We start from the raw sequence: 57671 nt of genomic DNA, 5'->3' as shown, positions 1-57671 counted from the left end.
ATCGATGGTGGGCAAATCTATCTATTTCCCCGATGTTTAGATCTTTTCGATGCAATGAACGACGTAGTCAAGAATCGTAAATCCGCGTAGCCGTTCAAACAAAACAGGAAGTGTGATGAATTATTGGCAAGGATTCAGTCCCATCAAAGAAATGCCAATCTGGTTGAAGTGTCGCTGCTTGCTCATTCGCTTACTCGTACACGAATGAGCAAGCAGGCGACACGCCTGTCGGCCATCGTCTCGGGCTCGGATACTACTCCTCTGCTTTGAGAACGATGGCCCTAATACATTTAGATTGTTAAAGAATAGTGCCTCGTCTGCGCATACAGCACTAGAGCTTCAATCTGCGAGCATTTTCACGAACATACCTGCGTACACGGCTACTTGTCCAGCACCGCCACACTAACGATCGCGTCGAACTCGTTCAGCACATCTGGGTGATGCTTTGTCAGGTGACGCAGAATGGAATCATTGGCCAACAGCTTCGCTAAATATCCTCTAGCCAATACTAAGTTGAGGACGTCGTGGCCATAGGACTGCTCGGCCAATTTGAACTGTTCCTGCAGATTTCCCATTTCCCTTTCCATTTTCGCCATCTGCTCAGCGCTCACGCCCGTCATTTTTTTGGTCTTGGTTTCACCGACAATCATGTTGCTTAGGGTGGCAGCTACCAATGCTCGCGCGTAGGCAACCGTGAGATTATTACTACTGACCATTAATTCAACGCACTCCACTTGCCTCGTAGGCTTGAGCTTGCGTAGCACTGCACCGAGATTTGCGGAGAAAACCTGATCGCGCAGCAATTCAGCGGCTTCCGGACAAATCCCATCGAGTAGGTTCAATTTCTTCAAAATTAAGCTGATATCAACGTCAAGCGCCTTGGCAAGTCTCTCAGGAGTAACACCACGCTCGACAGTACGCCGGATCATGACGTGTTCTTGAATACTAGAAAGGCGATTTACCCGGTTGTTATAGGTATAGCTTTCGTCGTCAAGGGCTACCAAACAAGGTACCGTCTCGAACCCCAGCTGTTTTAATGCCGTCAGTCGCGAATGCCCATCTAGTAAGACGTACTGCTTGTCTCTATTAGGTTTCGTCACCGATAATGGCTCAATCAAACCGACAGCCTCAATGGATGCGAAGATTTGCTTAAATTTTCGAGAAACCAGCAACCCATCAGGCGTTTTTCGCGAAGGCAGAATCAACGAGATCGGCAAGCTCAATGGTTCCGGTACAAAACCCAAAGGCGGTTTTCCCATGCTCAGATTCCTTTCGCCCATACTCGGTCCGCAAGATGCTGTGGCAGTGTATCCAGTCCTTCCGCACGCAGAAGATTCCCGAAATTCTCATCAACCAGAAGCTGGCGCAACGCGCTAACTATGAACAGCAAACTACGCTGGGTGTTTTCTGCCTTTCTTACCAGCTGTTTTTGGCGCTCGACTTCACGCTTATAGTTGCGCACAAGACTGGATGTGGTGACATCATCGTTTTGCTCTCGGGACGGAATTTTTCCGCCCATGCCTCGGCCCCGCGTTCGGCGACGTTCAATTACCCGACGTGCTTGTATCAACTGGTTACCGCGTAGCTTGCCAGACTCGTAAGCATCCTGCAGGGCTGCCTGGATCGCCTTATCATCGTTGCCCGCGCCGGCTATAGTGATGGCAGCATTAAGTGGGATACGTCCACTGCCGACTGCCATCAAGAGCCGTTCTTCGCCGTTTTTGAGCAGGTACAAGATGCCCTGTACATAATCCATGCTCAGGCCAGTCTTTTCCACAATCGCCTTTTTATCGTAACCCTGATCTCGCAGTTGCTCGATACCTGCCAGAAGCTCCAGCGGACTAAACTTACGCCGAGCGATGTTCTCCGTCAGGCTCATAATAAAAGCTGACTCATCATCGACGCTCATGACAATTGCAGGGATCTCCGACTGACCGAGGCTTTTGAACGCCTTAAAACGTCCTTCACCACAAATCAACAGGTACCTCTCGCCATCATTGGCTGGCCGGGGCGTTACAACGATTGGTTTTTTCAGGCCGAGGCTTCTGATATTGGCAACGATCTGTTCGAATACTCGGTTATTGCGTTCGCGAGGATTGAGCACCTCGATTTTTTCCAGTGGGATCATTCGCAAATCTGAGTGGTGGTGATCCTTGTAATGGTTCATGCGATCCTCCGTAAGCGACTCCGTCGAGCCATGCTGTACAGATAATCTAAACTATCAAAGTGGTAGCACTCGACTTCAATGCCGTTGTGGTCGGCCAAGTGAATCCGCGGTTGACCGAAGTCAAGGCGAGGCAAAAGATAATAATCCAGTGAGGCCTGATTTTCACTATCCAAGCGCACAGCCACCGTAATGTCCGGTGCCAGCGTTGTGTCGAAGCGCACCTTCCATCGCCGTCGGCCATTTTCGAACGACTGGCAGCGAGCGAGCACTAACGAGACCGTAAACTCGCGGTTGATGGTGAGAAGGTCAGTGGCTGGATCGCGCTCTACCACGCCACCAACGTCGGAGATCATCTGCTCTGTCTCACCGACGATTTCTGGATAGAGCCTACGTAAGAACTGATTGGCTTCTAAATACTGGTAATCCCGATTAGGTGTAAAGCCAACTACCTGGTACGCTCGGATCAGGCTGCCGAACCTGTGTGCGTAAGCTGCTGCTGACGGCATACCTTCCGCCTCGTTGATGATCAAGCCCGAAAGGTATCCATGCCGCTGGTACAGATTACGCAACTTCGCGACAAATTCTTCCTCGCTATATCGAAGTGCCCGAGCACGTAAAATACCTTGCGTGGTGTAGAAAATCTCGGCTGGGACTATGCCTTCGAATGCCCCGTCCTTCTTGATCCACATATCAGGGCTGTTGATCACACGTTGTTTCTTGAGCTTGAACGATCGGCGGTTGTAAACATTGTTGCCAATGTACTTCTCGTTGGACAGTACCTCTCGGACAGTGGCCCGCGTCCAGTTGCGTCCGAGATCGGTCTTGATACCTTGGCCATTGAGGCGCTCTGCGATCTCTGACTCCATCAAATTGTCATCGATGAACCAGCGGTAGATCTGGTTCACAACAGCCACTTCCACATCTGGCCCTGGCTGTAGGATGACGCGGTCCGTTTGTAAGCTTTTTTGCTCGCCTCGCATTAACTCGCTTTTGATAGACCCCGTCTGATCGATCAACACGCGCCGTAGGCCAAAACCAGCAGACCCGCCCTGTCGAAAACCCAGTTCAATCAGTCGGCACTGGCCTGCGAAAACTTTGGCGGACAGCTCCCGGCTATATTCGCCGGCCATCGCGCGTTTGACGCCCTTGACGATAGTAGACACAGGCGAGCCATCGTTCTCGAACTGCTCCGCACAGTAGGCCACTTGGATTCCAGCGCGACGACAGATATATTCATAGTAAGCACTTTCATCCGCATCCTGGAACCGGCCCCAGCGGCTCACATCGTAGACTAGGATCATCTGGAAATCTGCAGTACCAGTCTCGACGTCTTTAATCAACTGCTGCAAGGCTTGGCGACCATCGATCCGCAGCCCACTCTTCCCTGTGTCAGCGTAGGTTCGAACGATCTCTATGCCACGACGTTGCGCATACTCGCGGATCTTGTCTGCCTGGTTCTGGGTCGAATATTGCTGATGCTCGGTAGACATTCGAACGTATTCAACGGCACGGAACGTTACAGGACTGTTCTGACGATCTGGTACGCCAGTTGGTTGTTCGTCTAAATACATAGCGCTTCATCCCTTCGCTATTTACATGTAAATCTCGGGACCAACTTTCTAGCAATGGGCAACGGCCGGGCATGGACGTGGCGCACGCCACCACAATTGTTTCATCAAGATGATCGACAGCTTATTGAAACGAAAATACCGAATTTCTGTCAGAAAGCCTAACGAGTCCTCTCTTTACACGCGTCCTTTTTACAGGGGCAATCCAAACATACAGGGGTAATTTCTACGATCAAAGTACCGTTTTCTGAAACGTGGTCCCCTATGGCATGTGTGATTTTGTAGACTCCCTGCGGCAACATCGAGGGCGAAAGCCACGCGTCCATCTTTACACAATCTCTGTTGCAACGTGGCGCGTTCTGTCGTCGATCTCGGCTGCTCTCTGCATAGTCGGGGTGGGCGCGATACTGACGCCAGTAGTCGGGATGACTCTCCTGCCACGCGCGTTGTGCGTCTCGCTGGTTGAGTCGATATTCAGGATCCGTTTGCAGCTTATTTTGCTGCCATCGGCGCTTTCTAACGCGCTGACATTTGGGCGCTGAACAATAGACCTGGTTCGGAGCTTGGGGGCGTGGCTGGAACTCCCGACCACAGCCTGCGCAATACTTGATCGACATTGATCTCTCCATATGAGCGGGGTATGGAGAAGCATCCGATTGTTCAATGTGATCGACGACTACAACCGTAAGGGGGTCGGCATAGAGGTTGATTTCTCATTGCCGTCCGAACGGGTAATCTGGCCCCTTGACAAGATCATCGAATGGCGTGGCAATCCCCAGGTCATTTGCCGCGATAGTGGCCCGAGTACATCAGCGCTATGACGCTGGCCTGGGCCGCCAAGCGTGGCATACGCATCGACTTTACTCAGCCTAGCCAGCGGCAGCAGAACGCTTATGTCGAGCGCTATAATTGCACGGTCCGCTACGAATGGTTAGTCCATCACCTGTTTGAAACGCTCGATGAGATTCAGGATTTTGCGAACCGCTGGCTGTGGACTTACAATCACGACCAGCCCAACATGGCACTTGGCGGAATCACGCCAAAACGGAAGCTTGCCATGGCCACTTAACCTCTACTTTTAGCCTGCTCTAGAAATGGGGGATTACCCGTTTATCTCTATGAACACAACTCGCCACTTGAAACTTCACTTCATCAGCACAGCATCGAAAATGAGATAAAAAAAGCAAAATGCAGCTACAGCCAGAGGTCGCTACGTACACTTCCCAGCTGACGAGCCAACTGAGCAACGCTTACCCAAATCTTGGCCGGTGAAACAGCTTCTAAGTGTGCGGTTTCCTCAACTGCCATCACCACCACTTGCAGGGGTGTTTCATCTAGGAAGTGCAGTAAATAGGATATACGATTAGCCGGTACTTGTCCGGTAATCAAAGCATGCTGCAGCTCGTCGCTAGTCAGCTCTCCCCTGTAACTGACGCTCGCGTTTTTTGCCGCCATCCACAAACCGCATTTTTTTTCCCTCGCCTTGATCGATGGCGGAGCAAAATTGAGTCCGAGTACCCCCAGCAGATTCACCAAGCGCCCGAAACTGAGATCGCCAATAGTTCCGGTCTCCAGCTGTTGCACTGTCTGTCGCGACAGTCCAGCAAGTTTCGCTAGCCGTTGCTGCGTTAACCCAACGGCAAGTCGACGGACGCGGATTGATTTCCCGACCTCGGAGATGTTCATCAGCCACCACTCTATAAATGTAAAAAATATTGTACATGCATTTACAGCACCTACATATACTTAACTTGCCGACTTAAAACAATGGAAGCGTCATGTCTGCATTAAGCTGAGGGGCGTTAGGAAAATTTCATCTATTGTGAGATTTCATGAGGAAATTTTCATGTTTTTTGAGAATGGCACTGCCTTTAGTCTCAAAATACATGGATAACTTGTTGATTTTTAAAGCATTAGATTTCATCTTTTTTGAGATCCTACAGCCCCTGCTTTCCGTTGCAGCCAAGGCGGCCCTCTCCAGGGCCGCTTTTTTTATGCGCGCCAGAGACCGTCGCATATTGACATGATTGCCAAAAGCAATCAATAATCTGCCATAAGCAAGCAAATGGGAGGTGTCACATGCAGGCGGATCAACTCGTCGAACGCACGGAGATCGTGCGTCGTTTTAACCGTTTCTATACGCGCCAGATTGGCGTGCTGCATGAACACTTGCTGGACAGCGCGTTTTCGCTGACGGAAGTGCGCATCCTGTATGAACTGGCGTACCGGGAGCAATTGACCAGCGCGGACCTGTGCCGCGAGTTGGACTTGAACGCGGGCTACCTGAGCCGGGTTATTGCCGGATTCGAAAAGCAGGGGCTGATCGCCAAGACGCGCTCGCCCAAGGATGCGCGCGCGGCGCAATTACAGCTGACCGCAGAGGGACAGCGCACCCTCGCGCCCCTGGTCGATGCCTCGCGACGCGAAGTGGCGGCCATGCTGGAACGCTTGCCGCCAACGGCGCAGCAGGAGCTGGTCGCTGCCATGGGGCAAATCCAGGGTTTGCTGGGGGAAACATCGCCCAGTTATATCCTGCGCAATCCGCAGCCGGGCGACATGGGCTGGATCATCCACCGGCAAGCCGTGCTGTATGCGCAGGAATATGGCTGGAACAACGAGTACGAGGCGCTCGTTGCCGAGATTCTCGCCAAATTCGTGCGCGAATTCAACCCGGTCCGTGAGCGCTGCTGGATAGCCGAAAAGGACGGCAAGGTGATCGGTTCCATCTTCATCGTGCGCCAGGACGACACGACTGCCAAACTGCGCCTGCTGTACGTCGATCCCAGCGCGCGCGGCCTGGGCATCGGCAGCCGCCTGGTCGATGAATGCCTGCGCTTCAGCCGTCAGGTCGGCTATACGAAAATCGTGTTGTGGACCAATAGCATCCTCACTGATGCCCGCCGCATCTACGACAAGGCCGGTTTCCAGCTGGTCGAGGAAGAGGCGCATCACAGCTTTGGCAAGGACCTGGTCGGCCAGGTACTGGCGCGCGACCTGTAAGCAGGCGCTTGCCGGCGCCGGGAGTGGAAGCGACTGTGGCGGCGGCAGGACAGTAGCCGCCGTTTTCCTCGCCCGGATCACCACTGCCCCCAAGAAACCAGTACACTAGTTCCTGAGCGCAACTAATTTTGTACGCGCGCCATGCCGCCTGCCGTTGCCGGGAGGCGTCCCTGCCGCAAGGCGTGTTGTCTGCCTGGACAAATGGAATGTTCACTTCGCGCAGTCTGTCTCCTGCCTTCTATTACCTGTTCTTTTCCGGAGAACGGGAGCAGCAGCAGCGCTTTTTCAAGGAACTGCATTTCATTTCGATAGCGATCCTGACGTTTGGCCTGGCTTGCTGGCTGGTCACGTTCAGCCTGACCTTGCCGCGCGCTTCGTTCGATCATGCGCAGGCGGCGCTGGGCGTGGCGGGCATGCTGGTCGGGCTGCTGCTGACCGTGTATGCGAAGTCCTTGCAGGCGATTATCGCCAGCGGCACCATCAGCGTGCTGTTCATCGCGTTCAGTTTTCGCGTGCTGATGCTGGGCACGGAAGATCCCGCTTTCTGGGTGTTGCCGTTGGGCGTGATGATCACCCTGACGACGGCGCCCATTTTCAGCGGCATCGCGTATTACCTGGGCGTATCGCTATGCGTGTGGGCCATTCTGGGGCTGGGGCAGTTTCCCGTGCATGCGGGCCGGGCTGACCAGCACTGGCCCGTGCTGGCCGTCACCATCAGCGTCATCATCGGCCTGGCGCTGAACATCTATTTTCTCGTCTTGCGCATCCATAACTATCGTTCCCAGCGCGAACTGGCGACGATGGCGTACAAGGATGGCTTGACCGGACTCAATAATCGCCGCATGTTTACGCAGGGCGCGCGCACCTTGCAGCGCACGGCGCGCACGCCCGCGTATTTCCTGATGATCGATATCGACGACTTCAAGCAGATCAACGACGTGTACGGCCATGACGTGGGCGATGAAGTGCTGAAAAAGATCGCCGACGTGATCGCCAGGCTGTCGGGCGAGCACCTGTGCGGGCGCCTCGGCGGCGAAGAGTTTGCCGTCATTTACCTGGGCGAAAAGAACGCGGCCTGCGCCTTTGCCGCGCAACTCGTTGACAGCGTCGAGGCGGCTTTCGTGCCGGAACGCAAGGTGTCCGTCAGCATCGGCGTCGCGGAACTGCTCAAGGAAGTCGACTTGTCGCACAGCTACCGGCGCGCCGACGAATCCTTGTACCTGGCCAAGAAGAACGGCAAGAACCGTTACGTGCTCAACGCCGCCTGAGTATTGTCGTTGGGCCCGGCATCGAGCAGCGCCAGCAAGGCTTGTGGGGAAATTTTCCAGGGATCGCGCTGCTCGGGGTCCACCTCGTACCAACTGTCCTGGGTACCGATCTTGAGGATGGTCAAGGGAATCTCCTTGCTCTCGAAAAACGCCAGCATGCGGCGGATCAAACCGCTCACCTTGGCGTGGTCATCGCCATACAAGGAACAGGTATAGAAACAGCCCTTCTCTCCCATGCGCAATTTCCTGGCCGCGCCGACACGCGAGTGGAGCACGTACTTGTGCAAGAACTCGGTCACGACTTCATCGTCAACGGGAATACTGCAGGAAATAGTGATCTGGGCCATGGCAAGCGGAACAGTGATTCAATAGCCAAGCTTAGCAGAAAGAGATTTATTCCTGAAATGCTAAGATCGCGGCCCGCGCATGCCGGCAACCGGTCCGGCATGGCGTCTCGACAAGGAGGGCCATTGAACACCCCAGGAAAAATCACTCTGCGCACGCTGTCGCTGTGCGCCGCCCTGTGCTTGCCGCTTTCCACCGTGGCACAAGACGTTTCTGCCGAAGATGCCGCCTTCGTGGCCGCCACCGTGCCCGTGCCGTCGCCGCCACTGCGCCTGAGTGCGCATCCGGAGATCCGCGCCGACGTCTTCAAGCTGCTCGGCTATGCGCGCGGCAGCTATACGCAGGGCAACACCCTGATCGCGCGCCAGGTGCTCGACAGCATGTATTCACTCGACGACATCACGCGCACCATGCTGCCCGACGGGCGCTCGGTACTGGCCTCCATCGATGCCAGCACACACGGTGCCTGGCGCGCCGCCATGCTGTTCGATCCGCAACGCAAGCTGTTGGCGCTGGGCCTCGTCAACGGCCATTGCCAGGCCGCCGCCGGCGACGCTGCGCCCGCCTGCCTGCCCTCCACGCATGCCGTGCTGACGCTCTTCGTGCCGCCAGGCGCTGAGGACGAGATGGCCACGCCGCTGCTCGTGTGGGCGCGGCAACTGCCACCCATGCTGGCGCAGGCCGCGCCGGCACAGCGGCAAAGCATTGCCGCGGTGGAATACATCACGACCCGTCCCGGCCAGCCCGGCTGGGAGGCGCGCGACGTGCCGCCCGGCTTTCCCGCCAGCCTGCTGCACCTGCTGCTGCCGAATGCAGAACTCAACAGCAGTTCCAGCGGCGGCAAGATCGTCACACCGGCGGGCCTGGACGGTTTGCCCATGCGCACGCCCACGGAAGCGGCCGAGGCGGGCGACGAGCCCATGCCCGATGCCGCCATCACCCTGCGCAGCTATGCCGATTTCCACTGGGTGCTCAACACTTACGCCAAGCTGGCCAAGGGCGCGCAAGTAAAGGGCCATGACGACAAGGTGGTGTTTACGGGCAGCGATGCCAGCGGCCGCTACACGGTGACCTTGCGCGAACCCAACAAGGACGATGGCGTGTTCATCACCGTGGCCAACTGGCGGACAAAATAAGGAAGGCGAACCGGGAAAGCATTGCCATTACGCACAAGAGCATGGCATTTTGGCATTTTGCGGTATGATTTCCGGCCGTGCGGCGCGGCCCGATCCCTGCCTTGCCCACCCTGCCCTTCAAGCCAGTCACGCTTGCGTCGCATCCTGCCCCTAAGGAATTCATATGTTCGGTTTTAACTTGCGCGTTGCCAAGATGGTGTGGACGGCGTTCCTCATCGCCTTCCTGCTCTTTCTCACCTACAAGGTTTCGTCGACCCTGATCGTCGTGGTCTTTGCCATTTTCTTCAGCTACCTCGTGTATCCGCTGATCGGCCTGCTGGAACGCCATGGCCCGAAACGCTTGCCGCGCACGGCCAATATCGGCATCGTCTTTCTCGTCGTGATCTTGCTGGTGGCGGTGCTGGGCTCCATCTTCGGCGCACGCATCGAGGAAGAAGCGATCAAGCTCAGCGATCAATTGCCAACCCTGCTCAAGGGTAATAACTTTGCCGAGCGCATCCCGTTGCCTGAATTCATGGAGCCGCTGCGCGCGCGCCTGCTGTCGTTCATGCAGACGCAGCTGAGCAGCGGTACGGGACAAGCCATGCCGCTGGCGAAAGAACTGGGCTTGACCGTCATGCATGCGGCCAGCAACCTGATCTATCTGGTGCTGGTGCCCGTGCTGAGCTTTTTGCTGATCAAGGAAGGCCCGGACATGCGCGACGGCTTGTTGTCGCTGCTGAACCGCCCGAACAAGAAGCTCTGGGGCGCCATCATCGACGACCTCGACATCTTGCTGTCGCGCTATGTGCGCGCCCTGCTGCTGTTGTCGATCGCCACGTTTGTGTCGTACAGCATTGCCTTTTCCCTGATGGGCGTGCCGTACAGCCTGCTGCTGGCCGGCGCTGCCGCCTTGCTGGAATTCATCCCGTTTGCCGGCCCGCTGGCGGCCGCCGTCATCGCCGTGGTCGTGGCCGGTTTCAGCGGCTTCGAGCACGTGTTCTGGCTGATCGGCTTTATCGCCGCCTACCGTTTGTTCCAGGATTACGTGGTCAATCCGTACTTGATGAGCGAAGGCGTGGAAGTGAGCCCGCTGATGGTGATCGTCGGCTTGCTCGCCGGCGATCAGCTCGGTGGCGTGGTCGGCATCTTTTTATCCGTGCCCGTGATGGCGGCCATCAAGATTGTCTTCGTGCGTGCCCGGGCAGCCTTGCAGGCGCGCCATGATGCGCTGGAGAAAGCGGAGCAGGCGGCGGAAGAAGCGCGCGCCCAGGCCTTGGCCGAGGCGGCGCGCTTGCAGGAACAGGGCAGCAAGGTAGCCCTGGAACAACAATAATCTAGAATCAACAACGCCTAAAAACCGTAGCGAGCGGCAGCAAGTTGTGGCCGAGACGCGCAACTGTGCTAGAGCACAGTGAGCATCGCAGGCCGCAAATTGCGACGCGCAGTAGGTTTTTAGGTGTTGTTAGAACTCTTCCCACTCGCCGCTGTTGTCCGCGGCAGGCTTGGCTGGACGCGGCTTTGCAGCCGCGACAGGTGCAGCGGCGGCGCGGGTTGGCGCCAGGCGCAGCGCCGGGCGTTTCAAGGCCGTGCTGGCGGCGGCAACGACAGGCTTGCGCAAGGCAGGCTTGGCGGCAGGACCGCTATGGTTGGCATCGAGCTTGAAGATGCTGACCATTTCGGCCAGCGCCGCCGCCTGCTCCTGCATGGCTTCCGACGCTGCTGCCGCTTCTTCCACCAGGGCCGCATTCTGTTGCGTCACGGTATCCATTTCCGCCACGGCTTGATTGATCTGGCCGATGCCCAGTTCCTGCTCGCGGCCGGCGGCGCTGATTTCGCCCATGATGTCCGTCACGCGGCGGATGCTGGACACGATCTCGTCCATCGTCGTACCCGTCTGGCTGACCAGCTCGCTGCCGGCGCCCACGTTCTGTACCGATGCTTCGATCAGCAGCTTGATGTCCTTGGCGGCGCTGGCCGAGCGGTGCGCCAGGTTGCGCACTTCCGTGGCGACGACGGCGAAACCACGGCCCTGTTCGCCCGCGCGTGCCGCTTCCACGGCTGCATTCAGCGCCAGGATGTTGGTCTGGAAGGCGATGCCATCGATCACGCCGATAATGTCGGCAATCTTTTTCGACGATTCGCTGATGGTGCCCATGGTGTCGACCACTTGCGCCACCAGCGCGCCACCTTTCACCGCCACGTCCGAGGCCGACACAGCCAGCTGGTTGGCCTGGCGCGCATTGTCGGAATTCTGCTTGACGGTCGAGGTCAGCTCTTCCAGCGACGAGGCCGTTTCTTCCAGGCTCGACGCTTGCTGCTCCGTGCGGCTGGACAGATCCAGATTGCCCGAAGCGATTTCATTGCTGGCCGTGGCGATGGCGCCGCTGCCGTCGCGCACGCCGCGCACGGTGGTCGACAGGCGTTCCTGCATTTTCTGCAAGCCCGTCAGCAAGGCGCCCATTTCGTCGTTGCGCGTAATGACGATGTCATTGGCCAGGTTGCCGTCGGAAATGGCGCCGAAATGGCGCAGGGCCTGGTCCAACGGGCCGAAGATGGCGCGCAGCAGCAAAATGCTCGAGATAATGGTCAGCAAGGCGCCGACTATCATGCCGCCGATGGCCATGGCCACCTGAGTACGGTAGCTGGACTGGCTGGTCGCATACATCGCGGCGGCCGAAGTGGCCTGGTATTGTGTCAATGTTTCGGCGGCCTGGTCCAGGGTGCGATACAACGGCGTCAGTCCCGTCATCATCAAACCGTCCGCTTGCGCGACATTGCCTTCACGCAAAGCCTTGCTCATGACCAGCAAGCCATTGCTCATGTAATCGCTGCGCTTCTTGTCCATGTCGTCGGACAAGCGCTTTTCATCCGCACTTTGCGGCAAAGCCAGGTACACCTTCCAGGACTTGTTGGATGCCTCCATGAATTGTTCGGCACGGGCAAGGATATCCTTGGCGTCGGCCGCATCAGGATGCACCATCACGCGGTCCATCGTGAACCGGGCGCGGCCCAGCAGAATCTGCGATTCGCCGATCGCTTGCGTCGATGCCAGCTGATTGCTGTAGACCTCGTTGAGGCTGTTGTTGGCCGATTTCAGGCTGATGATATTCATGACGCCCAGCACGGCGATCAGCAAGCCCAGCACACTCATGGTGGCAATCAGGCGCATTTTTATTGTTATATTCGACAGCATGCAATTTTCCTTGGTAGGGGCGCAACCATGCCGCTGCTTACCGATTGGAATACAGCAAGCGCCAGATGGGCGGGTCACGTGAATTGTTCAGGACAGAGCGATACGGCGTGTGCGGCAGCAGGGGGGAAGGCGGCCCGCGCATATCGTCAGGAGTGAAAGACAGATCAACAGGGTTGAGGTTTTCCGTACTTTTATTTCCTGACTGCAAGATACAGGGAAAGATTACTAGTAGCAACATCCAGCATGGATTTTCACGCTTTGTAACAAATAGATGATGTTTTTTGCGCAGAACTGGCATTCCGCAATCGTGCGCGGTCGCGTGGGAATGCAGTTATGTTAAGAGACGATTTCTGCAATCGAGCATGCTCAGCATTTGCCAGCCACCGTCCGGCGTCGCCTTTTACGGCACCTGTTTCACGTCATCGACATACATGCCGCCACCGCCCGGTTCCACCCACTGGCCCTGCTTCTTGCCGTTTACATAGTTGCCCTGCCATTGCACCACACCGTCGATGCGGCGTTCGCTGGGGCCGTTCAAGCGGTCTTTCACAAACGTGTCATAACCGGTGAAACTGTGCATGTCCACTTCGCGCCATTCGTCCACGCCCGGGCTCACTTCCCAGCGGCCCGTGCGCTGGCCACGCTGCATCATGCCCGTCGTCGTTTCATCGCCGCTTTCATACGTCCACGGCCCTTCGGCCTTGTCATCGACAAAGGCGCCGAACGAGCGGATGGTGTTCGGCTCCTCGTAGTGCCACTGCCCCGTGCGCTTGCCCTGTGCATACTGGCCACGGGCATACACGCTGCCCACGCAGCAATTCACGTCGTACTCGATGAATAGTCCATCCTGGCTGGCGGCAAAGCGCTGCGGCTGCGTTTCCCATGTGATCCACTTGATGTGATAGCTGGGTGCGCGGTTCCCTTTCCAGCCCTTGCCCAGCAGATACGTGACCGTGAGGAAATGGCCATCCTTTTCCACGAAGGTTTTTTTATAGGCAAACGCCGGCGCATCGGCCGGCTTGCCGGGCAATAAATCGCCATCGATATTGAAATAGCCGACCAGCTTGCCATGGCCATGCTCAATGGCGTCGAACTCGGCCACACCCGTGGGTGCGTAGGCTATGCTGTAGTCGATCTGCGGCACATGGGCCAGCGCCGTGCGCACCTGCGCCTCATCCATGGTTTTCGCGCCGCGCTCGACGGTGCTGGCGGTGGCCATCGGTTTACCCTCGTAGAACCGCGCCGCCTGCGCTGGCGCCAAGTTGCCCAGCGCCAGCAGCGCCGCCATCGTGCTCATCCAAAATGCTTGCCGCATGCCCACTCCACTGCCTGAAAACCGCCATTATGCATGGCTGCTCAGGCAAGACCGGACACACGAGGACGCCGGCCGAACAGGGGCCGTTGCACCGTCTGCGCCAGCAGCACGCCCAGCAGCGAGATGCCGCCGCCGACCAGGTGGTACACATGCATGCTTTCGTGCAACCAGACGATGGCCAGCAGGGCCGTCAGCAGGGGCAGCAGGTTAACGTAGATGCTGCAGCGGTTCGGCCCCAGCAGTTTGACGCCTTCGATCCACAGGTAGGACAGCACGATGGACGAGCCGATGCCCGCATAACCGATCAAGGGCAAGGTGGTGGCGTCCAGCCTGGCGCTGCCGGGCGGCAAGAGGAGGAAGAACGGCAGCATGCACGCCAGGGCCGCCAACGCCTGGCAATAAATAGCTTGCCAAGCGGGAACAGACAGACGCCAGCGGCGCAGCAGCACGCCGTACAGGGCGAAGCTCAGGGAAGCGAGCAGCATCAGCGCGTCGCCCGCGTGCACGCCCTGATGCAGCAAGGCCAGCACGTCGCCGCGCCCCACCAGGTACAGCAGGCCGCCAAACGACAGCACGCCGCCGGCCGCCATGCCGACCGTCAGGCGTTCGCCCAGCAGCAGCACGCTGAGCAGGGCCGTCATCAGGGGTGCCAGCGCCGTAACGATAGCCATATTCGTCGCCGTGGTGCTTTCCGCGGCGCGGTAGGACAAACTCTGGAACAAGGCCATCGACATCAGGCCGCACAGGGCCAGTTGCCACCAGTGGCGGCGGATGGCGGCGCGGTTGCGCCACAGGGGGCGGGCGATAAACGGCGTCATCACCAGCAAGACCAGCACCAGGCGGTAAAAAGTGATGGCCGTGGGGGCAATGCTGGACGCAGCCAGCTTGGACACGACGACGTTGCCGGCCCACAGCAACATGGCCAGAAACGGATACAGATAGGCGCGCACAGGCATGCGAGGCTCCATAAATAATTGCGGGTATTCATCATGCCGCAGGCGCGCCGCGCCTTCTCGCGCTAAGATGTCCGAACCTATCGCAAAACTGACCTTATTTGATGGATTGTTCCTCTCCCGCCTTTCAGGAATTGCTGCCCGTCACGGCGCGCGCCATGGCGCTGGCCGTTGACTATGCGCACGGCCACGTGATTTCCGCGCACCGCCACACGCATGCGCAATTGCTGTATGCCATCGAGGGTGTGATGACCATCGAGGCACAGGGCGGGCGCTGGGTAGTACCGCCCACGCGCGGCGTGTGGCTGCAGCCCGGCATCGCGCACAAGGTGCGCATGAGCGGCGCGGTGAAAATGCGCACGGTGTTCGTCAACTGCGCCAATTCGCCATTGCTGCCTGGCCACAGCTGCGTGCTCGACATCAGTCCCCTGCTGCGGCAATTGATCGTGGCGGCCGTCGACATCGCGCCCGATTTCTCGGAAGGCAGCCGCGACTGGCATCTGCTGCAATTGCTGTTGCACGAACTCGACAGCTTGCCCGTGCTGCCCCTGTATCTGCCATTACCTACCGATGCGCGCCTGCGCGGCATTTGCGCGCGGCTGATGGAACAGCCGGGCGAACAGCAGACGGTGGCGCACTGGGCACAGGAACTGTGCATCACCGAGCGCAGTCTGCACCGATTATTCCAGAAACAGACGGGCATGCGCTTTGGCCAGTGGCGCCAGCAGGCGCGATTGCTGCGGGCGCTGGAACAATTGGCGCAAGGCATCAAGGTCATCGACGTGGCCATGGACAACGGCTACACGAGCCAAAGCGCGTTTACCGCCATGTTCAAAAAACATTTCGGCACCACGCCGACCGCGTTTTACCAGGCCAAAGTCATTGCGGCGTAAAAAAAATGCTGCTATGCATCAATAATCATGGGCGATTGGGAGCAGGCTTGTTATCATCGCAAGCCTTATCGCACCGCGCCCATCCTGGCAACGGTGTTGACCTCATCTTCTCACCACCATGACACAGAATTTTTTCCAGACATTTATCCTGCTCTTGCTCGTCACTGACCCGTTCGGCAACGTTTCCCTGTTCGTCAATGCCCTGAAACGGGTGCCCATCGAGCGGCGCTGGAAAGTCGTGGTGCGCGAGTGCATGATCGCCTTCGGCATCTTGCTGCTGTTTATGTTCTTCGGCCGCCATTTCCTGAATGCCTTGCAATTGTCGGAAGTGGCGCTGCGCATCGGCGGCGGCGTGATCCTGTTCCTGATCGCCATGCGCATGGTGTTTCCACAGCCAAACGCGGGCAATAGCGACCACGAGATGGGCGGCGAACCGTTCATCGTGCCGCTGGCCATCCCCGCGCTGGCCGGCCCGTCCGCGCTGGCGACCGTGCTGCTGTTTTCCTCGCATGAAATGAACGAAGTCATCGCCCACGTGGCAGGGCTGACGGCCGTGGCCGTCGTCTGGCTGGCCGTCTTCCTGTGCGCCGAACGCTTGCAGCGTGCGCTCGGTCCAAGGGTCATGACGGCGTTTGAACGCCTGATGGGCTTGATCCTGACGGCGATGGCCATTGAAATGCTGCTGGCCGGCATACGCGCATTCCTGAAATCCGTTTAACATCAGCATTCATCCACCGAAGGAGTCCAGCATGAGCCGTTGCGCCCACATTTGCCTGATGGCCGATTACAACCAGTGGATGAATGCCAAGGTCTACGCGGCGGCGGCCAGCTTGCCGCCCGGCGAGCTGGAGCGCGAGCGGGGCGCCTTTTTCGGCTCCCTGCTGGCCACCTTGAATCACGTGATGGTGGGCGACACCCTGTGGCTGCAGCGCTATGCGAAACATCCGGCCGGCTTCCCCCTGCTCGACCCCATCCGCGCCATCACGCCGCCCGCTTCGCTCACGCACCCGCTGTTCGCGCCCGACGATTTTGCCGCCATGCATGCGCACCGGCAATGGCTGGATCAGCTCATCGTCGACTGGGCCGCCTCCATCCGCGAAGAAGACCTGGACCACCTGCTCGACTACCGCAACAGCAAGGGGCCGAACCGGCGCGAGTTTTTCAGCCTGCTCATGCATTTCTTTAACCACCAGACCCATCACCGGGGCCAGGCCAGCACCCTGCTGTCACAAGCGGGTGTGGATATCGGCGACACGGATTTACTGTTTCGCATCCCCAACCATATTGCCGACTGACGACGGGCGGTACAGCCACGCTTTCCCGGCAATCGCCGCCAGCGCCAGCATACCCAGCAGCGCGCCGCACGCCAGCGCCCCCTGCATGCCGTAGTGCGCAATGGCCATGCCGCCGGCCAGCGCGCCCACCGTCACGCCCAGGTTGATGGCGGCGATATACACGCCGATGGCAAAGGCCGGCGCCTCGCGCGCTTCGCTGCTGAGCCACACTTGCGTGACGATCAGCCCGCTCGTGTGCGCCGCGCCCCAGAACAGCAACAGCACCGCCATGGGCGCCCAGCCGATACCGCTGCCCGCATAGCGGTACAGCAAGCAGTACGCCAGGCCCAGCAGCACGGGCTGCAACAACACCGTGCGCAGCACGTGTGTGCCCAGCTGGCGCCCGGCAAACAGATTGCCGGCCACGCCACCGATACCAAACACCACCAGCGCCAGCCCCGTCTGGCGCGCCGACAAGCCCGCTTCCTGCTGCAGATACGCGGCCGCGTACGCATACACGGCAAACATGGCCGCAAAGACGAGCACGGCAGCGGCAATGGTGAACCACAGGGCGGGTTTGCGCAGCACGGCCAGCTGGCGCCCGTAGGCCATCGGCGCTTCCTGCGGCGTGTCCGGCAAGAACACATATAAACCAAGCGCGGCCAGCGCGTTGACGAGGGCGCAGGCAAGGAACGATGCCTCGTAGCCATACTGTGCGGCAATCCACGTCGTCAGCGGAATGCCCAGCACCATGCCCATGCTGGTGCCCGTAAATGCATGCGCGCCGGCCCGCGCCGCATCCTGTGGCGGATACAGCGCGGCGGCGGCCACCATCGCCAGCGAGAAATACACGGGGTGGAACAGGGCCGGCACGATGCGCAGCACCAGCAGCAGCTCGAAGCGGGGGGCATACGCCGACACCACGCTGGCCAGCGCGAACACGAGCAGGGAAACGATCAACACGCGCTTGCGGCGCCAGCGCGTGGCCAGCAGCACGAGAAAGGAGCCGCCCACGGCGATCACGAGGGCGAACAGGCTCACCAATGAGCCCGCCTGCGCGGCCGTCACCGCGTAGCGCTGCATGATCATCGGCAAGATGCCGACGACGCCAAACTCGATGCAATACACGCCGAACAGGCCCAGCGCGAGGAAGACGATCGGGTGCGGGCGCGTCATTCCAGTTCCTTCGCGCCATACACTGCCTGGCACAGTTCCGTCACGAACAGCCCCGCCATGCCTTCCAGTGCCGTATTCGTGAACGCCACCACAGACAGCTCTTGCGCCGGGTCGACAAACCACGAATGGCCATACGTGCCGCCCATGCGCCAGCTGCCCACGGACTCCGGCGTGGCGGCGGCAAGCGGGTCCGTCAACACGGTAAAGCCGAGGCCAAAGCCGCGGCCCGGCCAGAACGGCAAGTCGAAGTCACCGGTCTGGCTCGTGCCCATCTGGCGTGCCAGCTCTGGTGGCAACAGCGGCGCGCCGTCCTGGCGCAGGGTTTCCAGCAAGCGCATGAAGTCGGGGGCCGAACCGACCATGCCAGCGCCGCCCGATGGATACGCTTGCGCATCGCGGGCGCGCGCCGGTGACAGGGTAAAACCTGCCATGCCATCGAGAAACGGCAGATGGTCTTCGCCCTCATCGCGCAAGCGGCGCGGCTGGGATTCTTCCGCTGCGCGGTCCGCATACGCGACGGCCAGGCGCGCCGGGTCGGCAGCCACAAAACCCGTGTCGCGCATGGCCAGCGGCACAGTCACCAGGTATTCCACGGCGTGCGCCAGCGGCATGCCGGCCGCCTGTTCGATGACGGCGCCCAGCACGTCGGTGGCGATCGAGTATGCCCAGCGCTCGCCGGGCGCATACGCGAGCGGCACCGTAGCCAGGCGGCGCAGGTTGTCCTCCAGGGAAATGCGGGACGCATCCATGCCGTCGGACACCCCGGCCTGCGCATACGCGCCGCCCGGCGACTGGAAGAAGCCATAGTCGAGCCCGGCCGTATGCGTAAGCAAGTGGCGCACGGTGATGGCCGCCACCGTACCGTCCGGCTGACGCGGCGCAAAATACGGCAACCAGCGCGTCACCAGGTCGTCCAGGCCCAGCCGGCCCTGCCCCACCAGCACCAGCGCGGCCGTCGAGACGATGGGCTTGCTGACGGACGCCAGGCGGAACAGGGCGTCCTCAACCATGGGCGTGCCCGCCTCGCGGTCCAGGTAGCCGGCCGCGCGGCGGTACACGTCCTTGCCGCGCTGGCGTACCAGCACGACGGCGCCCGCCAGGCGCTGCTGCTGCAAAACGGCGTCCAGCAAGGGATCGATGCGGGCGGACAGGGCCGCGGGAGAGAAGTTGTACATCATGGCGTAGCCTTTCAAATGATCAGGCTGCCAAGGTAAGGCAGGTGCGACAAAAGAAAAACAGGCTATAGTTTCTGTCTGTGCGGACGTTGGCATCCGCAATCAAAGGTAAAAAATGGATAACCTGGCGGGATTCACGGCCTTCGTGCAGGCGGCCGAAACGCGCAGTTTTGTGGCGGCGGGCCGCGGGCTCGGCATTTCCGCCTCGGCTGTGGGCAAGAGCATCGCGCGGCTGGAAGAGCGCCTCGGCGTGCGCCTGTTTCACCGCAGCACGCGCAGCATCGCGCTCACCAGCGAAGGCACCGTGTTCCTGGAACGCTGCCGGCGCATCCTGGGCGAGATCGAAGCGGCCGAGCTGGAGTTATCGAACAGCAAGAGCGCGCCGCAAGGCCGGCTGCGCGTCAGCTTGCCGCAGGTGGGCAGCCTGCTCAACCCCGTGCTGGCCGCGTTCGCGCGCGCCTATCCGCTGGTGGAACTCGACCTCGACTTCAGTGACCGCCGGGTAGACGTGATCGAGGAAGGCTATGACGCCGTCGTGCGCGCGGGAGAGAGCGCCGACAGCCGTTTGATGAGCCGCCAGCTGGGCCAGTTCCAGCTGCAGCTGGTGGCCGCGCCCGCCTACCTGGCGCAGCACGGCACGCCAGTGCTTCCCGCCGATCTGGCGCAGCACACTTGCCTGCTGTACAAATTTCCCAGCAGCGGCAAGGTCGAGGCCTGGCCCCTGCCCGAATGGCCTGCCCTGCACGCGACCGGCTTGCCGTCCCTGCTCCACTGCAACAATGTCGACACCTTGCTGCACTTTGCCGAAAGCGGCCTGGGCATCGCCGCCCTGCCCGACTTTGCCGTGCGCGCCGCGCTGGCCGAGGGCCGCTTGCAGAGCTTGCTAGAGGGCCACCGCCAGCACGACGGTGCCTTCCGCATCCTGTGGCCCAGCAGCCGCCACCTGACGCCAAAACTGCGCGCCTTCATCGATTTCCTCGCCACCCACGTATTTCCGAAAAGCTGAGCCCGCATCCGGCGCCGCGCTCGTTGTTTCCACACGACAACTTAGTTAAGTTGCTACCAGTTTTTCAGCTTTTCACGGACTTGATACAAGTTTTTGTATTGCAGTGCGGAATTTTGAGGAACAATTACAGGCTGGCCGCCGCTACGTATAAACCCGTAGCCCCGGTATGTCCGATGTTTTCCCTCACTTCCGCAACACGAAAGCAATCATGTCACTCTCACAATTCAAAATCGGCACCCGGCTCGGGATCGGGTTTGCTGTCGTTCTCGGCCTGCTGGTCGCCGTCTTGCTCGTCGGCTTGTATTCCATGGGGCAACTGAGCGCACGCACGCACGATATCGTGGCCGACAAGAACGTCAAAATGGCGGCCGCCAATACCATGAGCGACAACGTACGCAACATTACCTTGGCGATCACGAGCATTGTGGTGGCGCCGACGGAAGCGCTGGTGCAGGCGGAACTGGCGAAAATTGGCGAAGCGCGCAAGAAATACGGCGCCGCCAAGGAAACCTTGCAAAAGAAAATCTCGACGGACAAGGAAACGGCGTTGATGGCCGAGCTGGACGCTGCCTTGAAAGCGGGCGCGCCGCTGAACAACAAGGTCATCGAGCTGCGCAATGCGGGCCAGACGGAAGAAGCCATTGCATTCCTGACACAGCAGGCGGCGCCGAGCCTGAAACGCGTGCTGGGCGCGCTCGACAGCCTGGTCGCGTATGAAGGTGAACAGGCGGCGCAGGCGGCAACGGACGCCGAAACGCTGAGCGGCAGCGCGCGCGCGTCCATGCTTGCCCTGGGCAGCGTAGCCGTGCTGCTGGGCGCTTTTGTTGCCTGGATCATCACGCGCTCGATCACGCAGCCCATCAATGCAGCCGTCAGCGTGGCCGAAACCGTGGCCTCGGGCGACTTGTCGTCGCACATCGTCGTCAATTCCAGCGATGAAACGGGCCGCCTGCTGGGCGCCCTGAAAGCCATGAACACCAGCCTCCTGGGCGTGGTGGCGCAAGTGCGCAACGGTACGGATGCGATCTCCACGGCATCGAGCGAAATTGCCGCCGGCAACCTCGACCTGTCGTCCCGCACGGAAGAGCAAGCCAGCTCGCTGGAAGAGACGGCGTCGGCCATGGAAGAGCTGACCTCGACCGTGAAGCAGAACGCGGACAATGCGCGCCAGGCGAACCAGCTGGCAAAAAGCGCGTCCGAAGTGGCCGTGCGCGGCGGCAGCATCGTCTCGCAAGTGGTCGATACCATGGGCACCATCAACGCCTCGTCGAAGAAAATCGTCGACATCATCGGCGTCATCGACGGCATCGCCTTCCAGACGAATATCCTGGCCTTGAACGCGGCCGTGGAAGCGGCGCGCGCGGGCGAACAGGGCCGCGGTTTTGCCGTCGTGGCGTCGGAAGTACGCAATCTGGCCCAACGGTCGGCTGGCGCAGCGAAGGAAATCAAGGAATTGATCGCCGCGTCCGTCGCCAACGTGGACACGGGTTCGCGCCTCGTCAATGAAGCGGGCCAGACCATGGGCGACATTGTCGACAGTATCGTGCGCGTCACCGACATCATGGGAGAGATTACCTCCGCCACGCACGAGCAAACCATCGGCATCGAACAGATCAACATGGCCATCGCCCAAATGGATGAAGTGACGCAGCAAAACGCGGCGTTGGTGGAAGAAGCGGCAGCCGCCTCGCAAAGCATGCAGGACCAGGCAGGTGAACTGGCCCACGTGGTGGGCTTCTTTAAAACCGGCAACCATGTCGCCAGCGCACCCAAGCTGGCGCCTGTGCGCATAGCACCGGCAGCGCCCGCCATCGCACGCCCCGCAGCCAAGCCAGCGCCAGTGCGCAAGGCCGTCGCGGCCGCGCCGGCACGCCGCAGCAATGCGGCTGCCGAGAGCGAATGGGAAGAGTTTTAAGGCACGAGCTTTAACACCCAACAGCACCCTCCCCGAGGAAAGCCAGGCAGGAAGTTGCTGCCTGGCTTTTTTTCGTCTGCCAATACCACTTTTTTTGCGGCAAAGGCCGCGCAATAGACAAAAGTGCAAAACGTGCAGCGCGCATACGCTTTACAATCCTCGCTCGCTTTACAAAATATTGGTCATCATGAATCAGGCAGAACAGCAGCGCCTCCTGGCTATCCTGGAGTATTGGCACAAGATCGAATTCTTTATCCCGTTTGACCTGAATCAAATCACGGACGTTGAAGACCAGTCCACCGTGCGTCTCCTGCACCGCGAACAGCTGGCGCAATTGCCGCTGCAGTTCGCCACGCAATGGCAAGTACCGTCCGACCGCGAGATCGATGGCTTCTCATTGTTCCTGGGCGTCTTCGACAAGGCTGAAATCAACAAGGCTTGCCCGCCGGCCAACGGCCCGGAAAACATTGCCGAAACAGAAAAGACGGAACTGCTGGGACGCTCGTGCTTTGCCCGCATCAATCTCAATGCGCTGGGCGAGCCGCAGTTCGATCCCGTTTCCGTGTCGACAGTACCGTGGGCGCTGGGCCGTGCCCGCACGCCGGACTGGTCCAGCCTGAGCCTGGACGCCTTCAGCGACAGCCAGCTGGCGCTGCAGGACAGCCTGCGCAACTTCGCGGCAAGCCGCACGCCACAGCAAGTGACGGACGAGGCCGGCAATGTCTCGTCTCCCCTGTCCGGCATGGAAATGGCGGCCCTGGCCGACTTGCTGCGCGACTGGGCCGGCTTCCACCCGTTGGCCGGCCAGCCGCTGGCCGTGCTGGAATTGCGCACACGCAAGAAACGCGCCGCTGCCGACCCGGCCGATGCGCTTGAGAACAGCCAGAACCGCACGCTGGACTTTGGCGACGTCGCGGAACCGTCGATCGATATCCTCAACAGTTTTTACCTCGATGACCTGGAACAGATCATCCGCGCCTTGCGTGGCGGCAAGCTGCCCGCGACGGTCGCAGCCTACCTGACGCCGCTGGCGCAGGATGAGCGCATCGACCTGTACAGTCCGGCCGGACGCCAGGCGCTGGCCGCCATGCTCAATCCGGGCAATATGAACCGGGGACACTGGCTGGAAGACGCCAGCTACGCCATGAGCTTGATGCAGCAGTTCGCCATCCACGGCGCGCGCACGGGCTTGAGCGAGCGGGGCATCTTTTCCGTCAACGGCCCGCCGGGCACGGGCAAGACGACCTTGTTGCGCGAATTATTCGCCGACAACATCGTGCGCCGCGCCAGCGTGCTGTCTTGCCTGGACCGCGCTGGCGACGCCTTCATCGGCAAGGTAGCCGTGGCCTTCGAAGGCGTGCGCGATCCGATTACCATCGCGCGCTTGCGCCCGGAACTGACGGGCTTTGAAATGGTCGTCGCCTCGTCGAATAACGCGGCGGTGGAAAACATTTCCGGCGACCTGCCAAAACCGAAGCAGCTGGGCAAGGAATGGGCGCGCACGCGCTACTTTGAAAGCGTGGCGCGCCGGGTCGTGGCCGATGGCAATGGCGCCAATCGCGCCTTGGGTGAAGCGGAAGCGCCATGGGGCTTGATGTCTTGTGCACTGGGCAACAGCGCGAACCGCCGCCGCTTCATCAGCAATTTTTATGACGACGACTGGGATAAAAATACGCCGCGCAAGACGCCGAACGCGCAAAATATCCGTCAATGGCTGGCCAGCTACCAGGGCGTCAGCTTCGCCCAGGCGGCGCGCGAATTCCGCGAGACGGAACACGTGGTGGAAAAAGCCCTGGCCGAGCACGCCCAGTACGCGGCCCTGTGGCAAGCCGTGGGCACTTGCACGGAAGCAGACTTCATGCAGGCCAGCCAGCAGGCGCTGATTGCTGCCGAGCAGGAAATGGATGCGGCGAATGGCGCCCTGTCCGGCGCGCTGGCGCAGCAGGACACCCTGCTCGCCAGCAAGAAGGAATTGCTGGAAGAGGAACGCCTGGTGGCGCTGACGCAGCCCGGCTTTTTTGCCCGCCTGTTCCGCACGGCACCGGCGCGCACCTACAAGGATGCCGTCGTCGCCAATGCCGAAGCGCAACGCCAGGCCGCGCGCGATGTCTCCGCCATCAAGCTGCTGCTGAAAGGCGAACTGGAGCCACGCTGCGAACGCGCCCGCAACAGCCTGCACATCGCCCTGCGCACGGCGCAATCGCGCCAGCGCGAATGGGATGACAGCACGGAACTGCTGCGCCGCGCGCGCATGCGCTTTCCCACCATCATCGCGCCAGCGACCCTGGACGAGCTGGACGGCGACGCCCTGCAAATTGACGGCCTGTGGCATGAACCGGCCCTGGCCCGCCTGCGCTCGCGCCTGTTCGCCAAGGCCCTGGCCCTGCATGAAGCGTGGCTGGCGGAAGTGGCAAAGAAAGGCGGTCCCGGCTTTGGCGGCAACTTGCTGGCCGTCTCCAAATTGCTGAAAAACAAGCGGGCCTATGACCAGTCGCACATCGCCATGGTCTGGCACAGCCTGTTCATGGTCGTGCCCGTCGTGTCGACGACGTTTGCCTCGTTCGCGCGCCAGTTCCAGGGCATGGGTCCCGAATCGCTGGGCTGGCTGTTCATCGATGAAGCGGGCCAGGCCGTGCCGCAAGCGGCGCTGGGCAGCCTGTGGCGCGCGAAACGTGCTGTCGTCGTGGGCGACCCGCTGCAGATCGAGCCCGTGTTCACGGTGCCGGGCCGCCTCGTGCAAACCCTGTCGGCCCTGTCGCCGCACACGCAGGATGGCAGTTATGCGCCGACAAGCGTGTCCGTACAGACCCTGGCGGACAAGGCCAACCGCTATGGCGCCGTCGTCGGCGCCGGCAGCGCACAGCCGCTGTGGATAGGGAGCCCCCTGCGCGTGCACCGCCGCTGCGTGGAACCGATGTTTTCGCTGGCCAACAGCATCGCCTACGAAGACAAGATGGTCTACGGGCTGGATGAACGCACGCCGCCGGTCGGCGCGCGGGGACTCACGCGTGGTCCCAGCTGCTGGATCGACGCCGCCGGCCCCGTCAGCTACAAGCAGGTCGTGCCTGTGCAACTCGACTTCGTGCTGGAAGTGCTGCTGAAGCTGTATCGCCGCGACGGCAAGCTGCCCGACATGTATGTGATCACGCCGTTCAAGGCCGTGCGCAACGAATTGCGCTCGCGCATCGTCGACATGGACTGGGACCGCCGCCTCGGCTATGGCAAGGCGCCGACAGCCCGTGAATTGCGCCAGTGGAGCATACAGATGGTGGGCACCGTGCACACCTTCCAGGGCAAGGAACAAAGCGTCGTGATGCTGGTCCTCGGCGCCGACGACAGCACGGCTGGCGCCGCGCAATGGGCGGCGGCCACGCCAAACCTGCTCAACGTGGCCCTGACGCGCGCGCAGCACTATGTGTACGTCGTCGGCAACCCGCTGCTGTGGGGGCAGTTGCCGCACTTTGCACCGGCGTGCGCGCAGTTGCCGCATACGGGGATGCATGAGTTTTTGGTGGAGATGGGTTGACGGCCCCATGACCATGCTTTACGGCGTAGGTCGGATTAGGTCCGCAGGACCGTAATCAGACAATATGGTTGGCGCATGATGTCGGATTACGCGCTTGCGCGCTAATCCGACCTACAGTCCTCGAGCGGAAACACTAAAGTGAACGTCGTGGCGGCCGCATCGGACGCCACGGTCGCGCTGCCGCCATGCAACTGCATGATGGCCGTGACGATGGCCAGGCCCAGGCCTGTGGAAGCGGCCGAGTCGCTGCGGGCCGGGTCAGCGCGGTAGAAGCGCTCGAACAAATGGGGCAAGTGGCGCGCGGGGATGGCGGGGCCGAGGTTGCTCACGCTTAGTTCCACGCCCTCGTTCGTCGCATGCGAACGCAATAAAATTGTGCTGCCTGGCGCCGCGTGGCGAATGGCGTTCGACAGTAAATTACCCAGCGCGCGGCGCAGCAGTTGCGGCTCGGCCGTCACCGTGCCGCTGCCATGGCAAGCCAGCGCCAGCTCGCGCTCTTCGGCCAGTCCCTCAAAGAAATCGGCCAAGCGCAAAAACTCGTCCTGCACGGGCAAGACTTGCTTGACGAGCACCATTTCATCCTGCTGCGCACGCGCCAGAAACAGCATGCTGTCGATCATGCGCGACAGTCGTTCCAGCTCTTCCACATTCGACGACACCAGCTGTTCATACTCGTGCGCGCTGCGCGGGCGGGCCAGCATCACCTGGCTTTGCCCCAGCAGATTGGTGACGGGCGTGCGGAATTCATGCGCCAGGTCGGCGGAAAACTGTGACAGCCGCGCATAGCCTTCCTGCAGCCGCGCCAGCATGGCATTCAAAGCTTGGATCAACGGCAAGAGTTCCGTCGGCGCGCCGCGCGCATCGAGCTGCTGCTCCAGCTTGCCCGGACGCACGAGGGCCGCATGGGCGGCGATATTGCGCAGCGGCCGCAGTCCCCGCAGCAGCATCAGGCTCGCCAGCAGCGCCGCCACCAACGCGCTGACGGCCACCGAGACGACGATTTGCCAGCGGTAGGCGGCAAACATGGCCGTGCGGTCGCCGTAGACCCGGGCAACGGAAATGTCCGCCATCTGCGCCGGGTCGCCGATACGCGCGCTGGCCGCCACCACGCGTGCGGGATAGCCGTCGCGGCTGGTCCAGCTGACGATGTCGCTGTTTGTCACGGGCGCATCGACGGCGACAGGAACAGGATGCGCCACCGTCTCGCCGTTCGGGTTGACATCGATCAAACGCGTGCCATCGGCGCGCACGATGCGCACCAGGGAATTTTCTTGCCCGCTCATGGTGTCGCGGAAATACTGGGGCCGTTCACGGATGATGTCGAGGGTGCCCGCATTACCCAGCAATTGCTGAATCTGCCGCAGTTTACCCAGCAGCAAAATATCGTCGCGACGCTCGATTTCCGCGACAAACGAGCGGTACAAATGCATGCCCAGTCCAGCCGACACGAGCGCCACGATCAGCACGAAGACGAGCGTGACGCGCAGGGTCAGCGAGCGGCGAAGTTGCGCCAGCTTCATGCGGGCGCGCCACTGTCAGCCACGGCAGGCGCGCGTAATTCGCAGACATAGCCCATGCCCCGCAAAGTGTGGATCAGCTTGGGTTCGAACGGATCGTCGAGTTTGCTGCGCAGGCGGCGGATGGCAGCGTCGATGACGTTGGTATCGCTCTCGAAATTGATGTCCCACACTTGCGAGGCGATGATGGAGCGCGACAATACCTCGCCCTGGCGCCGCGCCAATAAATGCAGCAAGCCGAATTCCTTGGCCGTCAGGGCGATGCGCTGGCCTTGCCGGCTGACCTTGCGTTTCATCACGTCGATTTCCATGTCGCCGATGCGGATGACATCGTCTTCGCGCGGCGGCCCGCGCCGCAGCAGGGTGCGGATGCGCGCCACCAGTTCGGCAAAGGCGAACGGTTTGACCAGGTAATCATCGGCGCCCAGTTCCAGCCCTTTCACGCGGTCCTGCACTTCGTCGCGCGCCGTGAGGAAAATCACGGGTACGTCCGCGCCGCCCTCCTGCAGCCGCAGCGCGCGCAAGACTTGCCAGCCGTCCATGATGGGCAGCATCACGTCGAGCACGATGAGATCGGGTGACTCCGTACTTGCCATGTGCAAGCCGTCGCGGCCATTGCGCGCCAGGCTCACCGTAAAGCCGGACTCGGCCAGGCCGCGCAGCAGATAGTCGCCCGTCTTCGGTTCGTCTTCGATTACCAGGATGCGCATGGCCACTTTCTAAAGAGAATATAAAACCATTTTACGCCGCGTGCAGGCCCCTGCGGATGATAAAAATGTCATGCGGCGATCATCTTCTCGTAGGGCAACGCTGGCCATACTGGCGTCACTTTATTCAACGGACAGCCACATGAAAACCCTGTTACTCGGCAGTACCCTGCTGTGCCTGCTGGCCAGTCCAGCCCACGCCCAGCTGCGCAAGGTCGATGACCTCTCGCTGGCGGCGGCCAACAAGCTGGCCGGTGCGGCCATGGCCGCTTGCCAGGCGCAAGGACGGCATATCGTCGTCACCGTACTGGACCGTGGCGGCAATATTGTCGCCGTACAGCGCGCCGATGGCGTAGGGCCGCACAACACGGATGCGAGCCGGCGCAAGGCCTACACAGCCCTGTCCACCAAGAATGATACCCAGGCACTGGCCGTGGCCGCGCGCGGCAATCCCGACATGGCCAATTTGACGACCGTGCCGGAACTGTTGCTACTGGGTGGCGGCCTGCCCTTGCGAACCAAGGGCGAAGTAGTCGGCGCCATCGGCGTGGCCGGTGGTGGCGGCGCCCTGCAAGACAGGGCCTGCGCCCATGCCGCCCTGGCCGCCATCCCCGAACTCGATTCCCCTACCCTTTGAAAGACGCAACGATGACCTACCTGAAAAAAATAAGCGCCGCCCTGGCCTTCGCCAGCCTGTCCAGCATGGCCCTGGCCGCCGCCAATCCCTTGAGCGTGCACATCCTCGACTTGCAGAGCGGGCAACCGACGGCCGGCGTAACGGTCACCCTGGAACAAAAGAACAGTGAAGGCTGGCAACAACTGGGCAGTGGCGTAACGAATGCGCAGGGGCGCATTGCGGCCATGTATCCGGTGGATGCGCCCATGCAGGCGGGCGACTACCGCATCGTGTTCAAGACAGGCGAACACTATGCGCGCCTGAAACAGGAAACCTTCTTCCCGGAAATTCCCGTGCAATTTCACGTGGAAAAGACTGACCAGCACTATCACATTCCCTTGCTGCTCAGCCCTTTCGGCTTTTCCACGTACCGGGGCAATTAACCGTTGCTCAGGCCACCGTCTTCGCCGTCTGCCCGAACAGCACGCTTTTCGCGTCGCCGCTGACGGTCGGCTGCACATTGATCTCCGCCGCGCGGGCATACGCACGCACGGTGGCGGGGCGGGCGGCAATGGCCGCGAACCAACGCGCCAGGTGCGGGAAATCTTCCAGCTTCTGGCGCTGGCGTTCGTGCGGCACGATCCACGGATAGATCGCCATGTCGGCGATGGAGTAGCTGTCGCCGGCCACGAATTCGCGGTCCGCCAGGCGCTTGTTCAGCACGCCGTATAGCCGGTTCGTTTCATTCACGTAGCGCGTGATGGCGTAGTCGATGGATTCGGGCGCATATTGCACGAAATGGTGGTTCTGTCCCGCCATGGGGCCCAGGCCGCCCATTTGCCAGAACAGCCACTGCATGACTTCGGCGCGCCCGCGCACGTCCGCCGGCAGGAATTGCCCGCTTTTCTCGGCCAGGTATTGCAAAATCGCGCCAGACTCGAACAGCGACAGCGGTGCGCCGCCATCTTCCGGCGCCTGGTCGACGATGGCGGGGATGCGGTTGTTCGGCGCGATGGCGAGAAACTCGGGCTTGAATTGCTCACCCTTGCCGATATGCACGGGAATGAGGTTGTAAGGGATGCCCGCTTCTTCCAGGAACATCGTCACTTTGTGCCCGTTGGGCGTGGTCCAGTAATACAGGTCGATCATCGTGGTCTTTCCATGTAGATAAGTAGGGGCAGGCGCACTTGGCATAACTATTGTCGCGCCGCAACTGATATGCATGGATATAATGCCACGTAAGCGAAAAACAAGACGGCGCCCAGGCAGCGCAAGCGCCCACTCTCGCCGCAAGAATTGAACGCCGCCATTCCCGAGAACCATCAACGAAAGCCGACCATGCGCAAACTCCTGATCGTCACGCTGTCCGTCCTGCTGTCAGGCTGTGTCCAGGACTTCGCCATCTACATGTTCGATGGGCAAGACCATTCCCTGATCGTGCGCCGCCAGCAACGTTATTTTTGGCAAGATACCGTGGAAGTGCAGCTGATGGCGACCAATCTGCCGCAATGCCAGCGCCTGCATACCCTGTCGACGGATGCGCCGGCCGACATCACCGTCGAGCTGTTTGCAGCCGGCGATGGCCTGTGGAATATCCGCATGGGCAAGCAGTTGTGGCAGGCGGAAACGAATACCTGCAATGACCTGACGGAAATGGAAAACGACCCGAAAGCCGACCTGGGCCAGCCGATCGGGCAATTCGTGGTCGTCGATGACAAGCTGGAATTCGAACCGGCGCCGCAAGCGGCGGCGCCAGCCCAATAAGTCCTTCGCAAAGACCTTAGCGCGCCGCCAGGCTGCGCAGCGGCTTTTTCGCCGCGGCGCGCGGTGCGCCAGCCGAAGTGGCCGCCAGGCGCGGCGACGTGCCCGATTCCTGCGCCGACAATTTGAAGCGCGCCACCAGTTGCGCCAGCACGGCCGCCTGGTCCTGCATGCTCGACGCCGCCGCAGCAGCCTCTTCCACCAGTGCCGCATTTTGCTGCGTCACGCTATCCATTTCCGTGATCGCCTGGTTGACGTGGCCGATACCCGTGCTTTGCTCGTGCGACGCGGCCGTGATGTCGGCCATGATGTCGGTCACGCGCGAAACGCTGGCCACCACCTGATCCATGGTCGTGCCCGCCTGTGCGACGAGCGTGCTGCCGGCCGCGATGCTGTCGACGGAAGCGCCGATCAGTTCCTTGATTTCCTTGGCCGCGCCCGCCGAGCGCTGCGCCAGGTTGCGCACCTCGGACGCCACGACGGCGAATCCGCGTCCCTGTTCACCGGCGCGCGCCGCTTCCACGGCCGCGTTCAAGGCCAGGATATTCGTCTGGAACGCGATGCCATCGATGACGCCGATGATGTCGACGATCTTGCGCGACGAAGCATTGATCGTATCCATGGTGCCGATCACTTGCGCCACCACGGCACCGCCCTGGCGGGCCACGGCGGAAGCGGACTGCGCCAGTTCATTTGCCTGCACGGCATTGCCCGCGTTTTGCGTCACGGTCGAGGTCAATTCCTCCATCGAGGCGGCCGTTTCTTCCAGCGAGCTGGCTTGCATTTCCGTGCGCGCCGACAAGTCCATATTGCCGCTGGCAATCTCGCTCGATGCCATGGCGATCGTTTCGGCGCTGTGGCGGATTTCGCTGATCGCATCGACCAGGTTGGCCTGCATGGTTTTCATCGCGTACAGCACGCTGTGGCGGTCGTTGGCATGCGTACGCACGACGCCGCTCAAATCGTTATTCGCGATCTTTTCAGCCACGTCGGCCGCATACTCGGGATCGCCGCCCAGCGCATGGCGCAAGCTGCGGTTGATCACGACGACGACGGCGGCCAGCAACGCGCACACGAGCACGAGCACGCCCAGCGAGGTCAGCAGCGACTGGCGGAAGGCCGCGTCGATATCGTCCATGTACACGCCCACCACCAGGGTCCAGGCCCATGGCTTGTAGGCCACCACGCGGCTCATTTTCGGTTCGGGGGTCTTCTGGCCGGGACGTGGGAAATAATAGTGGACGAAGCCCTTGCCCGCATCGCTCTTGCCGACGGTAACGATGTCGCGGTACAAATAGGTGCCGTTGGCATCCTTGAAATCCGACATGTTCTTGCCATCCGTTTGCGGCGCGGCGGGATTCATCACGACAACGGCGTCGAGGTTGATGATGGACAAATAACCGGTCTCGCCGAAACGCATGCTCTTGATGACGGCCGTGGCCTGCTTCTGCGCCTCTTCCTTCGTCAAGGCGCCGCTGGCGGCCAGGTCGCCGAACATCTTGACGGCACCCAGGCCCAGGTCGGCGGCATTGCTCAGGTCGGCGCTACGTTCTTCGATGCGGATCTTGCGCACTTCCAGGGCGTTATAGACAAAAATAACGGTGATGCACAACAGGCTGCAAATCAGGGGAATCCATAACTTCTGCTGGAACGTCAATTTCTTCATGCTGTGTCTCCAACTCTCTATTGTGCGGCGATGGGGCGTGGCCCGCTTCCAGCCCGGCAGGCCAGGAATGCGGCGGCGACGGTGCTCTGGCGGCACCGTTCAGACGACTCCAGCATACGCTCGAACGACCGATATTTACAATGCCGGGAGGCAATGATTTTTGCTTGGTGTTGTTAATGCGTTGCGACAATTAATGAGAATTGATGCTGCATTGCAGTAAAAAAGCATGCAGATAGGGGAGGCAAGGCAGCGGGGGTGGCGTGCCTGTGTCAAAATGCACGCCGGATACAAGATGAATCACGAAAGCACAGCATGACCAAGAATGAAGCCATGAAACGCATCAACGACCGCCTGGGCAAACCCACGCTGACGGACAAGAACACGCATTTTGCCAGCGTCGCCAGCTATGGCACGGACGAAGGCTGGTGGCTGAAGATCCCCTTCCTGACCTTCAAGCAGGAATTACATTTCATTCTCAATAATGAGAAAACGAAAAGCTTCCAGCACCTGAAAATCGGCGCCAACCAGATCCTCAGCCCCGGCATGAAGTTCCGCAGCACGGGCGGCGCGGCCGACGCCTTCATGTCGGCCTCGGCGCCGAAACGCCTGGTCGACTTGCTCGACGGCGGCAGCAAGTACAACTTTACAAAACACTTTATCAACGACTATCGCTACTGATGCGCGGCCGTGCTGCCGTCGGCTGGCGGCAGCCACGCCTTGAGCAAATGCTGGGCGATGTCGAGCGCGTCGTCGCGGCTGGTGCCGAAATGCAGCGGATAGCCCCAGAACTTGCCGAACATCACGGCAAAGGCCTTGCCGGCCAGACGCTTGGCGGCGCTCGGTTCGACCAGCACCATGCCCTGGATATACGCGCGGATGGCCGCCTTGTTCCGCTTCATCCAGAGCGCAGCCCGCTTGCGCTCTTCCTGCGGGTGTTCATGCCCATCCTCGTCAAAGCCTTCCTCGCTGAGAATGACAAACGCCTGGCGGCGCGCCAGCAGCGCGTCAAACTGGGCAAACAGAATATCGGGCTGGACAGGCGCTGCCTCGCGGCGCATCCAGACGAGGGGAAAAGTGGATAAATCAAGCTGCATGGTGATGACTCCTTAGGGGGTTGCCGTTCCTCCTTACCTTCATCAGAACACTGGCGGCGGCGGTTGCCGTTGAAGCGGGGCTGCGGATCAGCACACGATACCGATGGCGCCGCCGGACGTCATTGCATAAAATAGCCACAATATTATTCAATCCAGCCAAAGCGCATCCATGCCCCATCCATTGCAACCGAGCATGCTCAGCACCGAGTTGGGCCTGGACGCCAGCGCCTCCCTCATGGATTTCGACATCGATGGCGTGTTGCGCCCGCTGTTGGCCGTGGGCTTGGCCAGCGTGCCCGAGGACGCGGAGCAGGCGCCGCACCAGCACCGCAAGGGACAGTTGCTGTATGCCACGCGGGGCGTGATGCATTGCGAGGTGGAAAGCGGCGTGTGGATCGTGCCGCCCCAGTGCGCCGTGTGGATACCTGGCGGCCTGATGCATTCGGCGCAGGGCGTGGGCGAGGCGGAGTGCTATTGCCTGTTTGTCGAGCCAGCCATGGCGCCCGCCTTGCCCTCCGTTTGCTGCACCGTGGCCGTGTCGCCGTTGCTGCGCGAACTGATCGCCAAGGCGGCCGGTTTTCCCACCCTGGCCGCGCTGCAGGGCGCGCAGGAACGCCTGGTGCTTACCCTGCTCGATGAATTGGCGGCCGCGCCCGTGGAAGACTTGCATCTGCCGATGCCGCGCGATGCGCGTTTGCGCCGCCTGGCCGCGCTGCTGCTGGCGCAGCCCGCCGATAAAAGCACCCTGGCCGAGTGGGCCAGCCGCATCGGCATGAGCGAGCGCAGCATGACCCGCCAGTCACTGGAGGAACTGGGCATGAGCGTGGGACGCTGGCGCCGGCAATTGCACGTCATCCTGGCCTTGCAACGGCTGGCGCAAGGGCGCAGCGTGAAAGCGGTGGCGCTGGAACTCGGCTATGAAAACACCAGCGGTTTCGTCACCATGTTCCGCAAGGCCGTGGGCAAGCCGCCGGCGCGCTACCTGGCGGAACGGGAATCGGGAAGAATATAAAAAAAGGCGGCATTGCGCCGCCTTCGTCCTGCATCGTCGCCAAAAATCAGACTTCGCGCGCCAGGGCCAGAAATTCCGTGCGCAGCGCCAGGTTCGGCTGCATCTCGCCCAGCATGGCCGAGGTGATGGTTTCTTCGCCCGGCGTGCGGATGCCGCGGCTTTCCATGCACAGGTGGCGGCAGCGTACGACCACGCCCACCGATTTCGGTTCCAACACTTCCATCAAGGCATTGGCGATCTGCATCGTCATGCGTTCCTGCACTTGCAGGCGCTTGGAGAAGCAATCGACAAGGCGCGTCAATTTCGACAGGCCGACGATCTTGCCGTTGGGCACGTACCCGATGGTGGCCTTGCCGAAGAATGGCGCCAGATGGTGTTCGCAATGGCTGTAGACGGGGATGCCGCGCACGACGATCAGCTCGTTGTACTGTTCCGCGCCATCTTCAAACGCTTTCAGCAAGTCCACCGGGTCCTGACCATAGCCGGACGTCCAGTGCTTCCACGCCTTGGCCACGCGCGCCGGCGTTTCCAGCAAGCCAGGACGCTGCGGATCTTCACCAAAGCTGCTGATCAGCCGGCGCCAGTCGTTTTCGGAGAATTCTTCTTGAGACATGCTACACCACCCTAAAATTTTCAATTGCCGCCAGTATATAGAAAATGCGGCAGGCTGCCCGAGCAGCCTCCTCTTTGCCTATACCGTTGGCGGACGGTGCGCGCCCACCAGCAGCGCGGAAATCGACACGCTCGAACTCGCTTCCGGCCACGCATCGCCGGGGCCGAACCAGCGCGCCTCGGCGATCTCGTTCTCGTCCAGGCGGATCTCGCCATCGAGGTAATCGGCCGTAAACGCGATCATCAGCGAATGGGGAAACGGCCAGGACTGGCTCATGAAGTACTGCAGGTTATGCACGCGCAAGCCCACCTCTTCCATCACCTCGCGGTGCACGGCTTCCTCGATCGATTCGCCCGCTTCCAGGAAACCGGCGAGCGGGCTGAAGCGCTGCGACGGCGAGTGCTTGTGCATGGCCAGCAGCACCTGCTCGCCCTTGCGGATAAGCACCATCATGGCCGGCGAAATGCGCGGATACGCGAGCATGCCGCAAGCGGCGCAGGTGAAGCAGCGCTCGCCACGGGTGCGCTGCATGGGCGTGGCGCACACGCCGCAATGGCGGTGCGTGCGCGCCCACTCGGCCAGCTGCACGGCGCGGCTGGCCAAGCCCAGGAAAGCGTCGTCGACAGCATTGAACAGCGAGCGCATGCCGTGCCAGGCCAGGCCGGCGCCGACGGGCAGCTCCTCGTCGACCCAGACCGTCTGGCAATAGCGGTCTTGCCACAAACCCACGGGTTGTGCGCGGCTCAAGTCGATATCGAGCGCGGCCACTTCGGCGGCAGTGGGCAAGGCCAGCTCGGGCATGCGCAACAACAGACGCCCGCGGTGAAAGACGAAGGTGAGCGTCTGCTCGGCGGCCGGGGCCGGTTCGGGCGCATCGATCAGGGGGACAAAGGCATCGGGAGTCTGCAGCATGCTTGGCGGAACTAGTAAAGGTTGCTCATCATACTCCCGCTGCCGGACGCTTGCGCGCATAGCAGCGGCCGGGCCGCAAAGCAAGCATTCATGAGCCATGACAGTGTTTTTTTTGTGACACGCGCAATCCGTTGCGTAAATGATACTGATAACGATTCTCATTTACGAAATAGCGCCCAGTTATTACAATACGGCCTATTCCGTCTCCATCGCCAGCCACTTGCCCGCGTGCCCAAGCACAGCGGCGCAGAGCCAGCCAGGAACCACTACCCTGACCTTTTCGAAAGAGCAAGATGGCAATCAAGAGCCGCAAACACGCCCCCACCCGTTTCAACCAGCACATCGGCGCCGCCCTGGCCGTGATGCTGCTGCCCGTCGCCGCCCAGGCGGCCGATCCGGCCGGCCAAAGCGCCCCGGCATCGCAGCAAACCCTGAACGAAATCAAGGTCGTGGGCTCCAAGGAAAATGATTTCAAGGCTGAAAAAGCTTCGTCGCCGAAATACACGGAAGAGCTGGTCAATACGGCGCAAACCATCGTCGTGATCAAGAAGGAATTGATCGAGCAGCAAGGCGCGCTGACCCTGACGGACGCGCTGCGCAACACACCGGGCGTCGGCACCTTCTTCCTCGGCGAGAACGGCAACACGAACACGGGCGACGCCGTCTACATGCGTGGTTTCGATGCCTCGGGCAGCATCTATGTCGATGGCGTGCGCGACGTGGGCTCCATCTCGCGCGACGTCTTCAACATCGAACAGATCGACGTATTGAAGGGCCCGGCGGGTACGGACAGCGGCCGCGGTTCGCCGACCGGTTCGATCAACCTGGTCAGCAAAACAGCGACCATGGAAAACAAATTCAATTCCCTGCTGACAGCCGGCAGCGGCAAGCAAAAACGCGCCACGGCCGACTGGAACCGCATCATCGACGCCGATTCCGGCACGGCCTTCCGTCTGAACCTGATGACGCAGGACAGCGGCAATCCGGCGCGCGACGAAGTCAAGAACAAGCGCTGGGCCTTCGCGCCCACCGTCACCTTCGGCATCGGCAAACCGACGCGCATCACGGCCAGCTACCTGCACGTGGATCAAAACAACGTGCCCGACGGCTTCGTACCGACCATCGGCTTGCCCGGCTATTCGACACCCGACACCATCACGCCGACGAACAAAGTCATCCGCACCTTCCTGAACAGTGCCGCCAAGGTCGACCCGAAGAATTTCTACGGCTCCACCACGGACCACGACAAGGTCAAGGCCGACATGGGCACCTTGCGCATCGACCATGATTTCTCGCCGACCGTGCAATTCCAGAACACCACGCGCTACGGCAAGACCAAGCAGGATTACCTGCTGACAGCCTTCATGGGCAGCACCGCCAACCTGAAGACGCCGGTCGCCACCGATCCGTCGACCTGGACCCTGGCGCGCTCGCTGCGCACCGTGAAGGACCAGGAAAACACGATTCTGACCAACCAGACCGTGCTCAGCGCACAATTCGACACGGGCGTGCTGAAACACTCCGTGGTGGCCGGCGCCGAGTTCACCAGCGAAAAACAGACCAACTACAGCTATGTGCCTGCCAGCCTGGGCACCCTGCCGGACGCCAATCTGTACCATCCAAATCCGCGCGATCCGGTTACCGGCTACCAGCCAGTGCGCAACGGCGCTTACAGCCAAGGCGAAGTCAACACGCAAAGCGCGTATGTCTTCGACACCATCAAGTTCGGCGACAAGTGGATCTTCAACGGCGGCGTGCGTTTCGACCATTTCAACACCACGTATGACGCCATCACCCTGCAAACGGCCGTGGCCCAAGGCCAGGTACAAAAGTTGCCGGTTGGTACGCCTATTCCTGCCCACATCACCTTGAACGACACCTTCGCCAACGGCAAGATCTCGGCCCTATACAAGCCGACGCCGGACAGCAGCGTGTATGCACTGTGGGCCACGTCGAAGGCGCCACCGGGCACCAACTTCACGCTGAGCACCGGCGCCAGCAGCGCGCAAAATCCGATCTACGATCCGCAAGAAACCACCACCAAGGAAATCGGCACCAAGTGGGATTTCCTGAAACAAAAATTGTCGCTGTCGGCAGCCGTGTACCAGACGGAAGTGAAAAATGAAGTAGAGCAAGATCCCATCGACCTGATCTACTACCAGACCGGCAAGAAGCGCGTTCAGGGCATCGAAATCGGCATGGTGGGCGAAGTCATGCCTAACTGGCTGGTCAGCGCTGGCTATACGCGCATGAATACCAGTGTCAAGTCGGGCAAGGTCGTCACCGCCAGCGGCGTCAACAACCTCAGCTACACGCCAAAACAGGCGTTTACGGGCTGGACGTCGTACACCCTGCCATTCGGCCTGAAGATCGGCGGCGGCGCGCGTTACGTGGGTGAAATGCTGCGCGGTACCGATGGCGCCGTCGGCACACCGGCCCGCGTGGATGCCTACTGGGTCTTCGACGCCATGGCAACCTACACCGTCAACAAGAACCTCGACCTGCAGCTGAACGCCTACAACCTGGCCGACAAGACCTATGTGGCAGCCATCAACAAGTCCGGCTTCCGCTACACGCCAAGCCAGCCCCGTTCGTTCAGCCTGACGGCCAATATCAAGTTCTAACGTCAAGAAAACAAGTATTACGCAACATCGGCCCCTCTTCGGAGGGGCTTTTTTATTGTCCTGATAATCTTGCCTTTTTGGCGCACTGCCGCCCTGACGCGACTAGCGTATGAAAAGTCATACAGCGATGCCCCGCCGCGTCCAATATTTCGCGCAAGCCTGCGAAATTGCAACATCCTGACAACAAAAAAGCTTCCTTAAATCAACAACTTAAGAAGTTATGCGTCAAATGCCAATTTCAGGCATATCCTTTGCTATGTACAGGTTTTGCTGCAAATAATCGCTAGCACGCAAGGGCTTGTTTTTGAGAAATATTGACTCCAAGCTTGAGTTGCTCGCTATCAATAATCCGCTCACAGCGGCGCTTCATTTGGAGGAGTCAAAATGAAAAAGAAACGGCCATTAACCCTGTACATCCTGATTGCCATGGTCCTCGGCATTATTGTCGGGTATGGATGCAACACCGCCTTCCCTGATGCCAAGCTCAGCGCTCAGATCGCTGGCAATATTTCCATCGTCACCGACGTCTTCCTGCGCCTGATCAAGATGATCATTGCGCTGCTGGTGTTCTCCACCCTGACGGTCGGCATCGCCCACATGGGCGACGGCAAGACGGCCGGCCGCATCGGCCTGAAAGCCATGTGCTGGTTCGTGGTTGCCTCGCTGGTCTCGCTGGCGCTGGGCATGGTGCTGTCGAACCTGATGCAGCTGGGTACCAACCTGGGCTTGCCATTGCCGGACGTACACGCTTCAACGAATTTGAAAACGGCCGCCTTCACCTTGAAAGATTTCTTCACGCACCTGGTGCCGAAGTCGCCGATCGAAGCCATGGCCAACAATGAAATCCTGCAAGTATTGGTGTTCTCGATCTTCTTCGGCGGCGCACTGGCCGGCTTGGGCGAATCGGGCAAGACCCTGACGGCCGTTGTCGACCAGCTGGCACAAGTCATGCTGCGCATCACCGGCACCATCATGAACCTGGCTCCACTGGCCGTGTTCGCCGCGATGGCCTCCGTCATCACCACACACGGCCTGGGCGTGCTGGTCACGTTTGCCAAGTTCATGGGTGGCTTCTACCTGGGCCTGATGTGCCTGTGGGCACTGCTGATCGCCGCCGGCTTCGTCGTCATCGGCCCGCGCGTCTTCAAACTGGTCGGCCTGATCCGCGAACCATTCCTGCTGGCATTCTCGACGGCCAGCTCGGAAGCGGCCTATCCAAAACTGCTGACGGCGCTCGACCAGTTCGGCGTGGACCGCAAGATTTCCAGCTTCGTGCTGCCGATGGGCTACTCCTTCAACCTGGACGGCTCGATGATGTACTGCACCTTTGCCGTGCTGTTCATCGCCCAAGCCTACGGTATCGACCTGTCGATAGGCACGCAGATCACCATGCTGCTGCTGCTGATGCTGACCTCGAAAGGCATGGCCGGCGTGCCGCGCGCCTCGCTGGTGGTGATTGCCGCTACCCTGAACCAGTTCAATATTCCGGAAGCGGGCTTGCTGCTGCTGATGGGCGTCGACCAATTCCTCGACATGGGCCGTTCGGCCACCAACGCGGTCGGCAATGCCGTCGCCACGGCCGTCGTCGCCAAGTGGGAAGGTGGCCTGGCCACCGAGGAAGAAGCCGCCGCGGCCAACGCGGCCAACCAGAACACGGAAAGCCATTGGGGCGAAGCGGATCACGCTAGCAAAGCCTGATAGCGCCATGGCCCGCCACAAGCGGGCCATTTATTTGTTGTCGATGTTGAGTAACAAGCAGTCAGGTAGTGCGATCAGTAGTCATTCCAACTTATTAGAGAGATTTTCATGAAAAAAGTCCTGTTTACCCTGCTGACCCTCGGCGCAGCCTCCACCGGCGCCATGGCCCAATCGAACGTGACCATGTATGGCGTGGCTGACGCCGGCCTGGTGTTCGACAAGGATGCGGCTGGAGACCGCCTGAACCGCGTCGCTTCCGGCGTCGCTTCCGGCTCACGCATCGGCTTCAAGGGCAAGGAAGACCTCGGTGGCGGTCTGGCCGCCACCTTCGTGCTGGAAAGCGGTTTCAATATCGATACCGGTACCTCGGGCCAGGGCGGCCGGCTGTTCGGCCGCCAGGCGTATGTGGGCCTGACCGGCAGCGCCGGCGCCCTCACCTTGGGCCGCCAATATACGCCGTACTACCTGGCACTGCGCGACGTGGCCGATCCGTTTGTCATCGGCCTGGCCGGCACGGCGTCGAACATCATGGCGACGAATTATCGCATCGACAACATGGTGCAATACAGCACGCCGACCTGGAGCAAGCTGTCGGCCGACCTGGCGTATGGCTTTGGCGAGGTGGCCGGCGACAATGCGAAAAACCGCAGCATGGGCGGCGCCGTGCATTACATCGACGGTCCGCTGAACGTGACCCTGACGCACCACCGCCAGGAAAATGCGCTGGCGACCCAGCAAACGCGCAACACCCTGCTGGCCACGCGCTACGACTTTGGCGTGCTGCAAGGTAACTTCGGCTACGCCGACAACCGCGCCCTCGACAACAGCAAGAGCAATGACATCCTCGTTGGCTTCAGCGCCCCGTTCGGCGCCACCAAGCTGGTCGCGTCGTACATCCGCCACAACGACAAGAGCAATGCCAACCGTGACGCCCAGCAGTGGGCCATCGGCGCCTTCTATGCCCTGTCCAAGCGCAGCGACCTGTACACAGGTTACGGCCACATCAGCAACAAGAACGGCGCTACCTACAAGGTTGGCAATGCCACCGACGATGGCACCGGCAACAGCGGCTTTAACCTGGGCATGCGTCATACGTTCTAAGGACGTCGGCCAAAATCTACTGCGCGGCGCGCTTCTCGGCCACAAATCACTGCCGCTCGCTACGATTTTGTCGGACGTTGAGATGTCCGTAAAATAGAAGTGTGGGCCGCCGGATGCATATCCGGCGGCTTTTTCTTTTTACGCAATATTTAAATGCGATACTGTGGGTTCTTGCAAGTTGGCAGCTGATTTTATGAATAGCAGTACTACCAAACCCTCCCTTTCCTGGCGCCAACGCCTGTCGCAACGGTCGGGCCGCGAAACGCTGGCCTGGGGCGTGGTGCTGGCCGCCTGCCTGGCCACCGTCTGGCTCGTGTATTTCTGGACCGAACGCATCGCCATCGGCAAGCTGCAGGCGAGCGGCGCGCAGCGCCTGGAGGTGTATGTCAGCAGTCTTGAAAATGCGCTGGAGAAATACGACTTCCTGCCCAAGACCCTGGAACTGAACCGCGACGTGATCCGTTTGCTGCAGCACCCGGAAGATCCGGTGCTGGTCGATACGGTCAACCATTACCTGGAGCAGATGAATGCCCAGGCGAAATCGTCGACCATTTTCATCAGCAACCTCGACGGCAACACGCGGGCCGCCAGCAACTGGCAGCAACCCGACAGCTTTATTGGCGATAATATCTCGTTCCGTCCCTACGCCCAGGATGCGCTGCGCGGCACGCCGGGGCGCTTCTATGGCGTGGGCACGACGCGGCTGGAACCCGGTTACTTCTTTGCCCATGGCATTTACCAGAATGGCCACATGCTGGGCCTGGCAACGGTGAAGGTGAACCTGGAGAACCTGGAAAAACGCTGGGTGCAGGGCGCCGACAAGGTGATGCTGGCCGACGAGCACGGCGTGATTTTTCTCAGTTCCATGGCGGACTGGAAGTACAAGACCCTGGCGCCGCTGTCACCCGCCATCGTCGAAGAACTCAACCGCACGCGCCAGTACTATTCGAAGCAGCTGGCCGCCATTCCCTTCGTTTCCGACCGCCAACTGGGCAATGGCGCGCGCGTGATCAGCGTGCGCGAGCAGGAACATGCCGACACGCCGCCGAAGACCAGCTCGAGCGTGATGACGCAGATCAAGCTCAAGTCGCCGCAGGGCTGGACTTTTATTTATTTGTCCGACCTGGCGCAGGCCAAGGCCAGCGCGCGCGCGGCGGCCGCCTTCTCGTGCGTGCTGCTGGGCTTTTTCATGCTGCTGTTCTTTTACCTGCGCCAGCGCCGCGCGGCCGTGGCGCAAAAATTGCGCGCCCGCGAAGACCTGCAGCATGCCTACGACAACCTGGAAGCCATGGTCGAGGAACGCACGTCGGAACTCAATGCCATGACGCAAAGCCTGAGCCAGGAAATCGACGTGCGCAGCAAGGCCGAGCAAAAGCTGCACATCACGCAAAACGAACTGTTTCAAGCTGGCAAGATGGCCGTGCTGGGGCAGATGTCGGCCAGCATCACGCATGAACTGAACCAGCCGCTGACGGCGCTGCGCACCATGTCCGACAATGCCGTCATCCTGCTCGAGCGGGGACGGCTCGACGATGCACGGCGCAACTTGGCGAAAATATCGCAAATTGCGGCCAGGATGGGGACTATTACGGGACAATTGAAGATTTTTGCGCGCAAGTCAACGACCAGCCTGACCTCCGTCTCGATCCCCACGGCGATCAGCAACGCCCTGTTCCTTGTCGAACGCCGGCTGCAGGTGGAAAATGTGCGTTTCACCCTGCAACTACCGCCCGAAGACATCTTCGCCATGTGCGAAAGCAACCGTCTGGAACAGGTGCTGGTCAACCTGTACGCCAATGCGCTCGACGCCATGAATGGCAGCGACGTGCGCAGCCTGCGCGTGTCCGTCGAATGTACGCCCGAGCACGTGCTAATCCACGTGGCCGACACGGGGCCGGGCCTGTCGACGGAAGTGTATGAACACCTGTTCGAACCGTTCTTCACGACCAAACCGCAAGGCCAGGGACTGGGCCTGGGACTGGCCATTTCCGAACAGATCACGCGCCAGTTCGGCGGCGTGCTGCGCGCCGAAAACGCCCCCGGTGGCGGCGCCATCTTCACCATCGAACTACAGATTGCAACGCAGGAGGAAAAACATGTTTGACGGCTTGAAGGTCTTGCTGGTCGAAGACGACCCCACCGTACGCGAAGGCAGCGAGCAGGCTTTACAGCTGGCCGGCCTGGACGTGCTGGCCTTCCACTCGGCCGAGCTGGCCTATAAACTGCTGACCCCGGATTTCCCCGGCATCGTCGTGAGCGACGTACGCCTGCCCGGCATGAGCGGCTTGGAATTGCTGCAAGCGGTCAAGACGCTCGATGCCAACCTGCCCGTGATCCTCGTCACGGGCCATGGCGACATCACTATGGCAGTACACGCCATGCGCACGGGCGCCTACGATTTCATCGAAAAACCGTATTCGTCCGACCAGCTGGTCGACGTCATCCTGCGCGCGCTGGAAACCCGGCGCCTGACCCTGGAAGTGCACAGCCTGCGCCGCCAGCTCGAGGACGGCGGCGGCATCGAAGCGCGTCTATTGGGGAATTCGGTGGCGATGCGCGACATACGGCGTTTGATCCTCGACGTTGCGAACGAACCTGCCGACGTACTGATCTATGGCGACACGGGCACGGGCAAGGAAATGGTGGCCCGCTGCCTGCACGACTTCAGCCACCGCCGCAAACATAACTTTGTCGCCGTCAACTGCGGCGCGATTCCCGAAAGCATTTTTGAAAGCGAAGTCTTCGGCCACGAGCCGGGCGCGTTTACGGGCGCGGCCAAGCGGCAAGTTGGCAAGATCGAGCACGCGGACCAGGGCACTTTCTTCCTCGACGAAATCGAAAGCCTGCCCTTGTCGCTGCAAGTGAAATTGCTGCGCGTGCTGCAGGAACGCTATATCGAACGGCTGGGCTCGAACGTGCCCACGCCCGTCGACGTGCGCGTCATCGCGGCTGCCAAGCTGGACCTGGAAGACTTGTCACAGCAACAGAAATTCCGCAGCGACCTGTACTACCGCCTGAATTTGATCGTGCTGCATCTGCCGCCGCTGCGCGAACGGCGCGAGGATATTCCCATCCTGTTCGAACACTTCGTGCTGGCCGCCGCCGCCCGCTACAACCGCGCCGCGCCCGTCGTCTCCAGCGCGCAGATGCGCAACCTGATGGCCCATTCCTGGCCCGGCAACGTGCGCGAACTGCGCAATATCGCCGACCGCTTCGTGCTCGGCATCGCCGGCGGCGCCTCGAGCCTGCTGGCGAGCGGCCAGGCCAGCCCCTTGTCGCTGGCGGAACAGGTCAATGGCTTCGAACGCGCGCTGATCGAGCAGGAACTGCGCGCATACGCAGGCAACGTCAGCGAAGTGAGCGCGGTGCTCGGCTTGCCGAAGCAGACCTTGTATCACAAGATGCAGAAGTACAACCTGGTGGCGGAAGAGTTCAGGTAAGCACGCCAACCCCGCCCGTGCGCAAGGGCACGACCCAGTCGGGCCGCCCGTTGGCCAGCGCCAAAAGGGCCGCCTTTTCCCAGTCATATTCCACGGCGTGCAACTGCGCCGTCCAGCCGCCATCGGCGCCCTGTTCGGCAATCGCATAGCGCGCATGCGGCATGCCGTTTTCCATCACGTGCGGATAGCCGTGATCGTCGTCATAGGCTTGCAAGCCGACGCTGCCCGGGTTGACGATCAGCCGCCCATCATCCAGGCGCATCTGGCGCGGCATGTGCGTGTGGCCGCACAGGATCAAGGCCGCGTCGGCCTCGCCGGCGCGTTCGGCCACTTCCTGCGGCGTGGCGGCGCGGCTGCCTTGCGGCGTGACGCTGTCGAGAAAATACACGAGGTCGCTGGTAGGCGTGCCATGCACGAGCAGCACGTCGTGCCGCAGGCGCATGGTGGCGGGTAGCGCCTCTATCCACGCGAGTTGTTCCGGCAACAGTTGCGCGCGCGCATAGGCGTCGGACACGCCCATGCGGGCCGGATCGCCCAGCAGCTGGCGCTCGTGGTTGCCGCGGATGGTGGGCAGGCCCAGCCCCATCAGGCGCGCTGCCGTGGCGCGCGGCTGCAGATGGCCCGAGACGATATCGCCAAGGTTGACGGTCACGTCCACGCCACGCCGGGCGATGTCGGCCAGCACGGCGTCAAGCGCGTCCAGGTTGCCGTGGATATCGGAAATAGCGGCAATTCTCATACGAGGTCTCCTCCTTGTGCGCACCATTCTGCCCGCGTTCCGCATGGCAGGCAATGTCCTTATGTTTACCGGCTGTTACACACGGTAGGACAAGTCCGACGGCCACTTGCGCCGTGCGGCTACGTAATTTAAAAGTAACAATTGCTACCATTTCCTCATTGCACTGTTGCCCAGCGTGGGCCGCCCAAGCGTCGCGACAGTTTTCACTTTATTTTGAGGAGTTGCCCCATGTCTGCCATGTCCGTGTCCACCCGCCTGTCCCCACCACGCCCGCACCACCTCGCCTTGCGCGGCGCCATGATGTTGGGCGTGCTGGGTATTGCCACGGCGGCCGCCACGGCGCGGGCCGAGCCATCGCCGGCGCTGGACCGTGTCAGCATCTCGGTGGGCGCGTTTTCCGCCGATCCGCGCATCAATATCGGCGCCGACACGCAGTTTGGCCGCATCGACGCGCCCGAATCGAAGCAGAGCCATACCACCATCCCGCGCATCAAGGCGGACTTGCTGATCGGCGACCGCCATGGCCTGGCATTCGACTACTACCGCTACGACAAATCCTATACGCCAAGCTTGACGGGCGAAACCATCATCAATGGCCAGCCCGTCACAGGCACGGCCACGGCGAATGCCGACCTGAAGCTGGATCTGGCCAAGCTGGCCTATAAATGGTGGCTGGGCAGCGGCAACGACACCTTCGGCATCGGCCTGGGCGCCGCCTACTACCACGCCAACCTGAAAGGCACGGCCACCGGCATCGTCAATGGCGAAACGGCCACGGCACGCGATTCCATCGGCGAGCACGCGTTTGCGCCGCTGCTGGAAGTGGGCTGGCGCCACGCCTTTACGCCAGACTTGCGCATGTATGCGGAAGCATCGGGTATCAAGAAAAATGGCGGGCGCATCAATGGTCACATCTACGGCGGCAATGTCGGCGTGGAATGGTTCCCGTTCAAAAATATCGGTTTCGTGGCCGATTACGGCATCTCGAAAATCAAGCTGCACCGCGACAGCGAACGCGATGCCGACCTGAACATCCGCCTGACGGGACCGTCGGCGTATGTAAAAGTACGCTTCTAATCCAGCTCAGGCCGCCGGTTTCAGCAAGGTCAGCTGGAACTGCGGCAAGTCCGGATCGTCGTACGCCTCGACCCTGGCAAACGGCAGGCGCGCAAATGCCTGCCGCCAGAACGCGCAGGCATCCGCATCGGCGCGGAACGTCGCCACCATCCACGTCTGCGCACTGTCGAGCAGGACGCGCCGCACCACTTCCAGCGCCACGCCACGGCGCCGGTACTTCTTCAAAATAAAAAAGTCGCTGAACTCCTGCACCGGCAGCTTGCCCGCCATGCCGGGTTCCGTGATGAAAAAGCCCGCCAGCGCCCCATCGACCTCGATCCAGACGGCCGTATGCCCGGGCGCATGCACATACTCGGCCAGCCCGGCATCGCACACGTCGTAGCGGCCGTCGGCCAGCACGTCCTCGCCGCTCCAGGCGGCATTGTCATAGCAGTACAGCTGGAACAGCTGCGCCAGCGCCCCTTCTTCACCGGGCGCAACGGCGCGCAATGTCATGTTCTGTGCTACCGGCATGGTCCCGCCTTTCCGCCGCATGGCGTCGTTGAGTTGGCGAGTGTAGCACCACGTCGCTCATCCCTCCCTCCTGCATTCCAGCCCTGTATTTCCACCCTTGATCGCAAAAATATTAATTTTCTCCCAATTGGCTATATATTATTGTTTTTAAGTAACATCCGCCATCGCGGCTGCAAAACAAGGGCGATCCCCTTCCACAGACCGGCAGACATGCATCTGCCGGCTTTCATACCCAAGCTCTGGAGAGTGCTGCACATGCTATCGATCAAACAGCTGAACAAAACGTATGCCAATGGCGTCAAGGCCATCAACAATGTCAGCCTGGACATTCCCAACGGAATGTTCGGCTTGCTGGGACCGAATGGCGCGGGCAAGTCCTCGCTGATGCGCACCATTGCTACATTGCAAGATCCCGATAGCGGCAGCATCCATTTCGATGGCGTCGATGTACTGCAGGACAAGGCCGGCCTGCGCCGCCAGCTCGGCTATCTGCCGCAGGATTTCGGCGTGTATCCGAAGGTCAGCGCGGAAACCCTGCTCAACCACTTTGCCGTCTTGAAAGGCTTGACGGAAAAGGGACCGCGCAAGGAGGCCGTGGAAGCCTTGCTGCAGCAAACCAATCTGTGGGAAGCGCGCAAGCGCAACCTGGGCACGTATTCGGGGGGCATGCGCCAGCGCTTCGGCATCGCCCAGGCGCTGCTGGGCGCGCCGCGCCTGGTGATCGTCGATGAACCGACGGCCGGCCTGGACCCGGACGAGCGCAACCGCTTCCTGAACCTGCTGGCGAAGATCGGCGAGCAAGTGGTCGTCATCCTGTCGACGCACATCGTCGACGACGTGACTGACCTGTGCCCGCGCATGGCGATGATCGTCAAGGGACAAGTACTGGTGCAGGGCGAACCGCAGGCGGCCATCGATACGCTGCTGGGCAAGGTCTGGCGCCGCAGCGTCAGCATGGACGAGCTGGCGCAGTACCAGCAAACCTTGCACGTGCTGTCGACGCGCCTGGTGGGCGGCAAGCCGCAAATCAATGTGTTTGCCGACAGCCAGCCCGACAGCGGCTTCGCGCAGATCGCGCCGGACCTGGAAGACGTGTACTTCCTGCACGTGCGCAACGCCGCCCGCAGCGGCGCCGCCGCAGCTGCAGCGTAAGGGGCCGCCATGTGGAAGGAATTTTTCAAGTTTGACCTCGGCTATCAGCTGAAACAGCCGCTGCTGTGGATATTTGCCGTCATCCTCGCCTTGATGGCGTTTGGCGCCAGCAGCAGCGATTCGATCCAGGTCGGCGGCGCCATCGGCAACATCAACCGCAATGCGCCCACCGTGGTGGCGCAGCTGCTGACGATGTTCAGTCTGCTGTCAATGTTGCTCATCACCATCTTCATCGCGGGCGCCGTGCTGCGCGACAGCGAAGTGGGCATGGCCGACATGCTGTTCGCCACGCCCATGCGCAAGTGGGATTACCTGTTCGGCCGCTTCGCCGCCGGCTTCGTTGCCTGCCTGGTGATCTTTGCCGCCATCGCCCTGGCCATCATGCTCGGCCCCCTCATGCCCTGGGTCGACCCGCAGCGTGTGGGCGCGTTCTCGCTGCATGCGTATGCGTGGAGCTTCGGCGTGATGGTGATCCCCAACCTGCTGTTCATCGGCGCCCTGCTGATGCTGCTGGCGGCCACCACGCGCTCGATGCTGCTCGTCTACGTGGGCGTGCTGGGCTTTTTCGTGCTGTGGGGCATGGCTGGCGCCTTTACGCGCGACATCAACAACGAATGGATCGCCGTCCTGCTCGACCCGTTCGGCATGCGCGCGTTCGGCCGCATGACGCGCTACTTCACGTCCGCCGAAGCGAACGCGGGCTTGCCGCCGTTTTCCGGCTTCCTGCTGGCCAACCGCTTGCTGTGGCTGGCCATCACGGTAGTACTGTTCGCCGCCACCGTGATCCTGTTCAAGCCGCAGCGCACGGGGACGGGAAAACGCCTGTTCGGCAAGCACAAGGCCGCGGCCACCGCGCCGGCCGTGGCGACGCCGCTGCACCTGCCGCGCAGCGTCCCCGTCTTTACGGGCGCGACAGCCTGGCGCCAATGGTGGCAAATCCTGCGCTTCGACGCCGTCGGCGTATTCAAGAGCGTGCCCTTCCTCGTCATGCTGCTGTTCGCCGTGATCAACCTGGTCGCCGGGGCGAGTATCGGCAAGAACATGTACGGCACGGCCGTGTATCCGATGACGCACCTGATGCTGCAAAATATCAACAACAGCTTCAGCTTCATGCTGATCATCATCGTCACCTTTTATGCGGGCGAACTGATCTTCAAGGAACGGCAGGTCAGGATCGCCGATGTCAGCGATGCCATGCCCGTGCCCAGCTGGGTTCCACTGCTGGCCAAATGCACGGCCCTGGTCGGCGTCATCGCCGGCTACCTGCTGGTGGGCGTCATCGCGGCCATCGGTTTCCAGCTCTACAAGGGCGGCGCGCCCGTGGAACTGGGGCTGTACCTGAAAGGCACCCTGCTGGGCGCCCTCTTCTTCGTGCTGATGGCCTTGTGCGCCCTCACCCTGCAAGTGCTGTCGAATAACAAGTTCATCGGCTACCTGCTGGTGATCCTGCTGATGGTGGCGCAAATGGTGCTGGGCATGCTGCACTTCGAACACAATCTGTACGCCTTCGGCGGCACGCCGGCCATCAAGTATTCGGACATGAATGGCTATGGCCACTTCCTGGCCGGCTGGTCCTGGTTCGCGCTGTACTGGACTCTGTTCACCGTGGCCCTCGTCATGCTGGCGCAGGCATTCTGGGTGCGCGGCCTGTCCGCCGACTGGCGTGCGCGCGTGCGTCTGGCGCGCCAGCGCCTGAGCGGCAAAGCTGGTGCCGCGCTGGCCGTGGTGCTGCTGTGCTGGGCCGGCACGGGCGGCTGGATCTTCTACAACACAAATGTGCTGAACCGGTATGAAACGGCGAATGTCAGCATGGACAAGCAGGCGCGCTACGAGAAATTGTACAAACAGTACAAGGACTTGCCACAGCTGAAGATCACCGATATCCAGGCCGATGTGGATATCTATCCCGAGCAACGCAAAGTCTTGATCAAGGGCCACTACGTGCTGCAAAACAAGACGCAGCAGCCGCTCGACACCCTGCGCATTCAACTCAATCCGGACCTGGACACGCACTGGTTGAACTTGCCTGAGCACAAGGTGACGCTGAACGACGAGGAACTGGGCTTTAGCATCCTCAAGCTGGCCCGCCCCGTGGCGCCCGGTGCCACCCTGCCGCTGGACTTCACGGTGGCCGTCACGCATGAAGGCTTTACCAACAGCGGCGCGCCGGACCAGGTCAACCTGAACGGCAGCTTCTTCAACAACCAGGCGTATTTCCCGCACTTCGGCTATACCAAGGAAATGGAGTTGACGGACCGCAATGAGCGCCGCAAGCGGGGCTTGGGCGAGCCGCAGCGCATGGCCAAGCTGGAAGACACCTCCGCCTATGGCAATACGGTCTTTGGCGGCGAAGCGGACTGGATCCATTTCGACACGACGGTGTCCACCAGCGACGAACAGATCGCCCTGGCGCCCGGCTATCTGCAGAAGAGCTGGGAAAAGGATGGCCGCCGCTATTACCGCTACAAGATGGACCAGCCGATGATGCCGTTCTTCGCCTATCTGTCGGCGCGCTGGGAAGTCAAGAAAGACGCGTGGCGCGGCGTGCCGATCGAAGTTTATTTCGATAAAAAGCATGGCTACAACACGCAGCGCATGATCACCTCCGTGCAAAAGTCGCTCGACTATTACACCACCGAGTTCACGCCCTACCAGCACAAGCAGGTGCGCATCCTGGAATTCCCCGGCTACCAGAGCTTCGCGCAGTCGTTTGCGAATACGATCCCGTATTCGGAAGGCATCGGCTTCATCGCCGACCTGCGCGACAAGGATGACATCGACTACGTATTCTACGTCACGGCGCATGAAATGGCGCACCAGTGGTGGGGCCATCAAGTGATCGGCGCCAACGTGCAGGGCGCCACCATGCTGATGGAGTCCTTGGCGCAATACTCGGCCCTGATGGTGATGGAAAAGGAATACGGGCGCGACAAGATGCGCCGCTTCCTGCGCTATGAACTGGACCGCTACCTGAGCGGACGCGGCGGCGAAGCCATCGAGGAACTGCCGCTGGCGCGCGTGGAGGGACAGCAATACATCCACTACAACAAGGGCAGCCTGGTGTTCTACCGCCTGCGCGATGAAATCGGTGAGGAAGCGCTGAACCGCGCCCTGAAACGCTATCTGCAGGACAAGGGCTACCAGCAGGCGCCATTTACCACGTCGTCGGAACTGCTGGCCTACATCCGCGCCGAAGCGCCGCAGGACAAGCAGGCGCTGATCACGGACCTGTTCGAGAAGATCGTCTTCTACGACAACCGCGTCACGCAAGCGAAGGCCGTACAGCGCAAGGATGGCCAGTGGGATGTCACCATGCAGCTGCACCTGGCCAAGCTGGAGTCCGACGGCAAGGGCAAGGAAAGCGCGCGCGCCTACGACGAGCCGGTGGAAATCGCCATCTTCGCACGCCCGCCGGGCGGCAAAGAGAAGGATGAAAAAGTCCTGTTCACGGATAAGCGCGTCCTGTCCGGCAGCGACCCCGTGGTGACGATAACGGTGAAGGACAAACCGTTCGAAGTGGGCGTCGATCCCTACAACAAGATGATCGACCGGGTTCCGCGCGACAACCGCAAGGAAGTCAGCATTAACTAGCCGACTGGGGGCGGACGGGGACGCCAAATCCCCGTCTGCCCCCTTCACGCTATCAACGGTATACCAATCCTCCGTCGATCAGCGGCGCCTGGCCCGTCATGTAATCGGCATCGGGCCCCGCCAGGAAGGAGACGAGCCCTGCCACGTCGTCTGGCGTCTCGGCGCGTCCCAGCGCGATGCCGTCCACATATTTTTTATACGTCGCACCCAGTTCCGCGCCCGTCACTTCGGCCATGCGCTTGTCGATCTCGGTCCACATGTCCGTGCCGACGACGCCAGGGCAATACGCGTTGACGGTGATGCCGTCGGCCGCCAGTTCCTTGGCCGCCGCCTGCGTCAGCGCGCGCACGGCAAACTTGGTGGCCGAGTACATGCCCAGCAAGGCAAAGCCGTCATGCCCGGCGATGGAGCAGGCATTGATGATCTTGCCTTTCTGCTTGCGCTTCTTGAAGGTCTTGGCGGCCGCCTGGATGCCCCAGAGCGTCCCTTGCACATTGATGCGCATGATGCGGTCGACCTCTTCCGGCGTCACGTCGAGCAGCGGCTGCACTTGTGCGATACCGGCGTTGTTGACAATGATATCGAAACCGCCCAGCTCCTGCTCGGCAAACGCCACCGCTTCGGTGACCTGAGCGAGCTGCGACACGTCCGCAATGAAAGTGACGGCACGGCGTCCCAGCGCGCGCACTTCGGCGGCGGCCGTGTCCAGCTTTTCCTGGTTCAGATCCACCAGCGCGATATCGGCGCCATCCTTGGCCAGGCGCAAGGCGATAGCCTTGCCGATACCTTGCGCGGCCCCCGTGACGAGTGCGACTTTTCCGGAAATTCCCATGCTGCGTTCCTTTCAGAGTAGTGAGAAGAGACGCTTCAGCCTACCTGAATTTCGTCTTTTTCCGCGCGTTGAAACGTGCGCGTCCGGAAAAAACGCGCAGGTCAAGAAATGTGAAAAAAAAGCGCATCGGCACACACGGTACGAGCGCTGCCGTACTAGCCAATGACGGCATCTGGCGTAACATGGCCAGCATCGCCGGCGAGCGCGCTGGCACCACGCTCAAGAGGAAGTCCCCATGCCGCATCGCCATCTGCCCATTCGCGCCAGCCTGCTGCTGGCGGCCCTCGTTTTCACCATGCCCGCCTGGAGCGCCGCCCCGGTCCACAAGGAAAACGTCGAATTGACGGCAGAAAAAACCGTGCACAACGTGAAAGGCAAGATCAAGGGCTACGCAACGGCCGAATACACGGTGGCAGGCAAGGCGGGCCAGACCCTCAGCGTCAAGCTCAAGACTAATCAACCGTCGAATTACTTCAACATCCGCCAGCCAGGCCAGGATGAAGCCCTGTTCATCGGCTCGACCACCGGTAACAATTACCAGGCAAAACTGCCAGCCGATGGCGAGTACACGGTGCAGGTGTATTTGATGCGCAATGCGGCGCGCAGGAATGCGGTGGCAAGCTACAGTCTGGAGATGGGCTTGCGCGATTAAATATGGGAGCTGCCAACTCGGTCGATACGCCCCGCATAACAGCCCCGCTTGGCATTATGAACATGGATATAACTGACGTCAGCATTGCCGAATAGTCGTGTAATGACGGCTTCTACGGCGGTGCCTTCCACCACGTCGGCATCAAGCATCATGCCATCGACAGCATAGGCCCGCAGCGACAATAGACGCCGCCGCATCGATTCCGGCACCTGGTTGACGGCATCGTACGCTTGCGTGGCGCCCTCGCGGACAAAAATGGCGTGGCAAGCCCGGTAAGGCGTCATGGCGGGCTGGCACACATGATTCAACAACAGCACGGTCTCGCCCAACTCTGCGTCCACCAGCGTTATACGGTCAGGAAATCCGGGGTGTTGGTCGACCACCTGGCGCCGCATGCCCAGCGCCATTAACTCGGCATCGGACAAGGAAAAAAAGGGCAGAAAAGGTTCGGGCGACAGCCCCGTAATACGAAAATCCATGCTGTTCTCCGGCGTCGTCAAAAACACCATCAGACCAGCATCCGGACAACGCCGCCATCCGCTTCTTGCTATGGAATGCGACAATGCGCCTCGAATCGCCCACTACAGCCCGTGCGCATAAAAAAAGCCTGCTTCACGGATGAAGCAGGCTTCTATCAACAGTGGCTGACGGCAGGCGTCAGTACGACGTGCTTAGAACGGAATATCGTCATCCATATCCGAGAAGTTCGGTGCTGGCTTCGGTGCCGGGCGTGGGGCTGGCGCCGGGGCCGGGCGCGGAGCTGGCGCCTGGCGCGGGGCCGGGGCGTCGTAGCCGCCACCGCCGCCACCGTAGCTGTCATCGCCACCGCCGGCGTCGCCGCCCATGCCGGAACGGCCGCCCAGCATTTGCATCTGTTCCGCGATGATGTCGGTTGCGTACTTCTCGACACCGTCCTTGTCCGTGTACTTACGGGTTTGCAGACGGCCTTCGACGTAGACGGACGAACCTTTTTTCAGGTATTGGCCGACGATTTCGGCCAGGCGGCCGAAGAACGAGATACGGTGCCACTCTGTCAATTCTTTTTGTTCGCCCGTGTTGCGGTCCTTCGATTTGTACGAAGTGGCCACGGCGATGTTGGCGATCGCGTCGCCGCTAGGCATGTAGCGGATTTCCGGGTCACGGCCCAGATTGCCGACGATGATGACTTTGTTGACTGATGCCATGAATAACTCCTGATGAACTGCAGCGGGAGCCGGTGTCCCGCGCGTTAGTTTAGTGTACTAAACGAGGATTATAAGCGACCACGCGGCGCAAAGCACCCGCTTTCTGGCGGACGCCCTCTCCCGTGCGGCAGCACGTTTTTTTCACGGCAGGTGAAAACAAGAAACTTGAATACTGGTATTATATACAGTATTCAAACGTCAGTACGCATCTGCATCAAACTTTGTCAGGGCACGTTCGCCCGGCGGCGCAATCCGCCCATGGACGCCTCAGGCATGCAGAGCAAAACCCGGCTATAGTTACAGGTTGACCCGTTGTGGCTCCTCATCTGCACCCAGGCACAATGCGCCGGCCGCACCACTCACTGAAAGCAAGGCAATCACATGGAACAGATCCGCATTCGCGGCGCTCGCACGCATAACCTCAAGAATATCAATCTCGATTTGCCGCGCAATAAGCTGATCGTGATTACCGGCTTGTCCGGCTCCGGCAAATCCTCGCTGGCCTTCGACACCTTGTACGCGGAAGGCCAGCGCCGCTACGTCGAGTCGCTGTCGGCCTACGCACGCCAATTCCTGCAACTGATGGAAAAGCCCGACGTCGACCTGATCGAAGGCTTATCGCCGGCCATCTCCATCGAACAGAAGGCAACGTCGCACAACCCACGCTCGACGGTCGGCACCGTGACGGAAATCCACGATTATCTGCGCCTGCTGTATGCGCGCGTGGGCACACCGTACTGCCCCGACCATCCGGAAAACGCGCTGGCCGCCCAATCCGTGTCGCAAATGGTCGATGCCGTGCTGGCCATGCCAGAAGACACCAAGCTGATGATACTGGCGCCCGTCGTTGCCAACCGCAAGGGCGAACACGTGGACCTGTTCGAGCAGATGCAGGCGCAGGGCTTCGTGCGCTTTCGCGTGCAGAGCGGCACGCATGCGGCCAAAATCTATGAAGTCGATGACCTCCCGAAACTGAAGAAAACGGAAAAACACACGATCGACGTCGTCATCGACCGGGTCAAGGTGAACCAGGAGATCAAGCAACGCCTGGCGGAAAGTTTCGAGACGGCCCTGCGTTTGGCCGATGGCCGCGCCATTGCCTACGAAATGGATACCGCCCAGGAGCACGTGTATTCCAACAAGTTCGCCTGCAATGTGTGTGGCTATTCCCTGCAGGAACTGGAACCGCGCCTGTTCTCGTTCAACAACCCGATGGGCGCCTGCCCGGAATGCGACGGCTTGGGACACATTGAGTTCTTTGACCCGAAACGCATCGTCGCGTTCCCGAACCTGTCGCTCGCCTCGGGCGCCGTCAAGGGCTGGGACCGCCGCAACCAGTTTTATTTCCAGATGCTGTCGAACCTGGCCGCGTATTACGAGTTCGACCTGGACATGCCGTTCGAGCAGCTGGACTTGAATTCACAGCAAGCCGTGTTGTACGGTTCCGGCAAGCAAGTGATTCCATTTACCTATGTCAACGAACGGGGCCGCACCGTCATCAAGGAACACACGTTCGAAGGCGTGGTCAACAATCTGCAGCGCCGCTACCGCGAAACGGATTCGATGGCCGTCAAGGAAGAACTGGCCAAGTTCATCAATGAGAAATGCTGTCCCTCATGCGATGGCGCGCGGCTGCGCGTGGAAGCGCGCTTCGTCAAGGTCGGCACGGGCAAGCAGCAGCGCGCCATCTATGAAGTGGCGGAAAAACCACTGCGCGAAACCCTGGAATTCTTTGAAAAGCTGAAACTGACGGGCGCCAAGAAAGAGATCGCCGACCGCGTGGTCAAGGAAATCATTTCGCGCCTGAAATTCCTCAATAATGTGGGCCTCGACTACCTGTCGCTGGACCGCAGCGCCGACACGCTGTCCGGCGGCGAAGCACAACGTATCCGCCTGGCGTCGCAAATCGGCTCCGGTTTGACGGGCGTCATGTATGTGCTCGATGAACCGTCGATCGGCTTGCACCAGCGCGATAATGACCGACTGATCGAAACCTTGAAACACTTGCGCGACATCGGCAACAGCGTGCTGGTGGTCGAGCATGACGAGGACGCCATCCGCACGGCCGACTACATCGTCGACATGGGTATCGGCGCGGGCGTGCACGGCGGCGAGATCATCGCCGAAGGCACCTTGCAAGATATTCTCAAAAACAAGAAATCGCTGACGGCGCAGTACCTGAACGGCAAGCTGAAAATCGCCGTGCCAGCCAAGCGCCACGCCAGCAATCCGGAAAAGCAACTGGTCATTACTGGCGCGACGGGCAATAACTTGAAAAAAGTGTCGCTGAGTTTACCGGTGGGCTTGATGACGTGCGTGACGGGCGTGTCCGGTTCGGGCAAATCGTCGCTCGTCAACGATACCCTGTATCCGGCCCTGTCACGCCATTTGTACGGTTCGCAGACGGAACCGGCGCCGCACGAGTCGATCAGCGGCCTGGAACACTTCGACAAGGTCATTTCCGTCGACCAGGCGCCTATCGGCCGCACGCCGCGCTCGAACCCCGCCACGTACACGGGCTTGTTTACGCCGATCCGCGATTTGTTCTCCACCGTGCCGACGGCCAAGGAACGCGGCTACAGCGCAGGCCGCTTCTCGTTCAACGTGAAGGGTGGGCGCTGCGAAGCGTGCCAGGGCGATGGCGTGATCAAGGTCGAGATGCATTTCTTGCCTGACGTCTACGTGCCATGCGATGTGTGCCACGGCAAGCGCTACAACCGCGAAACCCTGGAAGTACAATACAAGGGCAAGAACATCACAGAAGTGCTGGGCATGACGGTGGAAGAGGCGCATGAATTCTTCAAGCCCGTCCCCTTGATCGCGCGCAAGCTGCAAACCCTGCTCGACGTGGGCCTCGGCTACATCAAGCTGGGCCAGAGCGCCACCACCCTGTCCGGCGGCGAGGCGCAGCGCGTGAAATTGTCGCTGGAACTGTCCAAGCGCGACACTGGCCGCACCCTGTACATCCTCGATGAACCGACGACGGGCTTGCACTTCCACGACATCGACTTGCTGCTGAAAGTCATCCACCGCCTGCGCGACCAGGGCAACACTTTGGTGATCATCGAGCACAACCTCGACGTCATCAAGACGGCCGACTGGATCGTCGACCTGGGTCCGGAAGGCGGGGCCGGCGGCGGGCAGATCATCGCCACGGGCACGCCGGAAGACGTGGCGCTGAATCCGGCCAGTGTGACGGGTAAATACCTGGGGCCGCTGCTGAAGCAATAAGGACGCAGCGCAATAAAAAACGGCGCGGATTGCTCATGCAATCCGCG

At 60.7% G+C, this 57671-nt stretch carries 48 protein-coding genes and 1 pseudogene (1 of these 49 running past the window's edge); 27 read left to right on the top strand and 22 right to left on the bottom strand.

What is annotated here, in order from left to right:
- On the top strand, window positions 1-90 hold the final stretch of the coding sequence (locus tag ASN89_RS28280; protein ID WP_082654652.1) for a TniQ family protein. The gene continues 1785 nt to the left of window position 1, outside the view; the window shows 90 of its 1875 coding nt (coding positions 1786-1875); the start codon falls outside the window, past its left edge; its stop codon occupies window positions 88-90.
- 290 nt (window positions 91-380) lie between these two features.
- Here the strand turns inward: ASN89_RS28280 and ASN89_RS19010 are convergent, their stop codons facing one another.
- The 3 genes from ASN89_RS19010 to ASN89_RS19000 are packed head-to-tail and all read right to left on the bottom strand — an operon-like array spanning window position 381 to window position 3738.
- Window positions 381-1259: a plasmid partitioning protein RepB C-terminal domain-containing protein gene (locus tag ASN89_RS19010; protein ID WP_058050360.1), complete on the bottom strand. Its 879-nt coding sequence runs from the start codon at window positions 1257-1259 to the stop codon at window positions 381-383.
- A 2-nt stretch (window positions 1260-1261) separates the two neighbouring features.
- Complete coding sequence (locus ASN89_RS19005; RefSeq protein WP_058050359.1) at window positions 1262-2167, bottom strand: ParB/RepB/Spo0J family partition protein; 906 nt, start codon at window positions 2165-2167, stop codon at window positions 1262-1264.
- A complete protein-coding gene (locus tag ASN89_RS19000; protein WP_058050358.1) occupies window positions 2164-3738 on the bottom strand; it encodes a recombinase family protein in 1575 nt (524 codons plus the stop codon). The genes ASN89_RS19005 and ASN89_RS19000 overlap by 4 nt, the downstream gene beginning before the upstream one ends.
- Window positions 3739-4379: 641 nt before the next feature.
- Here ASN89_RS19000 and ASN89_RS29540 point away from each other — a divergent pair.
- Window positions 4380-4804 (top strand): annotated as a pseudogene (locus tag ASN89_RS29540) (integrase core domain-containing protein); the annotation flags it as partial.
- Window positions 4805-4929: 125 nt separating this feature from the next.
- On the opposite strand, the gene ASN89_RS18990 reads toward ASN89_RS29540, so the two are convergent.
- On the bottom strand, window positions 4930-5421 hold the full coding sequence (locus tag ASN89_RS18990) for a helix-turn-helix transcriptional regulator (RefSeq protein WP_058050357.1): 492 nt from the start codon (window positions 5419-5421) through the stop codon (window positions 4930-4932).
- Window positions 5422-5814: 393 nt separating this feature from the next.
- On the opposite strand from ASN89_RS18990, the gene ASN89_RS18985 reads away from it, so the two are divergent.
- Window positions 5815-6735, top strand: a complete 921-nt coding sequence (locus ASN89_RS18985) for a helix-turn-helix domain-containing GNAT family N-acetyltransferase (protein WP_058050356.1) — start codon at window positions 5815-5817, stop codon at window positions 6733-6735.
- Between the two features lie 206 nt (window positions 6736-6941).
- Window positions 6942-8003 (top strand): sensor domain-containing diguanylate cyclase, encoded by a 1062-nt coding sequence (locus ASN89_RS18980; RefSeq protein WP_058050355.1) that lies wholly within the window; start codon window positions 6942-6944, stop codon window positions 8001-8003.
- On the opposite strand, the gene ASN89_RS18975 is transcribed toward ASN89_RS18980, so the two are convergent.
- Entirely contained in the window at window positions 7982-8350 is a 369-nt protein-coding gene (locus ASN89_RS18975; protein WP_058050354.1) for a hypothetical protein, read from the bottom strand. The two genes, ASN89_RS18980 and ASN89_RS18975, sit on opposite strands and share 22 nt — an antisense overlap.
- Before the next feature lie 123 nt (window positions 8351-8473).
- Here ASN89_RS18975 and ASN89_RS18970 point away from each other — a divergent pair, with 123 nt between their 5' ends.
- Together ASN89_RS18970 and ASN89_RS18965 are read left to right on the top strand one after the other, a co-directional pair.
- Window positions 8474-9484 carry a hypothetical protein gene (locus ASN89_RS18970; RefSeq protein ID WP_058050353.1) on the top strand — a complete coding sequence of 337 codons (1011 nt, stop codon included), beginning with the start codon at window positions 8474-8476 and terminating at the stop codon, window positions 9482-9484.
- A gap of 163 nt (window positions 9485-9647) precedes the next feature.
- A complete protein-coding gene (locus ASN89_RS18965) occupies window positions 9648-10799 on the top strand; it encodes an AI-2E family transporter (RefSeq protein WP_058050352.1) in 1152 nt (383 codons plus the stop codon).
- A gap of 129 nt (window positions 10800-10928) precedes the next feature.
- Here ASN89_RS18965 and ASN89_RS18960 read toward each other — a convergent pair whose 3' ends face one another.
- The 3 genes from ASN89_RS18960 to ASN89_RS18950 all read right to left on the bottom strand — a co-directional run bounded on the left by ASN89_RS18960 (window position 10929) and on the right by ASN89_RS18950 (window position 14930).
- Complete coding sequence (locus ASN89_RS18960; RefSeq protein WP_046683258.1) at window positions 10929-12659, bottom strand: methyl-accepting chemotaxis protein; 1731 nt, start codon at window positions 12657-12659, stop codon at window positions 10929-10931.
- A gap of 400 nt (window positions 12660-13059) precedes the next feature.
- Window positions 13060-13974, bottom strand: coding sequence for a toxin-antitoxin system YwqK family antitoxin (locus tag ASN89_RS18955; protein WP_058050351.1), 915 nt, complete (start codon window positions 13972-13974; stop codon window positions 13060-13062).
- Window positions 13975-14015: 41 nt separating this feature from the next.
- A complete protein-coding gene (locus ASN89_RS18950) occupies window positions 14016-14930 on the bottom strand; it encodes a DMT family transporter (RefSeq protein ID WP_046683257.1) in 915 nt (304 codons plus the stop codon).
- 101 nt (window positions 14931-15031) lie between these two features.
- Between ASN89_RS18950 and ASN89_RS18945 the strand changes: the two genes are divergently transcribed.
- From ASN89_RS18945 to ASN89_RS18935, 3 genes are all read left to right on the top strand, one after another.
- A complete protein-coding gene (locus tag ASN89_RS18945) occupies window positions 15032-15820 on the top strand; it encodes an AraC family transcriptional regulator (RefSeq protein ID WP_082654649.1) in 789 nt (262 codons plus the stop codon).
- A 118-nt stretch (window positions 15821-15938) separates the two neighbouring features.
- Entirely contained in the window at window positions 15939-16538 is a 600-nt protein-coding gene (locus tag ASN89_RS18940) for a MarC family protein (protein WP_034754361.1), read from the top strand.
- 31 nt (window positions 16539-16569) lie between these two features.
- Window positions 16570-17115, top strand: coding sequence for a DinB family protein (locus ASN89_RS18935; protein WP_058050350.1), 546 nt, complete (start codon window positions 16570-16572; stop codon window positions 17113-17115).
- On the opposite strand, the gene ASN89_RS18930 is transcribed toward ASN89_RS18935, so the two are convergent.
- Window positions 17080-18270, bottom strand: a complete 1191-nt coding sequence (locus ASN89_RS18930; protein WP_058050349.1) for an MFS transporter — start codon at window positions 18268-18270, stop codon at window positions 17080-17082. The genes ASN89_RS18935 and ASN89_RS18930 overlap by 36 nt on opposite strands.
- Window positions 18267-19448 carry a serine hydrolase domain-containing protein gene (locus tag ASN89_RS18925; RefSeq protein ID WP_200969079.1) on the bottom strand — a complete coding sequence of 394 codons (1182 nt, stop codon included), beginning with the start codon at window positions 19446-19448 and terminating at the stop codon, window positions 18267-18269. Before ASN89_RS18925 ends, ASN89_RS18930 begins: the two co-directional genes overlap by 4 nt.
- A gap of 112 nt (window positions 19449-19560) precedes the next feature.
- Here ASN89_RS18925 and ASN89_RS18920 point away from each other — a divergent pair, with 112 nt between their 5' ends.
- The 3 genes from ASN89_RS18920 to ASN89_RS18910 all read left to right on the top strand — a co-directional run bounded on the left by ASN89_RS18920 (window position 19561) and on the right by ASN89_RS18910 (window position 25892).
- A complete protein-coding gene (locus ASN89_RS18920; protein ID WP_058050348.1) occupies window positions 19561-20451 on the top strand; it encodes a LysR family transcriptional regulator in 891 nt (296 codons plus the stop codon).
- A 208-nt stretch (window positions 20452-20659) separates the two neighbouring features.
- A complete protein-coding gene (locus ASN89_RS18915) occupies window positions 20660-22366 on the top strand; it encodes a methyl-accepting chemotaxis protein (protein ID WP_058050347.1) in 1707 nt (568 codons plus the stop codon).
- A 187-nt stretch (window positions 22367-22553) separates the two neighbouring features.
- Complete coding sequence (locus ASN89_RS18910; protein ID WP_235502012.1) at window positions 22554-25892, top strand: DEAD/DEAH box helicase; 3339 nt, start codon at window positions 22554-22556, stop codon at window positions 25890-25892.
- 101 nt (window positions 25893-25993) lie between these two features.
- Here the strand turns inward: ASN89_RS18910 and ASN89_RS18905 are convergent, their stop codons facing one another.
- Together ASN89_RS18905 and ASN89_RS18900 are read right to left on the bottom strand one after the other, a co-directional pair.
- A complete protein-coding gene (locus ASN89_RS18905) occupies window positions 25994-27412 on the bottom strand; it encodes a heavy metal sensor histidine kinase (protein WP_058050345.1) in 1419 nt (472 codons plus the stop codon).
- Entirely contained in the window at window positions 27409-28119 is a 711-nt protein-coding gene (locus tag ASN89_RS18900) for a heavy metal response regulator transcription factor (RefSeq protein WP_058050344.1), read from the bottom strand. Before ASN89_RS18900 ends, ASN89_RS18905 begins: the two co-directional genes overlap by 4 nt.
- 139 nt (window positions 28120-28258) lie before the next feature.
- On the opposite strand from ASN89_RS18900, the gene ASN89_RS18895 reads away from it, so the two are divergent.
- Window positions 28259-28753, top strand: a complete 495-nt coding sequence (locus tag ASN89_RS18895) for a GlcG/HbpS family heme-binding protein (protein WP_058050343.1) — start codon at window positions 28259-28261, stop codon at window positions 28751-28753.
- An 11-nt stretch (window positions 28754-28764) separates the two neighbouring features.
- On the top strand, window positions 28765-29175 hold the full coding sequence (gene uraH, locus ASN89_RS18890; RefSeq protein WP_058050342.1) for a hydroxyisourate hydrolase: 411 nt from the start codon (window positions 28765-28767) through the stop codon (window positions 29173-29175).
- A gap of 7 nt (window positions 29176-29182) precedes the next feature.
- Here uraH and ASN89_RS18885 read toward each other — a convergent pair whose 3' ends face one another.
- Window positions 29183-29881 (bottom strand): glutathione binding-like protein, encoded by a 699-nt coding sequence (locus ASN89_RS18885; RefSeq protein WP_058050341.1) that lies wholly within the window; start codon window positions 29879-29881, stop codon window positions 29183-29185.
- A 189-nt stretch (window positions 29882-30070) separates the two neighbouring features.
- Between ASN89_RS18885 and ASN89_RS18880 the strand changes: the two genes are divergently transcribed.
- A complete protein-coding gene (locus tag ASN89_RS18880) occupies window positions 30071-30496 on the top strand; it encodes a hypothetical protein (RefSeq protein ID WP_058050340.1) in 426 nt (141 codons plus the stop codon).
- Between the two features lie 16 nt (window positions 30497-30512).
- On the opposite strand, the gene ASN89_RS18875 is transcribed toward ASN89_RS18880, so the two are convergent.
- Window positions 30513-32159, bottom strand: a complete 1647-nt coding sequence (locus ASN89_RS18875) for a methyl-accepting chemotaxis protein (RefSeq protein WP_058050339.1) — start codon at window positions 32157-32159, stop codon at window positions 30513-30515.
- A 312-nt stretch (window positions 32160-32471) separates the two neighbouring features.
- On the opposite strand from ASN89_RS18875, the gene ASN89_RS18870 reads away from it, so the two are divergent.
- Window positions 32472-32837: a hypothetical protein gene (locus ASN89_RS18870; RefSeq protein ID WP_046683244.1), complete on the top strand. Its 366-nt coding sequence runs from the start codon at window positions 32472-32474 to the stop codon at window positions 32835-32837.
- Here the strand turns inward: ASN89_RS18870 and ASN89_RS18865 are convergent.
- The gene (locus tag ASN89_RS18865; RefSeq protein ID WP_058050338.1) at window positions 32831-33253 is read right to left on the bottom strand and encodes a hypothetical protein; all 423 of its coding nucleotides are present in this window, start codon (window positions 33251-33253) and stop codon (window positions 32831-32833) included. The genes ASN89_RS18870 and ASN89_RS18865 overlap by 7 nt on opposite strands.
- 235 nt (window positions 33254-33488) lie before the next feature.
- Here ASN89_RS18865 and ASN89_RS18860 point away from each other — a divergent pair, with 235 nt between their 5' ends.
- A complete protein-coding gene (locus ASN89_RS18860) occupies window positions 33489-34265 on the top strand; it encodes an AraC family transcriptional regulator (protein WP_152988621.1) in 777 nt (258 codons plus the stop codon).
- Between the two features lie 46 nt (window positions 34266-34311).
- Here ASN89_RS18860 and folE read toward each other — a convergent pair whose 3' ends face one another.
- Together folE and nudC are read right to left on the bottom strand one after the other, a co-directional pair.
- On the bottom strand, window positions 34312-34878 hold the full coding sequence (gene folE, locus ASN89_RS18855; RefSeq protein ID WP_035822985.1) for a GTP cyclohydrolase I FolE: 567 nt from the start codon (window positions 34876-34878) through the stop codon (window positions 34312-34314).
- A 78-nt stretch (window positions 34879-34956) separates the two neighbouring features.
- Window positions 34957-35790, bottom strand: a complete 834-nt coding sequence (gene nudC / locus ASN89_RS18850; protein ID WP_082127649.1) for an NAD(+) diphosphatase — start codon at window positions 35788-35790, stop codon at window positions 34957-34959.
- Window positions 35791-36083: 293 nt separating this feature from the next.
- Here nudC and ASN89_RS18845 point away from each other — a divergent pair, with 293 nt between their 5' ends.
- The 5 genes from ASN89_RS18845 to ASN89_RS18825 all read left to right on the top strand — a co-directional run bounded on the left by ASN89_RS18845 (window position 36084) and on the right by ASN89_RS18825 (window position 44653).
- Window positions 36084-38414: a catecholate siderophore receptor Fiu gene (locus tag ASN89_RS18845; RefSeq protein ID WP_058050336.1), complete on the top strand. Its 2331-nt coding sequence runs from the start codon at window positions 36084-36086 to the stop codon at window positions 38412-38414.
- A 384-nt stretch (window positions 38415-38798) separates the two neighbouring features.
- Window positions 38799-40112, top strand: coding sequence for a dicarboxylate/amino acid:cation symporter (locus tag ASN89_RS18840; protein ID WP_046683240.1), 1314 nt, complete (start codon window positions 38799-38801; stop codon window positions 40110-40112).
- Window positions 40113-40220: 108 nt separating this feature from the next.
- The gene (locus ASN89_RS18835) at window positions 40221-41213 is read left to right on the top strand and encodes a porin (protein WP_058050335.1); all 993 of its coding nucleotides are present in this window, start codon (window positions 40221-40223) and stop codon (window positions 41211-41213) included.
- Between the two features lie 193 nt (window positions 41214-41406).
- On the top strand, window positions 41407-43317 hold the full coding sequence (locus ASN89_RS18830) for a sensor histidine kinase (protein ID WP_058050334.1): 1911 nt from the start codon (window positions 41407-41409) through the stop codon (window positions 43315-43317).
- Complete coding sequence (locus ASN89_RS18825; protein WP_046683237.1) at window positions 43310-44653, top strand: sigma-54-dependent transcriptional regulator; 1344 nt, start codon at window positions 43310-43312, stop codon at window positions 44651-44653. The genes ASN89_RS18830 and ASN89_RS18825 overlap by 8 nt, the downstream gene beginning before the upstream one ends.
- Here the strand turns inward: ASN89_RS18825 and ASN89_RS18820 are convergent.
- Window positions 44646-45392, bottom strand: a complete 747-nt coding sequence (locus tag ASN89_RS18820; RefSeq protein WP_058050333.1) for a metallophosphoesterase family protein — start codon at window positions 45390-45392, stop codon at window positions 44646-44648. The genes ASN89_RS18825 and ASN89_RS18820 overlap by 8 nt on opposite strands.
- Before the next feature lie 228 nt (window positions 45393-45620).
- Here ASN89_RS18820 and ASN89_RS18815 point away from each other — a divergent pair, with 228 nt between their 5' ends.
- Entirely contained in the window at window positions 45621-46469 is an 849-nt protein-coding gene (locus tag ASN89_RS18815) for a hypothetical protein (RefSeq protein ID WP_082127643.1), read from the top strand.
- A 6-nt stretch (window positions 46470-46475) separates the two neighbouring features.
- Here the strand turns inward: ASN89_RS18815 and ASN89_RS18810 are convergent, their stop codons facing one another.
- Entirely contained in the window at window positions 46476-46982 is a 507-nt protein-coding gene (locus ASN89_RS18810) for a GNAT family N-acetyltransferase (RefSeq protein WP_152988617.1), read from the bottom strand.
- 255 nt (window positions 46983-47237) lie between these two features.
- Between ASN89_RS18810 and ASN89_RS18805 the strand changes: the two genes are divergently transcribed.
- On the top strand, window positions 47238-48134 hold the full coding sequence (locus ASN89_RS18805) for an ABC transporter ATP-binding protein (protein ID WP_058050331.1): 897 nt from the start codon (window positions 47238-47240) through the stop codon (window positions 48132-48134).
- A 9-nt stretch (window positions 48135-48143) separates the two neighbouring features.
- On the top strand, window positions 48144-51725 hold the full coding sequence (locus ASN89_RS18800) for a M1 family aminopeptidase (protein ID WP_058050330.1): 3582 nt from the start codon (window positions 48144-48146) through the stop codon (window positions 51723-51725).
- A gap of 52 nt (window positions 51726-51777) precedes the next feature.
- Here the strand turns inward: ASN89_RS18800 and ASN89_RS18795 are convergent, their stop codons facing one another.
- Window positions 51778-52557: an acetoin reductase gene (locus ASN89_RS18795; protein WP_046683233.1), complete on the bottom strand. Its 780-nt coding sequence runs from the start codon at window positions 52555-52557 to the stop codon at window positions 51778-51780.
- Window positions 52558-52792: 235 nt separating this feature from the next.
- On the opposite strand from ASN89_RS18795, the gene ASN89_RS18790 reads away from it, so the two are divergent.
- Window positions 52793-53209, top strand: coding sequence for a hypothetical protein (locus ASN89_RS18790; protein WP_046683232.1), 417 nt, complete (start codon window positions 52793-52795; stop codon window positions 53207-53209).
- On the opposite strand, the gene ASN89_RS18785 is transcribed toward ASN89_RS18790, so the two are convergent.
- On the bottom strand, window positions 53206-53688 hold the full coding sequence (locus ASN89_RS18785; RefSeq protein ID WP_058050386.1) for a DUF1203 domain-containing protein: 483 nt from the start codon (window positions 53686-53688) through the stop codon (window positions 53206-53208). The two genes, ASN89_RS18790 and ASN89_RS18785, sit on opposite strands and share 4 nt — an antisense overlap.
- A 192-nt stretch (window positions 53689-53880) precedes the next feature.
- Complete coding sequence (gene ssb / locus ASN89_RS18780; protein WP_058050329.1) at window positions 53881-54393, bottom strand: single-stranded DNA-binding protein; 513 nt, start codon at window positions 54391-54393, stop codon at window positions 53881-53883.
- 381 nt (window positions 54394-54774) lie between these two features.
- On the opposite strand from ssb, the gene uvrA reads away from it, so the two are divergent.
- Window positions 54775-57624 carry an excinuclease ABC subunit UvrA gene (gene uvrA, locus ASN89_RS18775; RefSeq protein WP_058050328.1) on the top strand — a complete coding sequence of 950 codons (2850 nt, stop codon included), beginning with the start codon at window positions 54775-54777 and terminating at the stop codon, window positions 57622-57624.
- Window positions 57625-57671: the final 47 nt, after the last annotated feature.

Origin of the sequence: Janthinobacterium sp. Ant5-2-1, assembly GCF_001445815.1 — a bacterium.
GTDB classification, from domain to species: Bacteria; Pseudomonadota; Gammaproteobacteria; order Burkholderiales; family Burkholderiaceae_D; genus Janthinobacterium; species Janthinobacterium lividum_E.
The sequence above is the reverse complement of the archived record's forward strand: the minus strand, read 5'-3'. Positions and strand labels throughout refer to the sequence as shown.

Bases quoted from the DNA above. Each gene is read 5' to 3' on its own strand.
- ASN89_RS19010 (WP_058050360.1), bottom strand. From the start codon at position 1,259: ATGGGAAAACCGCCTTTGGGTTTTGTACCGGAACCATTGAGCTTGCCG.
- ASN89_RS19005 (WP_058050359.1), bottom strand. From the start codon at position 2,167: ATGAACCATTACAAGGATCACCACCACTCAGATTTGCGAATGATCCCA.
- ASN89_RS19000 (WP_058050358.1), bottom strand. From the start codon at position 3,738: ATGTATTTAGACGAACAACCAACTGGCGTACCAGATCGTCAGAACAGT.
- ASN89_RS18990 (WP_058050357.1), bottom strand. From the start codon at position 5,421: ATGAACATCTCCGAGGTCGGGAAATCAATCCGCGTCCGTCGACTTGCC.
- ASN89_RS18985 (WP_058050356.1), top strand. From the start codon at position 5,815: ATGCAGGCGGATCAACTCGTCGAACGCACGGAGATCGTGCGTCGTTTT.
- ASN89_RS18980 (WP_058050355.1), top strand. From the start codon at position 6,942: ATGTTCACTTCGCGCAGTCTGTCTCCTGCCTTCTATTACCTGTTCTTT.
- ASN89_RS18975 (WP_058050354.1), bottom strand. From the start codon at position 8,350: ATGGCCCAGATCACTATTTCCTGCAGTATTCCCGTTGACGATGAAGTC.
- ASN89_RS18965 (WP_058050352.1), top strand. From the start codon at position 9,648: ATGTTCGGTTTTAACTTGCGCGTTGCCAAGATGGTGTGGACGGCGTTC.
- ASN89_RS18960 (WP_046683258.1), bottom strand. From the start codon at position 12,659: ATGCTGTCGAATATAACAATAAAAATGCGCCTGATTGCCACCATGAGT.
- ASN89_RS18955 (WP_058050351.1), bottom strand. From the start codon at position 13,974: ATGCGGCAAGCATTTTGGATGAGCACGATGGCGGCGCTGCTGGCGCTG.
- ASN89_RS18950 (WP_046683257.1), bottom strand. From the start codon at position 14,930: ATGCCTGTGCGCGCCTATCTGTATCCGTTTCTGGCCATGTTGCTGTGG.
- ASN89_RS18945 (WP_082654649.1), top strand. From the start codon at position 15,032: ATGGATTGTTCCTCTCCCGCCTTTCAGGAATTGCTGCCCGTCACGGCG.
- ASN89_RS18940 (WP_034754361.1), top strand. From the start codon at position 15,939: ATGACACAGAATTTTTTCCAGACATTTATCCTGCTCTTGCTCGTCACT.
- ASN89_RS18935 (WP_058050350.1), top strand. From the start codon at position 16,570: ATGAGCCGTTGCGCCCACATTTGCCTGATGGCCGATTACAACCAGTGG.
- ASN89_RS18930 (WP_058050349.1), bottom strand. From the start codon at position 18,270: ATGACGCGCCCGCACCCGATCGTCTTCCTCGCGCTGGGCCTGTTCGGC.
- ASN89_RS18925 (WP_200969079.1), bottom strand. From the start codon at position 19,448: ATGATGTACAACTTCTCTCCCGCGGCCCTGTCCGCCCGCATCGATCCC.
- ASN89_RS18920 (WP_058050348.1), top strand. From the start codon at position 19,561: ATGGATAACCTGGCGGGATTCACGGCCTTCGTGCAGGCGGCCGAAACG.
- ASN89_RS18915 (WP_058050347.1), top strand. From the start codon at position 20,660: ATGTCACTCTCACAATTCAAAATCGGCACCCGGCTCGGGATCGGGTTT.
- ASN89_RS18910 (WP_235502012.1), top strand. From the start codon at position 22,554: ATGAATCAGGCAGAACAGCAGCGCCTCCTGGCTATCCTGGAGTATTGG.
- ASN89_RS18905 (WP_058050345.1), bottom strand. From the start codon at position 27,412: ATGAAGCTGGCGCAACTTCGCCGCTCGCTGACCCTGCGCGTCACGCTC.
- ASN89_RS18900 (WP_058050344.1), bottom strand. From the start codon at position 28,119: ATGCGCATCCTGGTAATCGAAGACGAACCGAAGACGGGCGACTATCTG.
- ASN89_RS18895 (WP_058050343.1), top strand. From the start codon at position 28,259: ATGAAAACCCTGTTACTCGGCAGTACCCTGCTGTGCCTGCTGGCCAGT.
- uraH (WP_058050342.1), top strand. From the start codon at position 28,765: ATGACCTACCTGAAAAAAATAAGCGCCGCCCTGGCCTTCGCCAGCCTG.
- ASN89_RS18885 (WP_058050341.1), bottom strand. From the start codon at position 29,881: ATGATCGACCTGTATTACTGGACCACGCCCAACGGGCACAAAGTGACG.
- ASN89_RS18880 (WP_058050340.1), top strand. From the start codon at position 30,071: ATGCGCAAACTCCTGATCGTCACGCTGTCCGTCCTGCTGTCAGGCTGT.
- ASN89_RS18875 (WP_058050339.1), bottom strand. From the start codon at position 32,159: ATGAAGAAATTGACGTTCCAGCAGAAGTTATGGATTCCCCTGATTTGC.
- ASN89_RS18870 (WP_046683244.1), top strand. From the start codon at position 32,472: ATGACCAAGAATGAAGCCATGAAACGCATCAACGACCGCCTGGGCAAA.
- ASN89_RS18865 (WP_058050338.1), bottom strand. From the start codon at position 33,253: ATGCAGCTTGATTTATCCACTTTTCCCCTCGTCTGGATGCGCCGCGAG.
- ASN89_RS18860 (WP_152988621.1), top strand. From the start codon at position 33,489: ATGGATTTCGACATCGATGGCGTGTTGCGCCCGCTGTTGGCCGTGGGC.
- folE (WP_035822985.1), bottom strand. From the start codon at position 34,878: ATGTCTCAAGAAGAATTCTCCGAAAACGACTGGCGCCGGCTGATCAGC.
- nudC (WP_082127649.1), bottom strand. From the start codon at position 35,790: ATGCTGCAGACTCCCGATGCCTTTGTCCCCCTGATCGATGCGCCCGAA.
- ASN89_RS18845 (WP_058050336.1), top strand. From the start codon at position 36,084: ATGGCAATCAAGAGCCGCAAACACGCCCCCACCCGTTTCAACCAGCAC.
- ASN89_RS18840 (WP_046683240.1), top strand. From the start codon at position 38,799: ATGAAAAAGAAACGGCCATTAACCCTGTACATCCTGATTGCCATGGTC.
- ASN89_RS18835 (WP_058050335.1), top strand. From the start codon at position 40,221: ATGAAAAAAGTCCTGTTTACCCTGCTGACCCTCGGCGCAGCCTCCACC.
- ASN89_RS18830 (WP_058050334.1), top strand. From the start codon at position 41,407: ATGAATAGCAGTACTACCAAACCCTCCCTTTCCTGGCGCCAACGCCTG.
- ASN89_RS18825 (WP_046683237.1), top strand. From the start codon at position 43,310: ATGTTTGACGGCTTGAAGGTCTTGCTGGTCGAAGACGACCCCACCGTA.
- ASN89_RS18820 (WP_058050333.1), bottom strand. From the start codon at position 45,392: ATGAGAATTGCCGCTATTTCCGATATCCACGGCAACCTGGACGCGCTT.
- ASN89_RS18815 (WP_082127643.1), top strand. From the start codon at position 45,621: ATGTCTGCCATGTCCGTGTCCACCCGCCTGTCCCCACCACGCCCGCAC.
- ASN89_RS18810 (WP_152988617.1), bottom strand. From the start codon at position 46,982: ATGCCGGTAGCACAGAACATGACATTGCGCGCCGTTGCGCCCGGTGAA.
- ASN89_RS18805 (WP_058050331.1), top strand. From the start codon at position 47,238: ATGCTATCGATCAAACAGCTGAACAAAACGTATGCCAATGGCGTCAAG.
- ASN89_RS18800 (WP_058050330.1), top strand. From the start codon at position 48,144: ATGTGGAAGGAATTTTTCAAGTTTGACCTCGGCTATCAGCTGAAACAG.
- ASN89_RS18795 (WP_046683233.1), bottom strand. From the start codon at position 52,557: ATGGGAATTTCCGGAAAAGTCGCACTCGTCACGGGGGCCGCGCAAGGT.
- ASN89_RS18790 (WP_046683232.1), top strand. From the start codon at position 52,793: ATGCCGCATCGCCATCTGCCCATTCGCGCCAGCCTGCTGCTGGCGGCC.
- ASN89_RS18785 (WP_058050386.1), bottom strand. From the start codon at position 53,688: ATGGATTTTCGTATTACGGGGCTGTCGCCCGAACCTTTTCTGCCCTTT.
- ssb (WP_058050329.1), bottom strand. From the start codon at position 54,393: ATGGCATCAGTCAACAAAGTCATCATCGTCGGCAATCTGGGCCGTGAC.
- uvrA (WP_058050328.1), top strand. From the start codon at position 54,775: ATGGAACAGATCCGCATTCGCGGCGCTCGCACGCATAACCTCAAGAAT.